This is a genomic window from Thermalbibacter longus, assembly GCF_023806485.1.
Lineage (GTDB): Bacteria > Chloroflexota > Chloroflexia > Thermomicrobiales > Thermomicrobiaceae > Thermalbibacter > Thermalbibacter longus.
In genome coordinates, this window is record NZ_JAMSLR010000008.1 from 114,747 (window position 1) to 164,527 (window position 49,781).

Here is a 49,781-nt window from a genome sequence, read left to right on the forward strand (position 1 = left end):
CGCGACGGAGGCGATCCGCTCGCGTACCCACGCACTCGCGAGGGGGGCCAGTTCGCGACTGATCATCGCGAGTTCCTGCAAGATCTCGGCGATTGGCCGGCCGGCTCTAGCAGGGATACAACCCAAACGCGCGATCAATTCCGACCGGTACCATGACGTGAGTTCCCGCCGAAGACTTCGCAGGGAGGCTCGGTCCTGTGCCAACCCAGCGTTCTCGACGAGCTCCAGAAGCTCGCGGTTGCGAAGCGGAGGAGACAGAAACGGCTCGAGCGCCTCACGGTCTCGACGTATCGCCTCCGTATCGGCAGCCCAGCGCTCCACCAGGCTGAACGCTGATTCGGCCGCTGCGGCGCGGGACACCACTTCATCGCGTAGCGCGTCGAGGTCGAGCGGGGGCGGCCCGTCGAGCGAGAGCAAGGGCCGGCGTTCCTCCTGCCAGAACCAGGCGCAAGCACACGCCAGGCGGACGTAGTACACCGCCGCGACGAGCTCGTGTGCTGGCCTCACCGGCAGCCGGTCGATCCCGGCCAGCACCCCCACCAGGCGCGCCACTGGCAGCCCGGCGAACATCCGTCGAGGATCGACGGCGAGTGTCACGATCTGCTCCGGGCGCAGCCCAACACTGGGGTCGTTAACCAGGCGATGACGGTAGTGCTCCGTCAGGATCCCGGCCGGGCTTACGACGAAACCGTCCACCACGCGGGCCTGCCGGATATCGATATCCGGAAGCCGTTGTGACAGCGCGTGCTCCAGTGCCGGATTTCCCGAGTCGAGCAACGCGCGCAAGGCGCTCGCCCGGATCTGCTCAGGCTTGACGACCTGCACCGCGAACTTTGCGTCGGCCGGCTGAAGCGCGAGCGCCCCATCGATCGTGTCGTAGATCAACAGGAAATCGGGATTTGCCAGGCCGTTTCGTCCCGCATGTCGCTCGATGGCCGGCTCAGCATCCAACCAGATCACCCCGCTCAGCCGCGCCGAACCGGCCCCATCGAGGGGCAATTGTCGACCCACCCAGCCTGCCAGTTCTTCGGCGACCAGTCGCGACCAGCGCTCGCCGATCTGCTGGCTGGCTCCGCCTCGATCGCTCCATGCCTGGAGCCGCCGATCGAGCAGGGCCGCCAGCAATGAACCACCTGGCACCTTCGCGCTCCGCAGGTGAGCCGGAACTGCCATCTGTCCCCTTCACGTTCGCATCGCGTCTCACAACGTCGCGCGCTGGCTGGACGGGTATGCTCCGAACGCCTGCATGTACTCAAGAGCTCCGGCGTGCTTCGGCATCAGCGCGGCGGCTCAGTTCCAGACGGCGTTCCTCGATGAGGCGGAGGACACGTCGCCGGCGCAGTCGCTGCACCGCGAGCTCCCGGCGCAGCGTGACCTCGCGATGGCGCAGATAACGTTCGACCTCATCGCGCCCCTTGGCGAGCAGATGACCTAGGTCCGACCGCCGGAGTCGTTGTAGTTGTTGACGCAACTCGGCGCATTCGACGCCGCGTTGGGCCACGCGCGACCGAAGTGCCTCGATATCGTACGGCCGATCACCATCATCTTCGCGCGCCCAGATGGCAAGCAGCCGGCGGAGCTGGTCCACATCGCCGGCCTCCCGAGCCTGGTTCACGATTCGCATGATCGCCTCGCGCTGGGCCCGATCATGGCCGTCCTGCGCCAGGTCGGGGTGGATTAGGCGAGCGAGCGTCCGGTACAGCCGGCGGAGAAGCACGTCGTCGTGGCCGTTTGCCGAGCCCAGCAGCCGCCCCTGCGTGGTTTCGCGAGCCGACTGCTGAGCGCGGAACTCGGCGCGCCAGGCCGCCTCTTCAGCGTGCTCCTGTGCGGCCTGCGCATCCAGCTCCGAATCGCTCAAAGGCCGCGACGCGCGAAGTAGGCGGCGGAGCCGCGCCTCCAGGGCATTGACCTCCGCCTTGAGCTGCTCGATCTCCCGATGCAGCGGTCCGAGTCGCTCCTCGATGACCCGGCGAAGCGATTGCTGCTCGAGTTCCTCTTGAGTGATCGCCTGGCGCAAATGACTGATCGTCGCGTTACGCCGCAGCAACTCGAGTTCGAGTTCGATTCGTTCTAGCTCGGTAATCGTCGCCGGAAGTCGTCGTTCCATACGAGACATGCCACTCCAAGCCTGCAACCGATTGATTGTAGCCACCCGGATCGCCGGATGCCAGGATGCTCGCCTCGGGATGTGTACGTTCGCATTCCCCCATGGTATCGCTTGCATTCAGGATGACGTCGGGTATTCTGGTGCTGGATCGTCCATGAGTTCCTGGGGATGAGCGCGCGTGTGAAAGGCTCGAGTCGTGGCTATCCGGACGCCGTGGCAGCAGATCGTCGCTGGCCTCGAAGCAGAGGGCATCCCGTACGTATTCGGACTGCCTGGTAGCGCGAAGCAGCTCTATGACGCCCTGTACGATTCGTCCAACGTTCGAGCGGTACTGGTTCGCCACGAGACGTCCGGAGCCTTCATGGCGATGGCCTTTGCGCGGGTATCTGGCAAGGTCGGCTGCTGCTTCGGCTGCCCCGGGCCGGGCGTAGCCAACCTGGTGCCCGGCATCCTCGAAGCCTGGTCGGGCTGCACGCCGGTGCTGGCACTGGGAGTACGCGCGCCGTCGCGCACCTACGGCATGGGCGCATTCCAGGAAGCCGATCACCTCTCCATCATGCGTCCGATCACCAAGTGGGCTGTCACCGTAGAGCGACCGGAGCGGGCCGGGTGGGCGCTCCGTCGCGCCGTCTCGCTGGCCACGACCGGACAGCCGGGCCCAGTCTACCTGGAACTGCCGTCGGATATCGCACTCGAAGCTGTCGAGATGCCCGACTACCGGCCGGCCGACCACGCTGTGCGCCCGGCGCCGGACCCCGACCGCATCGAGCGGGCGGTGAAGCTCCTGATGCAAGCTGAACGTCCCGTACTGGTCTGCGGGGGCGGAGCAATTCTGTCCCAGGCCTACGCCGCCGTCGACCGTTTTGCCGAGTCGCTCGGCATGCCAGTACTGGTGACGCCCGCTGGGCGCGGGATCATGCGCGAGGATCACCCACTTTTCGCCGGGCTGGTCGGGCTCTATCGCACCGAGTACCCGAAATCGGTCTACGAGGAGGCGGACCTTCTGATCACCGTCGGCTCGCGCATGGAGGAGTTTCAGTCGGGTGCGTGGCACTATTTCCCAGCACAGGCGACATTCGTGCAGATCGACATCGAAGCCTCCGAGATCGGCCGGAACTGGATCCCGGACCTGGCAATCCAGGGCGACGCGCGTCTCACTCTGGAGCGCCTAACCGTAGCTGCGCGCGAAGCTGGTCTACGTCCCAACCAGGCGAGGCTAGCCGACCTCGCCGAGCGCAGGGCCGCGGCCCTGGCGCAGATGGAGCGCGACGCCGCGGACGACCGCGTGCCGCTCCGAGGGAAGCGCGTCGTGCGGGCGATCAACCGGACGTTCGGGCGAAATACCATCCTGGTCAAGGAAAACGGTGCGCAGGACTTGTGGGCTTACTACTGGCCCTACTACCAGGTACTCGATCCCGGATGCGTGGTGCCGCCGGCCGAGCAGACCGCCATGGGTTTTGGAGTTTGCGGCGCCATCGGGGCCAAGCTCGGGCGGCCCGACCGTTATGTGGTATGCACGACCGGCGATGGCGCCTTCCAAATGGGCTTGCACGAGCTGCCCACCGCGGTGCAGGAGCAAGCACCGGTGACCTGGGTCGTCTTCAATGACCGGGCTCTCGGTTGGCCGCGCTGGACCCAGCGAACGGCCCTCGGTGGACGAGTGATCGCGACTGAGTTCTCCGCCACGTTCGATTTCACCGCGGTTGCGCGGGCAGCCGGATGCTGGGCCGAACGCGTCGAGCGTCCCGATGAGTTGGAACCGGCCCTGGAGCGCGCCAGGAGAGCCAACGATGCTGGTCAACCAGCGGTCGTCGACGTGCAGGTGGATAGCGAGGAGCATCATCCTGGCTTCAACGAGTTCCACCGGCTCCGTTAATCCCGCGACGGTGTCTCATCCCCTGTGCAAGCGCGCGGCACGGGCGATGCAGTAGACTTGCAGTACGAACGGCGTGATCCATACCACCGGTCGTCCCGGCAGTAGAGGGGTAGCGGGAGATGCTCGACCATACCGGGCGTTATCGTGTGCGTTACGAGGATATGTTTCGAGCGCTGGGCCACTATCTGGATAGTCAGCGGTTCACGAGGATCGCGATCGTCGAAACGCCAGAAGGCTTCCTCGTGAAGGGCTACGTGGCCGGAGACAGCCGCGAGGGAGGCTTGCACTTGGCCCCGCAGACCTACCTGTTTACGAACGAGGATCTCGACATTTTGCTGGAGCAGGCTTACGGGCGACGACGCCAGTCACGCCCCCAGCACTGAGCGCCGGGTAGCAGGCTCAGGCGTTCGTCCCCCGTTTTCGCGTCTCCCTGGCTCTCTGGGCATTGCCAGTGTCGTCTGGAGCAAGAAGGACATGAGCGAGCACGGATGTGCCATCGCGTCTCAGGACGAGAGCGACACGTGCCCGTCATGCTGCGGCTGTTCTGCCAGCGAAGTGCGGCGCAGGCCTTGACACGGCCAGTCGCTGCGGCGAAGATAGTTCCATCAGGCCGTTCAGGCCGTTGTGCACGTTACCATCGCCGGTCAGAGAGACGGCGGCGGGTGCCGGCTTCGTCCCCGAGCCAGAGCAGGCAACGGGGAGTAGCCGGTCCACATGGGGGAACACCGGTGCAAGTCCGGGGCTGTGCCGCAACTGTGATGCCGCGCCGAGCGCGCGGCGAAGCCAGGTCTACCATCGCCGCCGTGTCCGACCTGCCTCGAGCTAAGGGGGGAGGACGCCAGTGACACGCTGTGCCTCATCACAGTGATCCACCGGCAGCCCGCCCCGAGCGGGCTGTTTCATTTTGTTCACTCGCTGGAGATCGATCGCCCGGGCCGCCGTGCAGGGTCGTCACCGTGCACCTGGACCACGCCTGTCCCCCTAGGACTCGTTACGGTCGCTCGACTTGCGTCAGGCGATCGCCCTGCTGGCCTCGAGCAGCTCGTGGCGCTGCGGATGTGAAGTGGAGGGATCATGGTACGCTGCCTTATCGGAATTGTCCTCGCATGGGCGCTGCTCCTCGTTCCGGCCGTGCCTGCATCGGCCAACCTGGCCCCGGCGGCAGCCCTGGCCGACGCAGTTGAGTGGCTGCGCTCCCAGCAGCGACCCGATGGTGGCTTCGCTGGGCTCAGCGGTGAAAGCGACCCCTCGACCACAGCCGACGCAATCTACGCGCTGGTGGCTACTGGTATCCCAGTTGAGAGCGTGAGGGCAGGTGGCAAGAGCCCGCTCGAGTTCCTGCTCACGCAGGCCGAGAGCTACAGCTCGACCACGGGTGGCGCCGCCAAGCTGGCGTTGGCCGTCATCGCTGCCGGGGCAGATCCCCGCCAGTTCGGCGGCGTGGATCTGGTCGCGCGCATCGAAGGCGCGTACGACACGCAGACCGGACTGTACGATCCCCAACTCTTCGTTAATGCCTACGCGCTGATGGCTATCGCCGCGGCAACCGACAACATGGTCCCTCAGGTTCCACCGGCAGCGATCCAGGCAGTCTTGAGCCGCCAGGGGCCCGACGGAAGCTGGGCCTGGGATGGCAGCACCGACCCCGGCGCAGGAGACAGCAATACGACTGCGATCGTCATCCAGGCGCTGATCGCCGCCGGTCTACCTCGAGACCACCAGGCGATCGCCGCTGGCCTGGCGTACCTGCGTTCGGCACAAGCAGCAGATGGCTCGTTCGCCTACCAGCCCGGAGTCGACCATCTGGTTGGAGATGCCAACTCGACCGCGCTCGCTGTGCAGGCCATTCTGGCCGTCGGCGAAGACCCGAACAGCTCGGACTGGCGTCACGCGCTCGACGCCCTGGCTCGTTTCCAGAACCCAGGTGGCGCCCTGCGCTGGCGTGACGACGCCCCAGACGATAGCTTGCTCGCTACGCTCCAGGCCATCCCGGCGCTGGCCGGCAGAGCCCTGCCCGTTCTCGACTCGGATGTCTCGCTGGTCGATCGGGCACGAGCCGATGAGATCCCGAGCAGCTCCGAACACTGCGCATACGAGTTGGTCACACGCCATAACGTGTGCGACGTGTTCCGTACCTTCTGGGAGTCGAACGGTGGGCTGGCCAACTTCGGGTACCCGTTGACCAGGCCCTACTACGAGCCAGCCCTCGGGACAGCGGTGCAGTACTTCGAGCGGGCTCGCTTCGAGCTGCACCGTGGGAGCGACGGAAGCGCGCTTGTGCTGCTCGGTCGCCTCGGTTCCGAGCGCGCGGTCGGGCGAGAGACCGAGTCACCGTTCAGACTGTCGAGCCCGATCGACCGCCCCGACTGCCTCTACTTCCCGGAGACGGGCCACAACCTCTGCGCCGGCTTCCGCGCGTACTGGGAGTCCTTCGGCGGCTTGGCCGTGTTCGGCTATCCGATCAGTGAGGAGTTCAACGAGGACGGGACAGTGGTGCAGTACTTCGAACGCGCGCGCTTCGAGTGGCACCCCGGGGTCTGGTCCGAGCGGTACGACGTGCTGTTGAGCCGGTTGGGCGCTGAGGTCGTCGAGGCTCGCTGATGCGCCGGCTCGCTGGTCACCGGCCGTCACCCGTCGCTCGGGCCCTGCTGGCGCTTGCCCTGGCCTTCGCCCTGGCTCTGCCGGCGGCGGCACCCGGCGATGTCGTTGCCCAGCGGCCGAACGGCGCTGGCCTGGTCATTCGCCACGGCGACGGCCGTGTGTTCACCTACTACGTCGAATTCACCGAAACAGAGATCACCGGGCTGGAGCTACTGATGCGCTCCGGTGCAGCCCTGGCCTTGGCCAATTTCGGCGGGCTGGGGACAGCAGTCTGCGCCATCGACGGCGAAGGATGCCCGGCCGACAACTGCTTCTGCCAGAGCTATGCCTCGCCGGCCTACTACTGGCACTATTTTCGCTTGGAGCCGGGTGGAACGTGGGTTTTGCAGCAGGTCGGGCCATCGAATCGGCAGGTGCGTGACGGCGATGTCGATGGCTGGTCCTGGACGAGCGGCGAGAGCGGCTTGCCCGCGATCTCGATCGACGAGATCGCGGCCCAACACGGCGTGGACCGCTCGGCCAGCACTGAGCCGACCGCGACTCCACTCGCCCCGTCCTCGCCAGCGCCGCCCGCGCCGACCAGCACGCCGCCGCCTGTCACCCCGGTATTGTCCCCAGTAGCTGGGACCGCTACGCCCCAGCCCGAGGGTTCTCCGACAGCGCTGGCTACACACACACCGTCGCCGGCGGCTCCTATGCCGGGTACACCTGAGGTAACGGCAACTGCCCGTGCAACTCCGGTGCCGGCGCCGTCACCGGCTAACCCGTCGACTGCCCTGGGAGCGGACACGCCGGCTGCCCAGCCTACGCCAGCAGCGCCCTCCAGTTCGCCTCAAGCGTCATCTCAAGTCTCGAACTATTTCTTCTTCGCAGCCATGCTATCGGCTCTGCTCGGCCTGGCGGGGTGGCTTGCGTGGCGCCGCAGCGACGACTCGTCGGAAGGCAGCGGCACATGAACGCGCTGATTTGGCTCGCGTGGGCTGCGGCCACGATGCTCGGCGTCGCGGTCACGCGCAACCCGCTGTATCTGAGCCTCGCGCTGGCAGCGTCGGTCAGCACCTACCTCGCAGTCAACCTACGCCGGCCGCTCGGCCGGCCACCGGCCAGGTTGCCGTTGCAGATCGGCCTGGTCGTCGCGATCTCTAGCATCGTCTTCAACGCCCTGACCGCGCACGTCGGCGACTTGGTACTCGGGCGCCTGCCTTCGGGCTGGCCGATCGTCGGTGGGCCGATCACGCTCAACGCCGTGCTCTACGGGTTACTGACAGCAATCGTGCTCCTGACTCTCCTGATTACGGGCGCGGTGCTCGACGGCGCGCTCGACCGCGCTCAGGCCTTGCGCCTCGTTCCGCCCGCCTTCGGCTCCGCCACCACCAGCCTGGCCCTGGCACTCACGGCCTTACCGATGGCCGCCCGCGCCGTGCGCGAGGTTCAGGAGGCCCAGCAGGCACGCGGGCTCTCCGGCCCGGCAGCGCTTCGCCTCCGCGCAATCCTGGTGCCTGTGCTGCACCGCGGGCTGGAGCACGCCATCGCGGTCGCCGAAACTCTCGAGTGCCGCGGCTTCGGCGCCGACGCTCCCTCGCGGCAGGCGCGCTGGCTGATGCTCGCCACGCTCGGGAGTCTCTGCATCCTGGTGCTCGGCATGATTACGGGAGACGGCCGGCTGGCCGGAACGGGTCTTCTCGCCGCTAGCCTCGCGATCTGCTTTATGGGCCGAGGTACCTGGACAGGTGTCCGGCGCCTGCGCTGGTACCGTCGGGAGAAAGGTCTGCTCGCGGTGGTGTTGGGCAGCATCGTGATTTTGATCGGCACCCTGGCTCTGGCACCCGAGCAACTGTCGTACAGCACCTACCCGTGGTTGCGATGGCCTCCGTTCCAGCCGGTCATCGGACTGGCTTACCTGTCGCTGGCTGCGCCCGCTCTCTGGCTGTCCGGGGGACGCTCATGATTCAGGCAGAGTATCTCAGCTACCGCTACCCACGACAGGACACCGCTGCCCTCCAGGACGTGTGCTGGCGGGTAGAAGAAGGGGAATTCGTCCTGCTCGCCGGCGCCTCGGGGTCCGGCAAGACCACCCTGCTGCGTAGCTTGAACGGGTTAGTGCCACACTTCCACGGTGGCACCTTCGGGGGTCGGGTACTGGTCGCCGGCCTGGATACGCGAGAACAGAGCACCGCGCAGCTCAGCCGGCAGGTCGGCTTCGTCGCGCAGGACCCCGAGTCGCAAACCTTGCTCGATCGAGTAACCGACGAGATTGCTTTCGGCCTCGAGAATCTCGGTTACGACGAGCGGACGATCCGGCTTAGGTTGGAGGAAGCTCTAGACCTGCTCGGGATCGCTCACCTGCGAGACCGCCGGCTGCAGACCCTCTCGGGTGGCGAGCGCCAGCGAGTCGCGCTGGCCGCGACGCTCGCATTCCGGCCGCGCATCCTTGCCCTCGACGAACCTACCTCGCAGCTCGACCCCTGGGCGGCTGAGTCAGTTATCGACGCGCTCAGGCGGCTGGTCGATGACCTGGGGTTGACGATCGTGCTAGCCGAGCAGCGGCTCGAGCGCGTCCTGGGTCTGTGTAGCCGGATCACGCTCCTCGGTCCGAATGGCCGGTTGGAACGCGATGGTTCGCCGGAGGCAATCGCGCCCGAGCTCCCCTGGCCGCCGCCGCTCGTTCGGTTAAGCCTGGCGTTAGGCTGGCGACCAGTGCCGCTCACGGTCCGGCAAGCACGAGAGCAGGCGCGTCGTCATGGGCCGGTTCTCTGGGCAGGCGATCCTGCCCCCAGCGCTCGCCGCCCGGACGGCCCACCGGTCGTCGAGCTCGAGCGGATCTGGGTACGAGCGAGCCAAGGATGGGCACTCGAAGACGTATCGCTCGCGATCTATCCTGGTACGGTTACGGTCCTGATGGGCCGCAACGGGGCCGGCAAGACCACGCTCTTGAGGCAGATCAACGGACTCCAAAAGCCTGATCGGGGTCGCGTCGTTGTCCTCGGTCGCGATGCAGCTCGCCTGTCCAGGATAGAGCTCGCCCGAATGGTCGGCTACGTTCCCCAGCATCCCGCGAGCATCCTCTTCAGCGAGTCCGTGCGCGAGGAGCTGCTGGTGACGCTCCGCGCTCGCGGGCACCGGGACAACGGGGTAGAGTGGACGCTCGAGCGGCTGGGGCTAGCGGGGCACGCTGCCCGCCATCCCTATGATCTCAGTGGAGGGGAACGGCAGCGCGCTGCTCTGGCTGCTGTGCTGGTCGGCGGTCCGCCGATCCTGCTGCTCGATGAGCCGACCCGCGGCCTCGACCCAGAGCGCAAGGCGAACCTCGGGCATCTTCTTCGGGAACTGTCATCGGAGGGTCGGGCCATCGTGGTCGCGACCCACGATGTCGAGTTCGCGGCCACCTGGGCTGACCGGATCGTCTTCCTGGCCGCAGGCCGCGTCGTGGCTGAAGGGACGCCAGCCGAGCTCCTCGCTGGTACCCTGGCCTACAGCTCGCAGATCAACCGCGTGTTCGGGGGATCTTTCCTGACCGTCGAAGACGTTCTCGTGGCGACGTGCCAGTCTTCCCGCCCGAGGGAGACCGCGAGAACCTCCCGACAGGATCGCCCCGGCGTAGAACGCTCGCCTAGGCTGGTGGCGAGCCACGGATCTGCGAGGGGAGGCGCAGTGCCACCGGAGGCTTCGGAAACGCGTGCAGATCAGGAAGTCGAGTTACGTCGGTAAAGCACCAGCGGAGCCACACTGTCTGTTCGAAGTCCCACCCCCAGAGCTCGGTCCAGCCCTCTCGTGTCTCGACGCGGACCTGCTCCGAGGCCAGCAGCCCGCCGAACGTCAGGTGAACGGCGTCCCAGTCCTGGGCCACGCGTGACCAGTGCGGCACTAGGCGGCCATCCTCGCCTCCTGCCGGGTAGCTGGTGCAGAGTCGGTGCCAGTCCTCTGGACCGGTGACCTCGAAGACGCGTGCGCTCGGTGATGCGACCAGCCGATAGAGGGTCAGAGGCAGGGGAACCTGGTAATCCCCTGCGCCCAGCGCCAGCGCCGCCAGAACGGCACTGGAGCCACCGATAAGGGTAGATGTGAACAAGCCGCTGGCGGGCTTCTGCGCATATCGCTCCCAGGCATCCGGCGCTGTGCAAGGAACGACGAGCTGTTCAGGCACGGGGGGCTGGCCCCGGCGCGAGATCCAGAGCTGCGACGTCCGGTCGAGCGGGCCGAACCACCATTTCGCTCGAGGTTGGGCGAGAATGGCACGGGCCATCGTGACGAGTTGAGGACCTTCCGCCAGGACGGCTCGGAGAGCTCGGTTATGGTCGGCGCGCCAAACTGTCAGCGCGCTGATCGCGATGGCCGAAGCGGCGTGACAGAGGGCTGGTTCAGGCGCCTGGCTCTGCGGCACGCCAGCTTCTCGAAGTACCAGCAGGAAGGCGCACCCGGCCGGCGCCGCGCAGAGTGCACGAGGTCGATCCTCCACAGTTACCTCCCTGTCCCGACCGTTTCGGCGGTCGTTGCCCGTGCACTTGCGCCATCTTATACTGGAGATTGCCGGGTGGATCAGCCGCAGACGCGGGCAGGCAAGGAGTGACGGGTGAAACTGATGGTGGTCATCGTCCAGGACGAGGACGCCGACCGGCTCGTCGGTGAGCTGGTCGAGGAAGGGTTTCGCGTCACCCGCATCGCCAGCACCGGCGCATTGCTGCGTCGCGACAACACCAGCCTGCTCCTCTGCGTCGAAGACCACGAGGTGAACCGAGCGACCGCCATTGTCCGCCGCGTGTGCCGCCGGCGCAAGCAGGTCGTGGTGCCCTACGCACCGGCGTTGGAGCCAGGGCTGCTCTACCTGCCAGAGAACTTCGAAGTCGAGGTCGGAGGAGCGATCATTTTCGTCTTGCCGGTGGAGCGTGTCGAGCGGTTCGGCGAGTGATCCTAAACCGGCTACGGGCGTTGACTTCCCGGTCTTCATCTCGTATGATTGGCCAGGACTCGAACATGGGTTCTACTTCATGAGCACGCAGCAGGAAAGGCGGTAAGCGAGCATGGACCGAGAGCGCGCGCTCGAACTCGCTATCTCACAGATCGAGCGACAGTTCGGGAAAGGCTCGATCATGCGCATGGGCGAGGACGCTTCTCGCCTCCAGGTCGAGGTCATCCCGACCGGCTCTATCGCGCTCGATCTGGCACTCGGTGTCGGCGGCATCCCCCGCGGCCGGATTACCGAGATCTACGGTCCCGAAGCCAGCGGTAAGACAACACTGGCTCTCCATGTGATCGCGCAGGCCCAGAAGATGGGTGGCGTGGCGGCCTACATCGATGCCGAACACGCCTTCGATCCTGTCTATGCCGAGCGCCTGGGAGTCGACCTCGACGATCTCCTGATCGCCCAGCCGGATACCGGTGAGCAGGCTCTGGAGATCGCCGAGACCCTGGTGCGGAGCGGTGCCGTCGATGTCGTCGTCATCGACTCGGTTGCGGCGCTGGTGCCACGGGCTGAGATCGAGGGCGAGATGGGGGATGCGCACGTAGGGCTCCAAGCCCGGCTGATGAGCCAGGCCCTGCGCAAGCTCACCGGCGCGATCAGCCGCTCCAAGACGGCGGTGATCTTCATCAATCAGCTCCGGATGAAGATCGGCGTGATGTACGGTAATCCGGAGACGACCACCGGAGGCAATGCCCTCAAGTTCTACGCCTCGGTGCGGCTCGACATCCGGAAGATCGATGCGATCAAGGAAGGCGCCGACACCGTCGGTATCCGGGCACGGGTCAAGGTCGTCAAGAACAAGGTCGCGCCGCCATTCCGCCAGGCCGAGTTCGACATCATGTACAACGAGGGAATCTCGATCGCCGGCAATATTCTCGATGTCGCGACCGATCTGGGTATCATTCGCAAGAGCGGTGCCTGGTACTATCTGGGTGACGAGCGTCTCGGTCAGGGACGGGAGAACGCGAAGGCATTCCTCAAGGCGAATCCCGAGCTGATGGCAGAGATCGAGCAGCGCATCCGCCAGGCCTCGCCGGAGCTGCGCCATCGGATTCACTACGACGGCGGCGGCGAGGAGTCGGCAGAGGCCGAGCCATTGCTCGGGAATCTGTTCGCCGAGGCGGAGTCGTAGGGGCTGTTGGGTCGGCGCGGTGGATGCGGCGGTCGAAGTTGAGAAGCTGACCAAGCGTTATGGCGACAAGCGAGCGGTCGATGCTGCCAACTTCGCCCTCTACCCTGGCCAGCTCGTGGGACTGCTCGGGCCCAACGGTGCCGGCAAGACAACGACGCTCGGCATGCTGTCCGGCCTGATCCAGCCCTCGTCCGGAACCATCCGCCTGTTCGGCCAGCCGCTCGAGAGACGCAACGGTGATCTGCTTCGTCGAGTCGGATTGATGCCGGAGGTCGCGGCCTTTTACCCCTACCTCAGTGGTCGCGACAACCTCCGGGTCATGGCCGCCACGTACGGCGTCGACGCCAGGCAGATCGATGGATTGATCGAGCAGGTCGGGCTCACCGAGAACGCGCATCGACCGTTCAAGACCTACTCGCAGGGCATGCGACAATTGCTGTCGCTCGCGAACGCCCTACTCGGCGACCCCGACCTGCTGCTGCTCGACGAGCCGACTAACGGTCTCGACCCACACGGCCAGCAGCGAGTCCACAACCTGCTGCGCGAGCTCGCCGCCCGCGGCAAAGCGATCCTCCTCTCGAGCCATCTGTTGCGTGATGTCGAGGAGATCTGCGAGCGGGTGATCATTATCAACCGGGGTCGGATCGTCGCCGACGGCCGGCTCGACGACCTCCTACGCGCGAGCGCGCGAATCTTGTTACGCACCACCGACGACGAGCGCGCGCTTACACTGCTCAGCGGAGCAGACCGTCCTGGCTGGATCGGCAACATCGCTGTCGAAGACGGCCGCCTCGTCCTGCAGGCTGCACCGGAGCAGGCAGGCGAGCTGAGCGCCTTCCTCGCCCGGCACGACATCTACCCGGTGGAGCTCATGCCCCAGCGCGAATCTCTCCGTTCGCTGTTCGCCGAAGTTACCGGAGAGACAACGGATGGGAGGCCAGGCGCGTGAGCGGTATCTTCCGGGCCGAGCTCATCAAGGTCTTGCGCCGGCCGATGACCTGGATCGCCCTGGGCATCGTCCTCGCGATCCTGGCCACGGTGCAGGCGCTCCTGATCGTTCTCGCGTTTCTCCCAGCTCCGGAGGGAGCCGGCGGTGACCAGGCCGGACCCGGTCAGCTCTTCGTCGATCTCACCGTGCTGCCAGGAGGACTGGCGAACGGGCTCAACTTCCTTCCGGGTCTGGGAATCTTCGCGCTGGCCGTCGTCGGTGCGAGCGTGGCCGGCAGCGAGTTCTCCTGGGGTACAGTGGTGCCGCTGTTCGCTCGCGGCGCAGACCGGCAAGCTGTCGTCGTGGCCAAGATCCTCGTCTTAGCTCTCGTGGCAGTGATCTGGCTGCTCGCGACGATCGTTCTGGCCTTCGTGCTCTCGGCGGCTGCTTCGTTGATCCACCTGGGACGCATTCCGCTCGATTGGCTCGATCTCGGTATGGCGCGGGAGCTCGTTTTTGGCGTGGGTCGCTCGCTGCTGGCGATGCTCCCCTACCTTGCAGCAGCCGTCGCGCTCGCGCTTCTGTTCCGCTCTCCCGCCATCGCCATGGCCGTCGTCCTCGGTTACCTGATCGTCGAAGAGGTGGGCCTGGCAGCCTTCACCGCACTTCGAACGGTGGCCGACGGTGGTCTGGGGCAACTAATCGACCTGGTGAACGCCACTGCCATCGGTGCCAATGCCGACCGGTTGACCGGCCTCAACACGCGCGCCCTCTCTCCACTGGCACAGGAGACCGTCATCGAGCACCCGTACCGGGCCGCGCTCATCCTCGTCGGCTACACGATCCTGTTCATCATCATCGGCATCCTGTCGCTACGGAGCAGGGATATCACCCTCCGCCCCGCGTAGCCAGGCTATGGCATGGCTGTGAACGTCCACAGAGCGCACTGCTCGTCCGGCCCACGCGTTGCTACATGGCCATCGCAGTCGGCAAAGCGCCCGGGAAGACCAGGACGATGGCGCCATACGCGATGAGGGCTGCCGCGGCGGCGACGCGGGCGTGTGGGCTGATCGGCAACGACTTCTCGGCGAAGATCAGCAGGGTGATCAGCGCCATCAGCCCGACATTCATCAGGCCGAGGGGCAGGAGAATCGCGAACAGAAGCCAGCAGCAGCCGAGGCAGTAGAGACCGTGGCGAAGCCCCATCTCGAGCGCGCCCTGGTAGCCATCGCGCCAGCGGGTAAGGACGAAGTGCAGAGGAGTGCGGCAATGCGCGAGGCAGGACCGCTTCAGCGGTGACAACTGGTAGAGCCCGGCAGCCACGATGAGCGCGCCGCCGGCCCTCGCCGCGTTCATGCTGAGCCAGGCCGATCCCTGCATGGCACGCTCGGCGGCGAGGGCCACACCATAGATCAGTATCCCGAACGCGATCCAGATGATCAGGTAGCCTGCCACGAAGACCCAGGTGGGTACGAACGTCTGGCCCTGCTTACGCTTTGCGGCTTGCACGCGAGTAAACATCAGGATCATGGGCGCCGCGGTCGGGAACATCATCGCGATCATCATGACGCCCCACACGGCGAGGAAGAGCAACGGTCCCAGGCCCATGGTCGGGCCCATCATCTCCTCGCCTCCCACCCCAGGCCGCCAGCGAAGAAGCACGAGCCAGCTTACGGCAGCGAGGACCAGCAGCAGCATGAGAATAATCGCGCGTTCACGGCGTAGCGGGGCCGGTAGCGAGGCGGTTCCAGCCGGCTTCTCCGTCGATGCCTCACCCATTGACCCGTCTCCTCGATTCGCCGGCTTCACCATCGCGCTGGAACGAGCACGGCGAAGGACGTAGCCCACTCAGCACCCTGGACGGCTCATCCCTGCCACGAGAAACGGCTGATCATGCCGGAATCGCCCTGCCAGGAGGGCATCTCCGGATCCGACCACCTGCTACCGGTCGTCTTCGCCGGTTGCCCGTCTGCCACCGCAAAGACGGCCATCGCCTCGGCCGCTTCCACGCGTGTCGCTCGTCCGCCTGCACCCTGGCGCGGAGCCCACTCTAGACGGCCAACCTGCCCAATCGTGGCTGTGATCGCGCCGTTGCGCTGGAGTTCGATGTCGGCAACCTCGGTCGGCAAGAGCTTCGACACGGCGGGTCCGAGCGCGGCCATCGGCCCGCCCTTCTGGCCCGAGAAGATTGCCTCCAATTCCCGCCGCTGCTCCTCCGTCGCCCCGGCGTCGATGTAGAAGCGGATCGTGAAGTTGCCGTTAGCGAACGGGCCGGGGATGTTCCCAGCCATAACGACCCGGCGGCCGGAGAGGTCGACACCGTCTGAGCGACCCTGCTCGACATCGAAGAGAATCGCCGTCCCGCACCAGCCCTGATCCGGCTGGACGGTCACATCGAGCCAGCAAGGGCATAGGAGCTTGCAGTTACACACCTCGAGCATCTGTCCCGAGACCTACCAAGCCATTGTTCAGCTCCTTCGGTGTGAAGAGAAACGTCATGAAGAACATGTAGAACATGTTCGATCCGCTGAACAGATCAACTCCTGCTCAATAGGTGTTCACTTTGCACCCAACGGGTTGCACACGACGCCAGCTCGGCGGCACCGCTCGGGGTCAGGCGCTGCCTGACAGAAGAGCGCTGGTGTAGCCACCAGCGGCCACGCCAGCGCGTCGAGGTCCTATCCGACAAAGGACGCGACTACGATCTCTCAGCTATCTCGGCGACGGCTCTGCCAGCACATCCCAGCACATCCCGGTCAGGAACCGATGCGGCGAGCGGTGTAGTAGCGAGGCCCCCAGTACCCGTCCCACATATTGCTGATAACGACTCCTGTCGACTCGTTCGCCGCGTGGATGAACTGGCCATTGCCGATGTAGATGCCCGCGTGCGACAGTCCCCACATGTAGGTGTTCTGGAAGAAAACGAGATCGCCCGGCTGGAGGTTGTCGGGATCGACATAGACACCGCTCACAGCCTGACCTTCCAGGCCACGCGGGAAGCCTCCACCCGTCACCTGGTTCACCACGTAGTAAACGAAGCCGGAGCAATCGAACCCAGCGGGGGTAGTTCCGCCCCAGACGTATGGATAGCCCAGATACTGCATCGCCGTGGCGACGATCTGCTCGCCGAGGCCGCTGGGAGGCGTGGCACCCTGCCCGGAATCGTCTGAGCTGGACGGCGCGGCGGCAGACTGCGCAGTAGGCTGCTCAGGCTCTCGTTCGGTGGGCGCCAGGTACCCGCCGTGTGCCCAACCCTGGATGCCGGCGTAGTCCACACCCCACCAGGTGATCCCCTGGTCGTCCGTTCGCGGGCCATCGATAATCCGCATCACTGTGCCCTCGGGCGCAACGGTGGCGATGGCAGCACCGTAGCCCGCGTCATATCGGATGTTCAGCCCCTGGCCATCAGTGTTTACGACCTCGACGTTGCCCCCGACGGCGATGCCGGCGGAGGAGCTGGGCTCCGACACGGTCTGCATTTCCTGGGACTGCGCCACTGCGCCGCCCACTTTCACCGCTAGGAACGAGCTGAACACGTACCCGGTGGTGCCAGCATAGGTGACTGGCGTCCAGGAGTTCCCCTCACCGTCACTCACTGTCTCCCCGGTGACCGAGACTTCGGCCCCTTCGGGGATGATCGTCACCGTCGCCGAGCCAAAGCTCGCTCCATCGCGTAGCCGCAAGCCGTGGCCATCCGTTCCGTGAACCACAGCCACGTCACCAGCGGCGGGCAGGGCCCGGGAAAGATAGTCACTGATGACCCAGCCACTTACCCCGTCACGGCTGACCTTGTACCACAGCGTGCCGTCAGGAGCCGCCTGCGGTCCTGCTTCGACGAGGACACGTGTCCCCTCGGCGAACGCAGTCACCGGGGCTCCCTGAAAGCCGGGCTCTGCGCGGACATTGACGCCGTCCCCGTTGGTTCGGGTCACGATGCCCACGTCGCCGGCGACGAGGTCGGTATCAGCAAGTGCTGGAGCGACTGTGAGGAACAGACCGATGATCGAGGCGAGAACCGCGTACACCCACGTGGGGCGCTGTCGCCGCTTCCCCAATCGACCTCCCCTTCCCCTAGGTCAACTAGCTCGCTGGCGCCTTGGCGGTACGGTACGCGTTGCTTGTCGCTAACCTCGCCTCCCGGCAGGGAACACGAGGAAACGAGTCATCTGCCAGCTTCGCTCGAGTCTCCCTCTCCTCTGCTTGCCGCACGGTAGCGCCGTCCCCGCACGCTACCACCTTGTCCGCAGGCTACCACGATAAGAACGTGCTTGTCAACTAGTGACCCGGTACTTATGTCCTTATGGCATCAAGACGGGGGAATCACGCCTGTACGCTGCGCAGATCGGTTACCAGTTCTGCCGAACCGGCAGTCCACGCTCTGCGAGGAATCGCTTGGCCTCGGCAAGCGTGTGCTGGCCGAAATGGAAGATCGAAGCCGCCAGGACGGCCTGAGCGCCACCGAGCGCCAGTGCCTCGTACAAGTGGTCGAGCGTGCCGGCTCCACCCGAGGCGATCACCGGCACCGGTACCGCATCGACGACGGCTCGCAAGAGTTCCACATCATAGCCAGCTCGCGTACCGTCGGCATCCATGCTGGTCAACAAAATCTCGCCCGCTCCCAGTTCCACGCCATGGCGTGCCCAGGCAATCGCGTCCAGCCCAGTCGGCCGGCGACCGCCATGCGTATAGACCTCCCAGCCACCTTGCGGCCGGCGGCGGGCGTCGATCGCCAGCACGACACACTGGCTGCCGAAGCGGCGAGCGCAGATCGAGATAAGATCGGGGTTCGCAACCGCGGCGCTGTTGACGCTTACTTTGTCGGCTCCAGCTCTCAACAGGCGGTACATATCGTCCGGTGACCGCACTCCGCCACCCACGGTCAGCGGGATGAACACCTGGCGCGCAGTGCGTCGCACCACATCCACCATCGTCTCCCGGCCATCGCTCGTGGCAGCGATGTCCAGGAAGACGAGCTCGTCCGCCCCTTCAGCATCGTAGCGGGCGGCCAGTTCGGCCGGATCGCCGGCATCGCGCAGGTTAACGAACTGGACTCCTTTGACGACCCGGCCTCCAGTGACGTCGAGGCAGGGGATAACGCGGTATTTCAGCATCAGGACGATTCCCCGGCGCGACCTTCTGCTCGCTCCATCTGCTGGCGTGCCTCGATGATGCGCTCGAGCTCCTGCTGAGCCTGCTCCAGGCGCAGCCGCGCCCGCTGCTCATGCAGGCGCCAAAGCTCACTCCGCAACTGGCGGTCGATTTCGCGCAGCTCTTCGAGCCGGACCTCGATCAAGTCTACTCGATAGGTGAGCTCCCGATCCGCCGCCGCGAGTTGATCGAGCTGCTCTCCGGTGCGACTATGGCGTTGTTCCGCGATCGCCGTGATATCGCGGAACTGCACGTCGATCTGCTGTCGAAGCTCCTCCAGCCGCTCGTTCGCGAGCTCGTCGCGCTCGAGCGCGTGCGAGCGCAACCGCTCGATCTCGGCTGCCAGTCGGTCGATTTCCAACGACAACTCGCTGAATCGGGGATCGATCGTCGCAAAGTCCTCGCGAAGTCCTTCGATTTGGGCCTGGAGCATCTGGTGCTTCGCCTGCCCCTCCTTGATCGGTGGCTTGAGCGCTTCGACTTCCTGGAATACCTCGGTTACGCGCCTCCGGACCTCCTGCTCCACGATCCGCAGACCATCGTGCACCTTGTTCAGGTCACGGCCCAGCCGCTCCACCTCAGCCGTGACCGCGTCCACTGAGGAACGCAGTGATTGCCCGACGACCGAGAGCCGCTCGACGTGCGACGCAAGGTGGTCGATCAGGATGCGGAGCTCATCGTATCGCCGGGTATCCTGCCCGGTATCCTCGCGCTGCCGGCGCACCGCCTCCAGCAGTTCAGCCACGTGCGCTTGCAGCGACCGGATCGGGCGCGTGGACTCGTCGATGCGCTGTGACAGTTCGGTGAGCTGCTGGCGGAATCGTGCCTCTTCGAGCTGGCGCGCCTGCGCTGCCTGCGCCACCTCGTGCCGGTGCTGCTCCAGCGCTTGCCGCTGCTCCGCCCAGTCGGCCTCGCTTGCCTTCAGCTCCTCCTCCAGGCGTAGCTGTCGACTGACGAGCTCGCGGATCAGGTGACGCAGCTCGTCGATCTGGGCCTGCAACGCCTGCTGGCGTGCCTCCTCGCGGCGCCGCCGTTCTTCGTCGCGTGCCAGGTTGATGAGATCAGCCCGCTCAGGCCGCGAATCCATCATCCCCGTCCTTTACCGGTACTCCCAGTGATGTGCCAGTCCGCAGGCGTCGCAAACTGGAGAGACCCATCGTACAGCGCTCGGCCGACGATCGCTGCCTCGACCTTAGGAATCTCAGCTAGACGCCGTAGATGCTCCCACGCGGCCACCCCACCTGACGCGATGACGTCGACCCCGAGCCGGGCAACCGCAGCGATCGCGTCGAAGTTCGGCGCGTTCAGCGTGCCGTCGCGTTCGATGTCGGTGTAGATCACTCGTTCTATCCCACGCGCGCGCGCCTCGACGATCACGGCCTCGACAGGAAGATCGGTAAGCTCCAGCCAGCCACGCACGGCGACCCGGCCACGCCGCGCGTCGACTCCCAGCACGATCCGGTCAGCGCCGAATCGCTCCACAGCCTGCGCCACGAGCTCGGGCGACTCGACCCCGGCGGTCCCTAGCACCGCGCGAGCGATCCCGACCGCGAAGGCCGCGTCGAGGTGCTCGATGGTCCGCAAGCCGCCGCCCAGTTGCACCGGCATCCCCGGCACCGCAGCGACGATGCGCTCGACCAGCTCCAACTGCGCGGGGTAGCCTTCCTTCGCCCCGTCCAGATCCACGACGTGCAGCCAGGGCGCTCCTCGGTGCTGCCAGGATCGCGCCACCTGTACCGGGTCGTCGGAGTACGTGCGCTCCCGGCCGAAGTCGCCCTGAACGAGCCGTACGCAGCGGCCATCCCTGAGATCGAGAGCCGGGATCACGATCACGCTGGCGCCTCCGCGATGACCGAGCGCGACGCCGCGCGCACCAGCTCGACGAAGTTGGCCAGGAGCTGGAGTCCCCAACGACCGCTCTTCTCCGGGTGAAACTGGGTGCCCATGACGTTGCCTTGCGCAACGACGCAGGGGAAGCGGACGCCGTATTCGGTCTCCGCGGCATGCCAAGCCCGATCGCTCGGATCCACGTAGTAGGAGTGCACGAAGTAGAAGTCGGCACCATCGGGGATATCCCGGAACAGGGGGTGTCGCTGTACCTGCCAGACCGAGTTCCACCCCATGTGCGGGATGGGCTGTCCTGCTGGGAGCCGGCGTACGACCCCGGGAATCACGTCCAGGCAGGGATGCTCTCCGCCCTCGTAGCTTACGCTGAGCAGGACCTGCATACCCATGCAGATGCCGAGATACGGCGTACCCGCCCGGATCGATTCGAGCAAGACTGGCACCAGGCCATGGGACCGGAGATGGGCCATCGTATCTTGGGCCGCGCCGACGCCCGGCACGATAACTCCCTCGGCCTCGCCGATCACAGAGGGATCGCGCGTAACGCGGGCATCGACGCCGATGCGCTCCAGCGCATTCACGACGCTCGCGAGGTTTCCGGCGCCGTAGTCGACGACCACGATGCTCATTCCGGGCTCCCGTCTGGTCCAGGGTCGTCCAGCGCGCGCAGCGTGGCTTCCACGCTCGCTGCCAGCGCAGTCAGATTGTAGCCCCCTTCCAACACCAGAGCTAGCCGGCCTCCGCACAGCTCGTCGGCCCATCGACGCGCCCGCACGGCCATGCCCGCAAAGCCGAACTCGGTGACGTCCATGCTGGCCAGCGGGTCGAGGCGATGCGCGTCGAAGCCGGCCGAGACCAGCAGCAGCTCGGGACGGTATTGGGCCAGGCGGGGGCCGATGACCTGATCGAAGAGCTCGAGGTACCCCTCGTCGCCGGTGCCCGGCCTGAGCGGCAGATTGAGCGTGTAGCCGAACCCGCGTCCTCGCCCGATCTCGTCCCCGCGGCCGGTTCCCGGGTACAACGGCCACTGGTGCAACGAGATGAAGAGCACCGTGTCCGTCTCGTAGAACGCGGTCTGTGTCCCATTGCCGTGGTGCACGTCCCAGTCGAGGATAGCCACGCGCGACAGGCCCCGGCACACGAGGGCGTATTGAGCGGCCACCGCGATGTTGTTGAAGAGGCAGAAGCCCATCGCGCGCCGCGGCTCGGCGTGGTGCCCCGGAGGTCGCACCAGGGCGAATACCCGCCGCGATTGGCCATCGACTACCCGGTCGACTGCCTGGACGGCGGCACCCACGGCCAGAAGCGCCACCTCGTAGGACTCGCGGCAGACGTACGTATCAGGGTCGAGCCAGCCGCCTCCCGCGCGGGCAAAGGCTTCGATCTCGGCTATGTAAGCCCGGTCGTGGATCAGCGCAAGCGTCTCGACTGAAGCTGGCTCAGGTTCCAGCACCGCGCGCCCCTCGAGCAGCTTCGCCTGTCGTAGCCGCTCCTGGATCGCGCGCAGGCGCTCAGGCCGCTCAGGATGACCGTACGTCTCGTGGAGGAGAAATCGATCGGAGGTGATCAAATCAGTCGGCATTCAGCACGTCCAGGATCTGCTGGTGCAGCCTGCCGTTGGACGCCACGCAACTAGTCGAGTCGAGCGTTAGGGGACGACCCGCGTAGTCGGTCACGAGGCCCCCGGCCTCGCGCACGATCAGCGCGCCAGCCGCTGTGTCCCACGGCGCGAGTTCTGGCTCCCAGAAGCCGTCGAAGCGGCCCGCAGCCACGTAGCACAGGTCGAGCGCTGCCGAGCCATCGCGCCGTATCGCCCGCGTAAGCGTCGTGAAGCGACCGAAGTGCGCCAGCGCCCGCTTGCGGCGCTCCAGATCGTACGGGAAGCCGGTTGCTAGGAGCGCCATGATCATCGTCTCCTGGTCGGAGACCTGGATACGCCGGCCATTGAGGTACGCTCCGGCGCCTCGCTCTGCCAGGAACAGCTCGTCGAGCACCGGCTGGTAGACGACGCCGAGCACTGGCGTGCCGTCGACAATGAACGCGATCGACACGGCGAACAGCGGATAGCCATGCGCATAGTTGGTTGTGCCATCCAGGGGATCGACGACCCAGAGGTAGCGCGCGTCCTGTTCAGTAGAGCTTGCTCCGCTCTCTTCGCTCAAGATCGAATGCTCGGGAAACGCTGCCTGGATTCGCCCGACGATCAGCCGCTCGCTCTCCATGTCAACTTCGGTAACCAGGTTGACAGTGCCCTTGAATCGGATCTCCTGAACCTGTCCTAGCCGCTCGCGGAGCAACCGCCCGGCCGATAGTGCGGTCTCGACCGCGACGCTCCGCGGAGAGTAGGCCATCGCCAGTTCCCCTTCCCGCTCGCCTTCACGCCTGCGCGCGGATCAGCGTCCGTGTCACCAGTGGGAGTTGCGCCTGCACGTCGAGATCCAAGCCCGCGGTGACGCCCCGCTGGTAGAGGAAATAGGCAGCGCCGGCGATCATCGCGGCGTTGTCGGTGCACAGGATCGGCGGCGGGTAGCGCACGGGGACACTCACGGCCTCCGTCAACCGGCGCCGCAACAGGGCGTTCGCGGCGACCCCGCCAGCCAGAAGCACCATCGAAGCACGGAAGTCACGGGCCGCTCGCGCCGTCTTCTCGACAAGCACCTCGACGATCGCTTCCTGGTACTCAGCGGCCAGGTCGGCGACCGGCATATTGGCAGAGTAGACCGGGGGCTCGTACTCCGGGAATGGCTGCCGAGACGAAGAGCGGCGACTGCTCTGCACTGGCCGGCGGTACTGCTCCACGGTGCGGAGCAGCGCGGTCTTCAGACCACTGAAGCTGAAGTCGTAGCTGTCGCCCAACCAGGCACGCGGCAGCGGGTAGCGCCCGGCGCGCCCTTGCTCGGATGCGCGCTGGATCGCTGGCCCTCCGGGGAATCCCAAACCGAGTACGCGCGCTCCCTTGTCGAAGGCCTCACCGGCAGCGTCGTCGAGCGTGCGACCCAGCAGCGCGTAGTCGCCATGCCCGCGCATCAAGATCAGCTCGGTATGCCCGCCGGAGACGATCAGGCAGACGAGCGGAAATACCGGCGGCTCGACCTCCGGCTGACCCGGGAGCGTTAGCCAGTTCGCGTAGATGTGTCCCTCGAGGTGGTTGACCGGGATCAGCGGTTTCTCCCAGACATACGCCAGCGTCTTGGCAACATTGATCCCGACCAGCAGCGATCCCGCCAGTCCTGGCCCCTCGGTCACCGCGACCGCGTCGATGTCCGAGGGGCCGACCCCTGCCTCCTCGAACGCCAGGTCGATCGTTGGGATGATCGTCGTCACGTGCCGGCGCGAGGCAAGCTCAGGGACGATCCCTCCATACCGCTTGTGCAGGTCCACCTGCGACCGGATGACATTGGAGAGGACCCAGCGACCGTCGCGAACGACGGCTGCCGAGGTCTCATCGCACGACGTTTCGATGCCGAGAATAATCACGCCGACCGCTCCACGATATCGATCCGCTCGCGTGCCAAACGCTCCACCAGTCGCCGTTTGAGCTCCAGCAAATGCTGCCGGTAGGCCGGATCTCGCAGCGAGGGCGAAGTCATGATATAGGCATCCTCCGCGTTGTCGCTGTAGTAGCGTGGGCGAACGCCCTGCCTGGTGAGTCCGTACTTCTCGTACAACGACTGCGCCGCGCGGTTCGATACTCTGACCTCGAGTGTGAGGAACTCGGCGTTACGCCGGATCGCCTCGCTGACGAGCGTCAGGAAGAGCACCTCGCCGAGACCGAGTCCCCGGTGCTCCGGCGCGACCCCGATCGTGGTCACGTGAGCCTCACCATACAGTGTCCACATTCCGGCGAACCCGACCAGCGGGCGCGTAGCCAGCCGCACCGGCCGGCGCAGGCGTGGCAGGAGCGCTAGCGGCCCTCGAGCGTCCTCTCGCTCGGCCTCGGGCTCACCCGCTGTCGCCAGCTCCTGGCGCAACACGATGTAGTAATTGCGCTCCGGCTCTCGAAGCTCCCGGTAGTATGCTGACTCCGGCCAGGGATTGCTGAAGCATCGCCGTTCGAGCTGCGACACCTCCGGCACATCGTCGCTCTCCATCGGCGCCAGCACGTAAATCCGCTCAGTTCCATCCGCCGGGGCTGACATCACGATGGCACGATCCAGTCCTGTTGCTGCGGCAACTGCCGCCTCAGCGGCTCTCTGGCAATTCTACCGAAGCGGCGACCTCAGCAGTCCCGGCATGGACGTACACCGGCTCCAGGGTCTCCAGCCGGTCGACGGCACCGCTCTGCCAGCGCTGGAAAGCCAGATCGGCCAGCCAACCAGGGCGCAGAGCGCGCCACGACGGCGGGGGCAAGATCACCCGCGGGTGGCTCGCCAGCCGCTCGGCCAGCTCAGCATGGAGCGCACCCGCCAGCACGGTGGTCTCGGTGAGGCCCTCGCTGAGTTGATCGGCCCTGACCGTCTTCAGCACGCTCTCCCGCACCCATTGGCCACCCCGGTGGTAATAGTCAGCGTATACCACCCGGCCACGGCCGGCCGGAACGAACGCCCTAATAGGATGGCGGCGAACGGTATGCGGGTAGGCAAGCACGTCGAGCGTCATGATCCCGACCAGCGGTATGCCGAGCCCATAGCTGAGCCCTTTGGCAACGCTCATCCCGACACGCAGCCCGTTGAAGCTCCCAGGGCCCAGGGTGACAGCCACCGCTTTGAGCTGCCGAACGTCGAGACGGTTGATGCGCAGCAGATGATCGAGCTGGCTCAGCACGCTGGCCGTCTGGTTCCGGCCAGCATTCCAGTTCAGCTCGCTCAGCCAGGCCCCGTCGAAGAGGGCAAGGCCCGCCTGCTCGGTCGAAGTGTCAATCGCGAGGAGCAGCCGGTCGACGTCGACCACCGGCAACCTCCACTCTCAACTGGTCGACCAGTCGCTGGTACCGCTCGCCATACGGATAGAAGGCAAGGCGCCGCTTGCTGTCGGCCACAAATTCGAGATCGATCAGCAGGAACTGCTCGAACACGTCGAGAGCAACGCGCTCGGGCCACTCGATGACGACGATCCCCTCCGGATCGTCCAGATAGTCCAGGAGCCCGAAGGTCGCAAGCTCACCTGGATCTTCCAACCGGTACAGATCGATGTGGTACAGGCGGACTGGCGTCTCGTCGGGTAAATGCCCGGCATGCTCCATCGCCAGCACGAAGGTCGGGCTCTGGACATAGTCCTCTACTTCCAGCCCGCGAGCGATTCCCTGCACCAGCGTCGTCTTACCGGAGCCGAGCGGGCCACGCAGCAGGTACACGTCGCCGGGCCGAGCCAACCGGCTGAGCTGGGCGCCCAGCCGTCGCGTCTGGTCAGGGCTATGACTGATAATGTCCAGCGCCGGGATTCGTGATGGCATACCGATCCTTGCCTCTACTCCTGGACACTGTACCGCCAGCGCACCGCTCCGTCGAGCCCTCAATCGACCGGCGGCCGGAGCTGCGCCCATGGGCGATACCGCTCGAACGCCGCCGCGGCGCGCAGCACGGTCACATCCTCCCGCCACCGGCCGACGATCTGGAGGCCGACCGGTAAGCCCTCGCTCGTAAAGCCACAGGGGACTGTCGCCGCTGGCTGGCCGCTGAAGTTGAACGGGTAGGTGAACGGCGTCCAGGAGAGATAGGTGGTCGGATGGCCTTGGATCTCGCCAGGGTGGTCGGCCCCCGCGGCGAATGCCGTTACTGGAACTGTCGGCGTTAGCAGGATGTCGTAGCGCTCCATCAGGTGGCGCAAGCGGTCGGCATAGGCCGAGCGTTCGGCGTAGGCCCATGCGAGGTCGACTCCGCGCACGTTCAACCCGGCCTCGATGACAGCCAGCCGGCCCGGATCGACCAGCTCGCGCACCTGCTCGAGGTCGTCCCGGTGCACGGCGGCCATTGCCGTCGACCAGATCAGGTCCAGGGCCGTGTAGGGGACGTCGAGCGGCTCGGGGAGCGCCTCTACCTCACATCCCAGCTCGCTGAAGGCTCGAGCGGCATCCTCGGCCAGCCTGTCCACCTCCGCATCGACCGGCAGGTCTCCAGCTCTCGAGATCCAGCAGGCGCGTAGTCCTCCGATCTCGTCTTCGAGGCTCACCAGATAATCGATTCCCGTTGGGTTGAGAGAGTTTCGATCTCGCGGATCGGGACCTGCCATGACGTTGAGCATGAGGGCGGCGTCCGCCACCGTGCGGGTCATCGGCCCCATGTGCGCCAGGCTCTCTACCGCGCTCGGTGGATAATACGGGATCAAACCGAACGAGGGCTTGAAGCCGAAGATGCCGCAGAACGCGGCCGGGATGCGGATCGACCCTGCCCCATCGGTTCCTTGGGCCAAGGGGCCTAGGCCAGCAGCGACGGCCGCGGCCGCTCCGCCGCTCGAACCCCCGGCAGTGCGACCGATCTTCCACGGGTTGTGAGTCGGCCCGACGACACGATTCCCGGAATCGCCTTTCCAGCCTAGCTCAGGCGTGTTCGTCTTGCCCAGCAGCACCCCGCCTGCCGCGTACAGCCGCTCGACCACCGGGGCGTCCGCCTCGGGAATCCAGTCCTTCCAAAGCAGCGAGCCGCGAGTGGTTCTGACCCCGCGAGTCGGTGTCACGTCCTTGATGGAGAGCGGCACTCCCAGCAGCGGCGGTTGATCGTGGCCGGCTGCATAGGCCTGCTCCGCCTCCAGTGCCTGCTTGCGGGCGAGGTCAGCGGTCACGGTGATGAAGGCAGTGAGCGTCGGGTTGAGCCGCTCGATCCGCCCGAGGATCGCATCCGTTACCTCGACCGGGGACAGCGCCCGCTTGCGAAAGAGCTCGCGCAGCTCGATGGCCGAGAGGTAGCACAATTCAGCCTGCGACATCGGCACCCCTCCATTTCCTTAGCTTTTGAAATGCGCGTAACCACCCGGCTCGATCTCCTCGAGCTTCCCCAGCACGTTGCGAAGCTTGACCCGCGGGCCCTCGGCTCCCGCCTCCACGATATGACCGATGCGGTACGGCGGCCGCAGCCCGGCCCGGCGGAAGGCTCGGCAGACCCGTTCGAAGACGTGCTGCGGGGCGGTGAAGAGCAGCTCATAGTCTTCTCCACCGCGAAGGGCCAGGTCGCGCCAATCCGGGAAACCCCACTTGATCGCGTTGGGGATGGGAACCCGATGCAGGTCGACAATCGCCGAGACGCCGCTCCGTTCACAGATCTTCGGCAGGTCGCCCAGTAAGCCGTCGCTGAGATCCATCGCCGCGCGCACGCCGCATCTCCGGAGCAGCATACCTTCTCGCACCCGAGGCTGGGGTCGATGATAGGCCTCCTGCATCCGCGGGCTCCCGTCGAGGGTCTTCAGTCCTCGCTCGAGAACGCGTAGCCCGGCCGCCGCCAGACCCAGCGGCCCGGTCACCCCGATGACGTCCCCCGGTCGTGCTGCCGCGCGGGTCAGGAGCGGTCGAGAATCGCGAGGTACGTCGCCAACGACGGTAACGGCGATCAGAACCCCGTTCGGCGCCCTCGTCGTGTCGCCGCCAGCGATCACGAGCCCGAACCGCTGGCCCAGCTTGCGCGCGCTGCGGTAGAAATCGAGTACCTCCTGGTCGCGCTCGGAGCCGCGCAACCCCAGGTCGACGAGCGCCAGTCGCGGGCGCGCGCCCATCGCCGCGATATCGCTCAAGTTGACCGCCAGCGCTTTGTGCCCCAGCGAACCCCAGTCCGTCCAGTCGAGGCGGAAGTGCACACGCTCGACGAGCACATCGGTGGTGATGACGACGTCGTGGCCAGGACGAGGTCGCCAGACCGCCGCGTCGTCGCCGATCCCGATCCGCAGCCGGCTCCAGGTGTCGCGACCGACGAGCCTGCTGATCTGGTCGATCAGCGCAAACTCGCCGACCTCCCGTACCAGCCGACCACTTGAAGCCACCCGCATGTTCGCTCATCCCCTCCGCTCGACGACCACTGGAGATGCCGTAGCACGTTTCAGCGCGCGGCGATATACCTCGAGTGTCTCGGAGGCCGTTCGTTCCCAGGAAAACCCCCGCGACCGCTCTAGCCCCGCAGCGGCGAGCTGCGCTCGCAATCGAGGAGAGCCGGCGAGCTCGCGCAGCGCCCGCGCCAGCGAATCAGTATCGCGTGGATCGACCAGGATCGCGGCGTCTCCTGCCACTTCAGGGAGCGACGAGATCGACGATGTGATTACCGGAACCCCACACGCCATCGCTTCGAGCACCGGCAGTCCGAAGCCCTCGTAGAGTGACGGGTAAACGAAAACTGTCGCCGCGCTGTACCACAGTGCCAGCTCGTCCGGGTTCACGTAACCGGCGAAGCGTACCTGATCGGTGAGATCCAGTTCCTGCACAAGTCGAAAGATCGAGGATTCGCGCCATCCCCGTGCCCCCGCTATTACTAGCGGCATCGAGATCTCGGCTCTAACCCGGGCGTACGCATGGAGGAGTCCTTCGACGTTCTTGCGCGGCTGCAGTGTGCCCAGAAACAGAAAAAACTCGTTGGGCAGGCCATGTGCCCGGCGAAACGCTTCGAGCAGGCGATCATCGTGGACTGGCCGGAGCGAGCCATCGAGCCCGTTGGGCACGACGACCACCTTTTCTGGAGGCACTGCAAGAAGCTCGACAACGTCGTCGCGGGTCTGGGTAGACACCGCGATAACAGCGTCGGCCCGCCGAGCTGAGAGCTTGGTCAGAGCGGCGAGATAGCGCTGCTTGAGCGGCGGGTAGTGCTCGGGATAATGGAGGAAGGCCAAATCGTGCACTGTCAGCACCAGTGGCCGCGGCCCGGCGAGCGGAACCACGTTGACCGGCGCATGGAGGAGGTCCACTCGCCGGCGTCGCGCGGCAACCGGGCCGATAGTTTGCTCCCAGACGATCCGCACGGGTGGGCGCTGGGTCGGCAGGCGGCTCACGGCCCAGGTCACCCGCGCCGCGATCCCCTCGCGCGCGCCGCAGTACGCCAGCTCGTTGGTGAAAACGACGAGGTCCAGGCGTGGATCGGCCTCGGGCAGGTACCGAACCAGCGCCTCGATGTACCGGCTGACCCCAGCTCGCCGATACCCGGGCGCAAACGAGAGTAGATGACCCAAGAGACCAGCGCGCATGCCGTCGCTCCTCGCGCCGATTCTACCCGGCTCTCAGTCTCTGCTCCCACTGCTATACTGGTGCAGATGCAGTACCTCCCAGGTGGCAGGGAGGCGCACAGGCGACGACGAGGGTGATGACCGAGACACTCAGCGTTCAGGAGATCATCGAGCAGTTCGCGGTCTTCTACCCGTTCACGTTCGACCGCTTCCAGATCGAGGCGATCGAGACCTTCCTGGCGGGCGAGTCGGTCATGATCGCGGCGCCGACCGGCACCGGGAAGACTGTGGTAGCCGAGTTCGGCGTCTACGAGTCGTTCCGGCGCGGCAGCCGGGTGATGTACACGACGCCGATCAAGGCGCTCAGCAACCAGAAGTTCCGCGATCTGCGCGCAATCTACGGCGACAACGTCGGGCTACTCACCGGTGACGTCACCGAGAACCCGGATGCGCTCATCCTGGTGATGACCACCGAGGTGCTGCGCAACATGCTGCTCCAGACTCCATGGGAGCTGGACAGTGTAGACTGCATCATCTTCGACGAGATCCACTACCTCGCTGATCCCGAGCGCGGCACCACCTGGGAAGAGTCGATCATCCTCTGCCCGGAACACGTGCAGCTCATCTGCCTCTCGGCGACCGTGTCGAACGCGCAGGAGATCGCCGATTGGATCAGCCGCACTCACCGGCCGATCCGGCTGATCACGCACGACGAGCGGGCGGTACCCCTAGCACTCTACTACTTCTACGACCACAAGCTCCGCCTGGTGATCGACCACCACGGCGTCCAGGTCAACGACTTTTCCAGAGTAGGTGGAGAGATCCGGCGCCAGATCGCCCGCGGCGGGTTGACAGCCGAGCAGCGGCGCCAGGCCGAGGAGGCGGAGCCACCCCCCTGGGAGATCGTCCAGGCACTGGCCGCCGAGAACATGCTGCCGGCCATCTACTTCCTGTTCAGCCGTCGCGACTGTGAGGACTACGCCCAGCGCCTGGCCATGATGCGCGTCAACCTCGTGCGCGAGCGCTCCATCCGCGCGCGCATCGAGCAGGTGGTCGAGACGTTTCTCTCCGGCATGCGTCCGGAAGACCGCGAGCTCGCCCAGGTGCAGACGATCGTGAGCCTCGCCCGGCAGGGCATCGGCTTCCACCATGCCGGCCTGCTACCGGTGCTCAAGCAGCTCGTCGAGGTGCTCTTCAGCCGGGGACTCATGAAGGTCGTCTTCGCCACCGACACGCTGGCACTCGGGGTGAACATGCCCGCGCGCACCGTCGTGATCGGGCGGATGACCAAGTGGGACGGCCGCCGGCGCCGGCTGCTCACGCCGAACGAGTTCCAGCAGATGGCCGGGCGAGCCGGCCGTCGGGGCATGGACGAGCGCGGTAACGTGGTCGTGCCGTACAGCCCTTGGATCCCGTTCCGCGAGGTGCTGGAAGTCGCGACCGGCGAGCTGGAGCCAGTGCGCAGCGCCTTCACCGTCCGGTACAACACCGTGCTGAACCTGTGGGATCCGCCACGCGGCGAGCGAGTACGGCATCTGCTGCTGGAAAGCCTGGCGCAGTACCAGGCCGCTCAGCGAGTACGCCAGTTGGAGGACGACATCGTCGCGATCGGCGAGCAAATCGAGCAGATCCCGCGTGGCTGCCTGATCGGGCTGGACGGCGACGAGCTGCTCTACGAGTATCGCAAGCTCGTCGCCTCGCTCAACGCCGCCCGCGGCCAGGAGCGCCGGGCAATTCAGGAGCTGAAGGCCCTCAAGGCCGACCTCGACGAGCGCCCTTGGGCAGTGCCCACCAGACCCGTCCTGCGCCGCGCCTTCAAGACGCTGCCGCTGGGCTACCCGCTACACACCCGAGAACGAGGTTGGGTTGTCTACATCGGCCGTGGCCTGCAAGGAGGCATCGGCCTCGTTCTTACGCGGGCGCACGCCGTCGAGCTCCTGACGGAATACCGGCAGATCGACTACCTGCCGGTGGGGATTGCTCCGCTCGAGCTACCAGAAGCCCTCCTCGCCGCTGAGCATCCGGTCGAGGACGCGCGCCGGCTCGTGTCCGAGGCTGAACTGGAGCGAATCTGGCAGGAATTCGAGCGACTCGAACTGCCCGATCTCGAGAGCATGATCAAAGCTCACCGCGCGAGCCTGGAGGAGCGGTTCGCGCACCAGCGCGCGCGGATCGAGGACAAGGTGCAGCGGCTGCGCGAGGAAGTCCATGAGCTGGCCCAGGCACGGCACCGCCATCCTTGCCATTCGTGCCCCCGCCGAAAGGAGCATCAGGGCTACCTGGCCACCATCGCGAGTTTGGAGCAGCGCCGAGCAGCGTTGGAGCAGCAACTCAGCCGCGAGGTGGCAAACGAGGAGCGGCGGGTGCGCGAGCTGATCCGTGGCATCCGCCAGGTGCTGGAGTACTTCGGCTACCTGCACCACGGCTACCCCACGGCCAAGGCCGACACCCTGGCTGAGGTCTTCGACACCAACGGACTCGTCATCTGCGAAATGATCGACCGCGACTTCTTCAAGAACCTCGACCCTGCCGACACCGCCGAGATCTTCTCGTGGTTCGCCTTCGATCGCGACGCGCGCTTCGCTAACAGCTTCGTGCTCCCTACCCGGCTGGTGCTCTTGCGACGACGGATCGACAGCCTGGAACAGGAAATCTTCGAAGTCGAGCGGCGCAACGGCCTCTTTCTCACCACGGGCTATAGTTCGGGCTTCTACGGAGCGATGCGTGCCTGGTGCCACGGCGAGACGATGGCGCGGATTCTGGAGCAGATCGAGCTCAGCGAGGGCGACATCGTCATGACCTTCAACAAGACGCTCGACCTGATGCGCCAGGTACGGGAAATGCTCGAACACGTCATGCCCGAGCATCCGTTGCGCGCCAACCTGGAGGCGGCGGAGACCCTCGTGCGCCGTGACATCATCGAGCAGTCTCTGTTGATCGGCGTCCTGCCGGTGCCTGGCCCGGAGTAACCCCGGCGTGGCCCGGCACCGTGAGCTCACGGACGAGACCTGTTAATTCCGCGGCAGTCAGCCCCTCGACGACCTTCCGTCCGAAGGCGCGAGAGAAGCTTCGCAGCACTTCCGCCTCTACCTCCGCGAGCGACACCGGGGCGCCGAGCAGTTTCGCCAGAGAGGTCACGCCGCGGTCGGGAATGCCACAGGGGATCATGTACTCGAAGTACCGGAGATCGGGGTCGACGTTCAACGCGAATCCGTGATAGGTGACGCCCCGGTTCACCGCGATGCCGATGGCTGCGATCTTATCGCGCCCCACCCACACGCCTGGTCGCGCCGGATCGATCATGGCCTCGACGCCGAAGTGAGCGAGCGCATCGATCACCGCGCGCTCCAGTCGCTCGACGAATCGGCGGACGCTCCGCTGTTCACGGCCGAGATCCAGGATCACGTAGGCGACGAGCTGGCCCGGCCCGTGGAACGTGATATCCCCTCCACGGTCTACCGCATAGAAGCGCGCTCCGAGCACCTGGAGCATCGCGTCGTCGATCAGAAGGTTCGAGCGCTTCCCGCCGCGCCCGACGGTATAGGTCGGCGGGTGCTCCAGAAGCAGGAGGAGATCAGGAACCTGCTGCAGCCGTCGCGCCGACGCGAGCGCTCTCTGGAGCTGCCAGCACTCCAGATAGTCGATTCGCCCCAGTCGCACCGCGTGGATCGTTGCTGCAGGCATACGTGGCCGGCCACCTCGCATTGCCGAGCGAGAATGAACTCGTTTCGCTAGGACTCACCAGTCTGGCCGAGCCGCCGCTGCCGGAACGCTGCGACCTGCTCGCCAGCTCGGTAGGACGAGCGCACCAGCGGCCCCGCCTCTACGTGACCGAAGCCGAGTTCGTAGCCGATCGCGCGCAGCTCGTCGAACTCTTCCGGCAGGTAGTAGCGATCGAGCGGGTAGTGGCGCGGCGTCGGCGGTAGATACTGCCCGATCGTCAGAATGCCGACGTCGCGTTCCCGGAGGTCGCGCATGACCTGGACGAGTTCCTCCTTCGTCTCGCCCATGCCGACGATCACCCCGGACTTGGTGATGATCTCCGGATCAATCGCCTTGACCTGGCTGAAGAGCTCCAGGCTCCACTCGTAGCGATCCCAAGGCTGGATCTTTCGGAACAGCCGGGGAACAGTCTCCACATTGTGGGCAATGACGTCCGGTCTCGCCTCGACGACCAGTCGCAGTGCCTGCCAGTTACCTTGGAAGTCAGGGATCAGCACCTCGATGCCGCACTCCGGCAACCGGCGGCGAATCTCGCGAATCGTCGCGGCGAAGATACTGGCCCCGCCGTCGGGCAGATCGTCGCGGTTGACCGACGTGATCACCGCGAAATCGAGGCCCATCGCCGCGATCGCCTCGGCCACGCGGACAGGCTCCTCGTAGTCGACAATGCTCGAGCGCCCCCACCGCACGTTGCAGAAGCGACAAGCGCGGGTACAGAGATCACCCAGAATCATCACCGTGGCGGTGCGCTGGTTCCAGCACTCGTAGATGTTCGGGCAGCGCGCCTCCTCGCAGACGGTGTGGAGCGAGAGCCCCCGCATGATCCGCTTGAGGTCGCGGAAGTTCTCCCCGTGCTCCCGGCGCACTTTGAACCAATCGGGCTTCTTCTGCAGGAGAATCGGCTGAATCGTCCGCGCCACGTCCCCGCTCCTCACCTGCGTTCACCATCACGCCTCGCGGGCGGGCACACCAGGAAGCTCCAGGAGAACTCTAGCACGAGATCCGAGCGTGCATCCGCGTCAATCCTCATCGCGCAGTGTGGAAAGGACTCGCGCGTCCACGTCCTCACCCAGCGCCAGCCCGTTGATCATCACGCTGATACCAGTGAAGTAGTGCAGCACCGCCAGCGCCTCGATGAGCTGGGCACTGGTGATACCGAGCCTCTTCAGTCGGGCGGTATGCACCTTGATCCCGAACTGGTTGTTCGCCAGCGTGACAGCCGCCCAGGCTAGCCACTCCTTCAGCTCCGGAGACAGCTCCCCCTCATCCATGATGCGGGCACGCTGCTCGACGAGCGCTTCGAGGACGACGGGATTGTGAGCGAATGCCTTGTACGCGTTCGGCACCTGCCCCGCACCGAAACTGGCCTTGATTCGGTCGTAGGGGCGCCGAACCGGCTCTGGTGCGTCCTGCTCGTCGATCAAACGGACGGTCGCCATCGCGCTGACGTCTCCTTCCCCGTGCTCTATCCGTGGAACCAGCCGCCCGACGGGCGGGAACCGCCGAGCGCAGTTACCTGCGTTCGGGCCGGGATTTGAGATCCAGGATCATCACCTGGTGCTCGATATGGCCCATGTAGAAGCGTCGCCCTACTGGTTCGAAACCGAGCCTACGATAGAAGTCCAGCGCGTGCGTCTGCGCGTTGAGCGTGACGTAGCGCGCTCCCTGCGCCTGGCTCCAGTGGATCAAGTGCTCCATGATGGCTCGCCCCGCGCCATGTCGCCGGTATGGTGCGAGCACCGCCACCCAGGCGACCTGCGCCTCGTCACCGAAGAGCGTTACCCGCCCGGTTCCCACCGGCCGCTCATCGATGAAGGCAAGCACGTTCAGGCTGAAGGCGTCGTCAGGGTCGTCGCGCACGTAGGGAGTAAGCTGTTGCTCGTGGTGAAAGACTTCATCTCGGATGGCGTAAACCGACTCTAAATCCTCCGCTGTGCGCACGGCCCGGATCTGTATCGCCGGCCGGGGCTCGCTCGTGGTCGCGTCCTTCAGCACGGTCACAGGGCCGCTCCAGCCAGGAGCCGGGATTCGGCTGCTGCCAGCCTCTGCCGTTCAGCCTCGATCCAGGCGACTTCCTCGGCTAGTCGCGCAACCGCCTGTTCGAGTGCCCGGCTGACCTGCCCTGGCCCGGTACCCCCGGGAATCTCGCGGGCGCGGATAGCGTCCCAGACGGTCAGCGGGGGCCGGCTCTCGGCCAGCAGCGGGTGGAACTGGCTCCACTCGGCCGGCGTGAGGTCGGGGAAGTCCTTCTTGTGCGCCTCGCAGTAGGCCACGACCCGGCCGACGAGTTCGTGCGCCTCGCGGAACGGCATCCCCTGGCGCACCAGGTGATCAGCGAGATCTGTCGCCAGGCTGAAGCTTCCAGCCGCTGCCTCGGCCATCCGATCAGTGCGGAAACGGAGAGTGCGCAACATCGGCGGCAGTACCTGGAGGATAAGAGCCACGGTGTCGAAGGCGTCGAAAACCCCCTCCTTGTCCTCCTGAAGATCCTTGTTGTAAGCGAGTGGCAACCCCTTCAGCACAGTCGCGAGACCAGTCAAATGACCGAGTACCCGACCGGTCTTGGCACGGATCAGCTCGGCGACATCCGGGTTCTTCTTTTGCGGCATGATGCTGCTGCCGGTCGCATAGGCGTCGTCGATCTCAACGAAGCCGAATTCGCCGGTCGACCAGAGGATCAGCTCTTCCGCCAACCGCGAAAGGTGCGTCATCAATAGGCTGAGGGCCGCGAGAAACTCGAGCACGAAGTCGCGATCGGACACCGCGTCGAGACTGTTCTCGCAGATGCCGTCCATCGCCAGCAGATCAGCAACGTACTGGCGGTCGACGGGATAGGTCACACCGGCGAGAGCTCCGCTGCCGAGCGGGCTGCGGTTGACACGACCATACAGATCGCGCAGCCGCTCGAGATCGCGAAACAGCATCGCCACATAGGCGTGCAGGTGGTGCGCGAGCAGGACCGGCTGCGCTCGCTGGAGGTGCGTGTAGCCCGGCATCACCGTCTCGCGATGCCTTCCAGCCAGGTCGAGGAGCGCTTGGACAACCTCACTGATCCCCTTGCTCACCACCAGAATCGCATCGCGGGTCCAGAGGCGTAGGTCGAGCGCGACTTGATCGTTCCGGCTGCGAGCGGTATGGAGCCGGCCGGCGGCCGGACCGATCAGCTCTCGCAGGCGGCGCTCCACGCTGAGGTGGATATCCTCGTCTTCGAGGCGGAACTCGAACTCTCCCTGCTGGATCTCGCGCAGGATGATCCCCAGCCCCTCGACGATCGCGACCGCGTCGATCTCGGGGATGATGCCCTGCCGCGCCAGCATCTGCACGTGGGCCAGTGAGCCCAGAATGTCGTGGTAGGCCAGACGACGGTCGAACGAGATCGACGCATTGAGCTCGTCGACCAGCCGGTCGGTCGGCTTGCTGAATCGTCCACCCCACAGCTTGAAGGATGACAACGGTTGTTCTGGTGACTCTCTCAAGTCCGGCGCTCCTCGCTCCTTCTGTGCTCTCTTCGCTTCCCGCCCAGCCCCACCGGCGGAGTCAGGACGCTGTGACCAGTGGCTGACCGGATTGATCGACCGGTACGACCGGTGAACCGGGCTCAGGCCCGGCAGCGTCCCTACCCTCGGCAGCCAGTACCCTTCGCAGCGCCACGATGGCGACCTCGAGCATGCCATCGTCCGGCTCGCGCGTGGTCAACCGCTGGAGCGCGATGCTAGGCCAGGTGACGAATCGCACGACCCGGTAACGATAATGGGCAGCCGTCCACCTGATGAACTCGTAGGCGAGCGCGGCGATAACCGGCACCAGGACGATCCGTGAGAGCACTCGCCAAACCAGTGGCGGCCGGCCGAGCAGGGCAAAGACGAGTATGGAGATGAGCACAACGATAAGAATGAACCCGGTACCGCAGCGCGGGTGAAGCAGGCTATGATGGCGCACAGTCTCGACCGTGAGTGGTTGCCGCGCCTCGTAAGCGTTGATCGCTTTGTGCTCCGCTCCGTGATAGCCGAACACGCGACGGATATCCGACATCTGGCCGATCAGCCCCAGGTACCCGATGAGCACCGCTAGCCGAATCATCCCCTCGGCGAGGTTGCTCAGCAAGTCGCTAGCGATCCAACGATCTGCCAGGCTTACGACCGCGAGCGGTGCCACGAAGAAGAGCCCAATAGAGAACAGGAGCGACACTGCGACGGTCAGCCACAGAAGGCTAGTGGCCTGGCCCGGCGCGCTGCGCCCCTCCGCACTCGGCTGTTCCGCGACCAGGCTCACATTGGCCGAAAACACCAGAGCCCGCATCCCGAGCACGAGCGTGTCCCAGAGCACGAAGACGCCACGCACCAGCGGGATACTCCGCATTCGCTGGGCGAGCGTGGCCGGGCTCAGTGGTTCGTGCCAAACGGCTATCTCCCCGCTGGGCAAGCGGACGGCAACCGCCATATCGCGGCGGCCACGCATCATCACTCCTTCCAGCACCGCCTGGCCGCCATACACGCGTTGCTCAGCCATGAAGCCTCACCTCACGGTTGTACGAGGAGCGGTCTGGATAATCGCTCTGGCCGGTGATTCTACCAGACCGGTTCGGAGCCAGCGGCTGCCGATTGCCCGGCTTTCGCGCTGGTGATACGCTTTTTGCGAACATCGTGGAGAGCCGCTGGGTGGAGGGGCCGTCGATGCGTGTCGAACCGTTGATCTTCGAGTTGAGCAAACCAGGGCGTCATGGTGTCTCGGTGCCTGATCTCGATGTCCCCGAGGCACCGGTCCCCGATGAGCTGATCCGGGAGGAACTGCCGCTTCCGGAAGTCAGCGAGATCGACGTTATCCGGCATTTTACGCGCCTTTCCCAGCTCAACCATGCCGTCGACATCGACATGTACCCTCTCGGCTCCTGCACGATGAAGTACAACCCGAAGATCAACGAGGTCGTCGCGCGCCTGCCTGGCTTCGCCCAGATCCACCCGCTACAGGACCCGCGCACTGTGCAGGGCGCGCTGGAACTGATGTATCGCCTCCAGTGCTACCTGGCCGAGATCGCCGGCTTCGATGCCGTCACGCTCCAGCCCGCCGCTGGCGCCCACGGTGAGCTGACCGGAATCCTCATCGCCCGTGCCTACTTCGACAGCATCGGCGACCACCGGCGCACGACCGTTCTCATCCCCGACTCCGCACATGGCACCAACCCGGCGACGGCCGCCATGGCCGGCTTCAAGGTCGTCGAGGTGAAGTCGGACAAGCGCGGCAATGTCGATATCGACGAGCTACGTCGACTGGCCGGCCCGGATACCGCGGCGCTGATGATCACGAATCCCAACACGCTCGGCCTATGGGATGAGCACATCGACGAGATCGTCGAGATCATCCACGGCGTCGGGGGGTTGGTCTACAACGACGGGGCGAACTTCAACGCGATCCTGGGCATAGCCCGGCCTGGCGACCTCGGCGTCGACATCATGCACTTCAACCTGCACAAGACCTTCTCGACCCCTCATGGTGGGGGCGGCCCGGGTTCCGGCCCAGTTGGCGTGAAGGCACATCTGGCCAGATTTCTTCCGGGACCGGTCGTGGCGCGGAACGAGGGGGGCGATCCAGAGTACACCTGGGCTTGGCCGGAGGCCTCCATCGGAAAGATCCACTCGTTCCACGGAAACTTCGGCATGCATGTTCGCGCCTATACCTACATCCGCATGCATGGATCCGAGGGGCTTCGGCAGGTTAGCGAGGACGCCGTCCTTGCCGCCAACTACCTGCTGGCACGCCTGCGTCAGGCCTACGACCTTCCGTACGACCGCACGTGCATGCACGAGTTCGTCCTATCGGCCACACGGCAGAAGCAGCGCGGTGTTCGTGCCATGGACATCGCCAAGCGCCTGCTCGACTTCGGCTTCCACCCCCCAACGGTCTATTTCCCGCTGATCGTGCCCGAGGCGTTGATGATCGAGCCGACCGAGACCGAGAGCATCGAGACACTCGATGCATTCGCGACCGCCATGCTCCAGATCGCCGATGAAGTGGAGCGCGAACCTGAGCACGTCCAGCATGCGCCACATCGCACGTTCTACAAGCGGCTGGATGAGGTGCGGGCAAACCGGGAACTGAACCTTCGCTGGGACCCGCAGCAGAGCGCGCCGCTCCCCGCAGCAGCGGACTGAGCTCGCCTCGTCCTGTCTAAGCCACCACCTCGCCGTCAGGATCGCCGGCGACCGATATACAGTCGCCCTGGCGCCGTCGAATAGCCTTATGGCAAAATGCCAGCCAGGCGAGACGCGTCTCGCCCTGATGAGAGAGCATACGGAGGGAGCGCGTTCGGATGGATAAGAAGACGCTGATCGACGGGCTCAACCACGACCTCGCTGGGGAGCTGCAGGCCATCGTCATGTACATCCACTATGCCGCGGCGGCCACCGGTGTCGAGCGCCTCGAGCTGGCCGAGTTCTTCGAGCGCGAGATCCAGGACGAGCTACGGCACGCGCTGTTCCTGGCCAACAAGATTACCGCCCTCGGCGGCACGCCGACCGACGAGCCACTGCCGGTACCGAAAGCCAAGAACAACCAGGAGATGATCAAGAACGTGCTCGACGCCGAAGTACGGACGATCGCGGCCTACAGCGAGCGAGTGAAGCAGGCTGAGGAGATCGGAGATCTCGGCCTGTCGAACGACCTCCAGGACATCATCTCGGACGAGACCCGCCACAAGGAAGAGGCGGAGAAGCTCCTTCGATCCTGAAAGGTGACCACCAGCACTCTGGCCATCCTCGGGCTCGCGCGTTACCCGGGCATCGGAGCGCCGGACAGGGCAGGGACCACCCACCTTGGCCGGCGCGATCTCTTGCCCCCGACTCCGCGGCGTCAGTGGCTTTCGGGCAATGCCCTCCCCGCCCGTGCCAGCGCCTCGCTCAGCTTCTGATGCTCGACCGCCAGGGTAAGGTCGCCGCGGGTACGCTCCAGGACCCCCCGGACCATATCCGTTGTCCGGCGCAACGCATTCGTGACCGCATCGGGATAGTCCACCTGGACGAGGACGCCGTAGATCTCGTCCATAACCTCCAGCATCTTCTCGGCACGCTCGAGCTGGCCGTGCCGTATCGCATCCAGCACGTGGCGACGAAGTTCTCCGGCGGCTTCTCCGAGGGCATTGAGGTAGCCGGCATCGTCGACCTGCAATGCCTCTGGCCCCGGTAGCGGGTCTCCCCCGATGATCGCCCTCGTCAAGCAGGCTTCGGCGAACTCCTTGTGCGCATCCTGCACATAGCCGGACCAGTAGATGGCTGGGTAATCCGCCAGGTGACTCGTCAACAGTTCCTTGATCCGCCGGGCCTCTGACAGAAGATCATCGGCCAGGGCGAAATCACCCCGATGCACAGCCCGTATTGCGTTCGCGCTGAGCCGGGTGAGCTGGCGGGTCTCGGCCAGCGCGCGCTCCCGGGCGCTGTTGACTCGATCGAGCCTGGCGAGAATGCTCTCGCTGACGCGCGAAATGTCCGCTGGTTGCAGCATCGTCCTCGGTCTCCTTGCCAAGGCATCCTCAGAGTTCGGGCATCTGCTGCCGCGACACGTCCGAAGCGACACGGCACGCTACACCTCTTCGCGCTGGCCGACTGGCGTCGCGGCCGGCAGGACGGCACCTGCCTGTTCGAAGATACGGCGCAGGATCACCAGCGTCGAGGCGTACGTGGAGTCCATCCCGTAGTAGGACAGGCCTCTCGCGCCCAGCGTATGCGCTCGGCTGTATGGCGTGTCCGATGCGTAGTGGATAATCCCGAGGTCGACAGGGATCTCCGTCAAGTTGACGTGCTCTCCCTGCCCGTAGCGGGTGAGGAACGTGTCCTCGTAGAGCGCGTTGAGGTACGGCCCCGTCTCCATCTCGACAACCGTGTAGTTCTCGCGGTAGAAAAAGTCCAGATAGCCCCGGTTCTGCAGGTAGGTGCCGAGTACGGACACGGCCCGCTGCCGGTCGAGCGCCGAGCCGTAGATCAAGTAAGGCCGGAGATCCTCGGCGCTGAAGCAGTTGCGAAACCAGTACGTGTTACCGCTGTGCTCGTCGTAGACGACGTCGGAGAGCATCACGTCGCCGATCCGGGCGTTCAGCGTGGCCGCCTTGCCGAGGATGTACACCCCCTTGAGGCGATAGGTGCTCGCTGCGATCTGCGAGAGCAGGTGATAGGCTCCGAGTCCGAGCGGGTAGTTGATGTTGAGGATCACCGCATCAGTCGAGCGAAGATCGAACTCGCCCAAGCTCTGGAGCCGCGGGTCGAAGTCCTCCGGGCAGAGCCGGTTCAGCTCGATGACTTGCACCCCGACGTCGACAGGCCCATCTGGCTCGATCGTCGTAATCCCCCGCTCCCGCTCTTCCTGGTCGCGTCCCGCCCGCTCGTCTGGCCATGTCACGTAGTACAGTCGGGCCGTGTAGTAGAGCAGGTTCTCCCAACTGCTCCGCACCTGCCCCGCCTGGAGCTTGCGTAGCTCCGGCAAGAGCTCCGGATGCTGTGTCTCTTCGATGAAACGCACCAGCGCATCGCGCCGGCGACGGGCGGTACCCGAGAGAATGTTTGCGATGCTGTGCATGTTCGACGAGACGAAGTAGAGCGGGCGATCGAGCAATCCGCGTTCGCTGATGAAACGCTCGACCGGCGACCACCAGGCCCGTGCGGAGCGAGCGTATCCGACGTAGCTGCCGGCCAGGAACTGGATCGTAAGCCGCTTCTTGGCCCGGGCGACTTTGCTCAGATACTCCCAGAAGCGGTCTCCCCAGGCCTGGCGCAAGCGACGCCAATCAGCCTCACTGATCGAGAGCCCGGTTCGAACGCGCTCCTCAGCGCCAGATGCTAGCGGCTCGCGCAGCGCGACTGATACCGCTTGACGGAGGTCCTCGTCTCGTTCCGCCAGGCTGTACATCTTGTTCCACTCGATCTGCCACGCGACGATCGTTGGGATAACATCATCGAGATCCGAGGCTGAGGCCACGTAGGCAGCTAGCGTGCCCTGACCGTCGCTGTACCATCGGCGCCGGCGTCCCGGTGCCGTGACCGGCTGCCAGCGCTCGAGGTCGGCAAAACCGTGCCGGGCAAAGGTCGCCGCTGACTGGCCCAGCACGATGCGCTCAGCGTCGACGATCGCCGTTGGCAAGCGAAGCGTGCTGTACATGACTGCGTTCATGTCTGGCGCCGGCTCGCGGGCTCCCTGGTGCAGGAGCGACGCGACGTTGAGGTGAGCCGGCACCAGCGTCTCGACCGGCACCGGGCCCGAGCTACGCAGCAGCGTGTTGTACGTCTTGACGTACAGGTCGACCTCACGTTTGCCGGCTGGGTAGCCGCCGGCAGCCGTACCGCGCGGCCTGGCTTCCACGTCGACTCCCTCCCAGCGAGCGGCTCTCCGCGGAGTATACCGCTCTACCTACGCGCGCGGCGGGCTGTGAAAGGGAAGCTCCGCACTGGGTCCGCCGGCGAACTAGGCAGTGCTCCGCCTCGGACCTAGTCGAGCGACCGCGGGTGGCGTCCTCCGCGTAGTCCTCCCACGATCCTTCACCGCTCCTTCGGGCCTAGCTGCCTCGGCGATCGGGAACAGAGGCTCGAGCGGGATTTAACTCTCGCGGTCGCGGCCCACTGTCGTCTGCTGGGAGAGGAGCTCACGCGCGTAGAGGAGGGGATCTGCTCCCCTCCTCTACACGTTGCCGGTGTTCCGGCAGGGATTTAGACGACGCCGAGCAAGCGGAGGAGCAGGAGGATAACCAGGATCGCGATAATTGTCCCGAGCGGCCCGTAGCCCCAGCGAGCGCTGTAGGGCCAGACCGGTAGTGCGCCGATCAAAGCCAGAACGAGGAGAATGACCAGGATCAGCCATAACAGGCTCATTCGTTGAGTTTCCTCTCACGCTACGCCTCTCGGGGACTTGAGGTGCCGGGGAAGCCAGGTCCCGTCACCCGTGATCCGTCGAGGCCCTCCATCGCGGAACCGGCGGCACATCGGTCGGCGCGCACCTGCCAGGCGGGTCGACACCTGCCACAGTGACCCGCCAATCAGGCCTCGGCCGCTCCCCACCATACCGCCATCCGTACGCGCCCTCGCGCGTCCTCTGTAGCATACCTGCCGCAGCGATTTATGTCAATAACCGACAAAGCGATTCGCGAGGGCACGGAATTGGCTGCCGGATTCCATCAAGGGTACTGTGCAAATGGACAGTACGCAGCTGTTCTCTGTTCCTTCAATACAGCCGATAAAGCCCGGAGAGCGCTGGAAGCAAACACCTGCCCAGCATTACTGATAACGGTGACAGATTCTGGCATCCCGCCAGCGACGATAAAGCATCCAGCCTTGAAAGCAGAGATGTCGGGCGAACTCGCCTGGGATCCGGGAGTGGCACTCGGGTGGCCGCAGCAGCCTCATGTCATGGTCAGGAATCCCGAGAATAGAGCAGGCGATGAGGTAGCCAAAGTAGTGTGAGGGCATCACCCCTGATCCGTTGTAACCAGCCGCAATGTAGAGGTGCTCATCAATGCGGCCTGCGACAGGCCACCAGTCGCGGGTGCGCGCCGTCACGCCATGCCACTCGTACTCGACCGCCACGCCGTCCAACCAGGGATAGCGCCGGATCAACTCCCGCTGACCAACCTCTCGAGCGTGCCGGTCGAGCGGCCATGTCGTTCGCTCGAAAACGCGGTGACCCAGAACATGCCGGTAGAAGAATCGACGATCCGGGGTGCCACGTACGGTGTGCGTGTAGTAGCCACCCTCTTCGAAGCGAATCGGCCAGCGCTCTAGCCCGCTGCGTGCCCACTCGTCATCGGTGAGTGACCGTGTGACAATGACCCGGTGATGCAGTACGGCAATGATGTCGCGCGCAAGTCCTAGCTGGGGTGTGTAGGCGTTCGTCGCAACGGCGACGTCCCGCGCAACGACCCGTCCACCTGGCGTATGAAGCGTGATCGGCTCCGAGCCCCTCCCGCGCTCGATCCGCAGGACCGGCGACCATTCATACAGTTCAACGCCATGGCGCCGGTTCGCCTCCACCAGCCCCGCGATCAACTTACCCGGGTGCAAGGTGTTTGTGTATCGGAGCGAGGCGGCCGAATAGAACGGAGAGCCGATATGTTCGCACAGCTCATCGCCGAAAAGCACTGCATCCGGCGGCACTCGCCGGCCTGTGTACAGGGTGAGGGCCGGGACCGACTCCACCAAGTCAAAGCCAAGGTCCTCGATCTCAGCGAACGCTTTGAGAAGCTGGTAGCCTCGATCGGCGCTCGACGGCAACGTCTGGCCGCGGAAACGCGGTCCGACCGCGCCAGAGTTGCGCGAGCTCGCGCCGGAGCCCATCCGCTGCATCTCGAGGACCGCCACGCGCAGCGACGGCTGGTTGCGCTTAAGATAGTAGGCGATCGCGAGGCCGGTGAAGCCGCCGCCGATCACGGCTACATCCACGTGCATGTCCCGCTCGACCCGTGGACAGCGTGGAAGGTCTGGGATTGTGTGCATCCAGTAGCTCGGCGAGCGCTCAGGTTCTTCGCCCGGTCGCGGACGCGGACCCGGCAGCCGGTCTGCGGCCAGCAACGGGATGGCGATGCCGGCCAGGCCAGCCAGACCTGCCCACCAACGGCGGTTCATCATGCTCTTCCCTTCTGCCCCGCGCAGTTCCTCAACCACCCGTTGCGATCAGCCGGTTCCGCACCTCCAGCAGGCGCTGCCCGGATCGGGAAGATGCCGGGCCGGGCCATCGGGCTTCACGTCGGGCGCCGCCGACGCGGGCCAGGAGGCAATCCGAGCACGATGGCCCAGCGCTCATCCGGCACTCGGGTCGTACCCGTAGGCGCGGCGGGCTTGGTCCAGGCTGATTTTGCCGTCCTCCAGGTCGCGCCGGACCAGCTCGCGGTCGCGCTCCCGCGGGTCGCCGTAGCCGCCGGCCCCTCCGGTCACCACGCTGACCACCTGTCCTGGTTGGAGCAGGGCGCGCCCGCTTGCCCCGAGCGGCTGCCCATCGACCGTGATGATGGCCTTGCCGCCGGGCCAGCCACCGAAGAGCCCCCAGGGCGGGCTCAGCCGACGACTAGTCGAGCCCCGGAAGGCCGCCACGTGGTCCAGCACCCGGATATCACGCCGGATGGCCAGTCCACCGCGCCAGGTACCCGGCCCCCCTGAATCGGGTACCAGCTCGTAGCGTTCAACTAGTAGTGGGTACTCGACCTCCAAGCTCTCGACCGGCAGGTTCGAGGTGTTGGTCACGTGGGTCTGGACGCCGTCGAGCCCGTCCTTGGTGGCGCGGGCACCGAAGCCACCGCCGATCGTCTCCAGGTAGGAGTAGTAGCGCCCGGTACGGGGATCGACCCCGGAGAAGGTGATGCTGGTGTTGGAGCCGGTGCAGGCGGCGATGACCCGCTCTGGCACGGCCTGGGCCAGCGCCCCGAGGATGAGGTCCACTACCCGCTGGCAGGTCTGTGTCCGCCCGTTGATGGCGGCCGGCGGGGAGCAATTCACGATGGTGCCCGGCGTGGCCTCCACGTGGATCGGCCGGTACATGCCGGCGTTTGGCAGAATTGTCGGGTCCACAACGATCTTCACCGCGTAGTAACAGGTGGCCAGCAGGGCCGTCCAGACCATGTTGAGACCGGCTCGGACCTGCGCCGGATTGTCGCGAAAATCGAGGAAGAGCTCGTCGCCGCGCACCTCGACCGTGACGCGCAGCGTTAGCTCCTCGTCACCCAGCTCCTCGTTGTCGAAGCGGTCCTCAAAGGCGTAGCGTCCATCTGGGATCTGCTTGATCCCACGCCTCGTCTGGCGCTCGGCGTAGTCGAGCAGGGCGTCGCTGGCGGCGCGGACCGTCTCCACGCCGTACTTGGCGCAGAGGGCCTGGAAGCGCCGGACGCCCAGCCGGTTGGCCGCGAACTGGGCCCGCAGGTCCCCGAGCCGCTCGTGGGGAACCTGGCAGTTGAGCAGGATGAACTCGAGGATATCCTCGCAGAGCACGCCACGATCAAAAATCTTGACCGGTGGGATGCGTAGCCCCTCCTGGAAGATGTGCTCGTGTCCCCGGTCGACGAAGTCGGCGTGGTGCGACAGGTTGGCTGCGAAGGCAACGACGCGCCCCTGCGCAAAGATGGGCGAGAGAACGACGATGTCGGGCAGGTGAGTGCCGCCGCCGGTATAGGCATCGTTGCCGATAAACATGTCCCCCGGGTCCAGCGTCTCGATCGGGTGGCGCCGGAGCACCTCCTCGACGATCCCCATCAGGGAGCCGAGGTGGATCGGGATGTGCTCCGCCTGGGCCAGGGTGCGCCCCTGGGCATCGAAGAGAATAGTCGAGCAATCTCGCCGTTCCTTGATGTTGGTCGAATACGAGGCGCGAATCAGTGCCATGCCCATCTCCTCGACGATCGAGGAGAAAGCGGAGCCGATGATCTCGACCGTAATAGGGTCGAGGTTTCTGGCTTGGGACACAGCGTTCATGGCCGAACCTTCCACTATTCCTCGCTCAGAATCAGATTCCCGTACTCGTCCACGTTCGCCCACTGGCCAGGAAGGATGAGTATCGTCGAGTCCATCTGCTCGATGATCGCTGGGCCGGGGATCAGCATCCCCGCACCGAGGCGAGCACGGTCGTAGAGTGGGACCTCGCCCCAACCGCCGTTCTCCGGGATATAGGCTCGACGAGCGCCAAGACGGGCGTCATCGAGGGAGCCACCTTCAGGGATGCGGCGTGGCTTCGGCTTGGAAACGACTCCGCTCGCCTCGAGTCGAAGGGTCACGAACTGAACCGGCTCGCCTGGAGCAGCGTAGCCGTAGGCCTGGTCATGCGCGTCGTGGAAGGCTTTCAGCACTGCTGGCAGGTCGTCGGCCGTAAGCGGGTGATTCGGGAGCTCTATTGGGAGTTCGTAGTTCTGTCCGATGTATCGCATGTCCGCAATCCGGCGCAGCCGGCGATCAACCTCAGCCAGTCCCTCCTCGCGGAACCAGTCCTCGGCGACGCGCTCCAGTTCGGCGAACGTGTCGCTAATTGCAGGCAATGACTCCGGGATCGCTGGCGCGACCTGCGTACGCGAGAAGTCGGTACGCAAGTCAGCGACAAGCAGGCCATATGCGCAGAGGATGCCCGGGATAGTCGGGACCAGTACTCTCGGGATTTCTAGTTCCCGAGCCAGGTGCGCTGCATGCAGCGGACCGGCACCACCGAACGCAACCAATGTATAGTCACGCGGATCGTAACCGCGCTCGACCGAGATCACCCGGATGGCGCGGGCCATGTTCGCCGTGGCGAGCGCGATGATGCCCTGCGCCACCTCCTCGCGGCGCAGGCCCAGCCGGGTGGCCACGGCGTCGATGGCACGATCGGCCGCGGTCGCGTCAATGGGCATGCGCCCCCCGAGAAGGGCCTCCCGGCTGAGGAGGCCAAGCGCCACGTTGGCGTCAGTCACCGTCACCGCCTCACCGCCGCGACCGTAGCACGCGGGGCCGGGATCGGCTCCGGCGCTCTGCGGGCCGACTTTTAAGTGCCCGCCGCTATCGATCCAAGCGATCGAGCCGCCGCCAGCGCCCACCGTGTGGATGTCGAGCATCGGCGTCCGGATCGGATAGCCGGCCACTTCCTGCTCCATCTTTACGCCGGCCTGGCCACCATTCACGAGCGCGACGTCAGTGCTCGTGCCCCCCATGTCGAATGTAATGATGTTGGGAAAGCCTGCTGTCGTGGCCACAGCGACGGCTCCAACCACCCCTGCTGCCGGGCCGGAAAGCACAGTGCGTACCGGCAACCGTGCAGCCACTTCGAGCGAGATGATGCCGCCGTTTGACTGGGTGATGTACGGTGAGATCGGCATGCCGTAAGTAGCGAAGCGGTCTCGAAGACGGCGGATGTACCTGCTCATGATCGGGCCAACGTAGCTGTTGACGACCGTGGTGGAGAGCCGCTCGTACTCGCGGAACTCCGCGAGCACGTCGTGAGAGAGGCTGAGATAGACGTCAGGTAGCTCCTCCGCTGCGATCGTAGCTACCTGATCTTCGTGCTCGGGCATCAGATAGCTGTAGAGAAAACAGACAGCAAGTGATTCGACCCTAGCCGCTTTCAGTTGACGAATAGCTTGACAAACCGCTTCGTGATCCAGCGGCCGGAGAACTTGCCCGGTAGCTAGGACGCGCTCGGGCACCTCATAGCGCAATGCTCTGCGGACGAGGGGAGGCGGCTTATCGACCTGGAGGTCGTAGAGGTCCGGTCGGCGCTGTCGACCGAGTTCGAGCAGGTCGCGGAATCCGTCCGTTGTAATGAGACCGACCTGGGCACCATTGCCCTCGAGGAGGGCATTTGTCGCTACCGTGGTTCCGTGTCCTAGGTAGGACACCTCGGTAGCAGGCACACCGACCTGCTCGAGAATCCGAACCACGCCGTCGGCGATAGCCTCACTTGGATCACGCGGAGACGACGATAGCTTGTAGACAGCTAACCCTCCTTGCTCGTCCAGGAGGCACACATCAGTGAAGGTACCTCCCGCGTCCACGCCGACCCGGACCGCCATGCACCCCCCTTTCACCTGGTCACGAGTTGACAACGAAACTCGCAGCAAGTATACTCGCTTCGTGAACAAAAGTATATACTCTGATATACTCCTTATCGTCATCTAGGTACGCAGGAGTAGGTAGGCAGGAGACTCTATGCGAAACGGCGTTCGCAGCGCTTCAAGAGCGGTGCCCCGGAAGGCCGACATTGCGTACGAGCGGCTGAAGGAGCTTCTTCTCACCTTACAAATTCAGCCCGGAGCTCCAATCGATGAGCGTGAGTTAATGAGATGGCTATCAGTGGGGCGTACCCCACTGCGCGAGGCGATCCAGCGGTTGAACCACGAGGGGTTGATTATCCAGGTACCGCGCCGCGGAAGCTGGGCGGCACCTCTCTCGATCACGGACGTCCAGTACCTGATCGAAGCGCGTCGTCTAGTTGAACCTCCGGCGGCACGACTGGCGGCGGCTCGGATCACTCCAGAGGAGATCGAGCAGCTTCGTACCGTGCTGGAGCGTGCCGACGCGCTAGTCGCAGCGGGTGACAACGCCGAGTGTGTCCGGCAGGACCAACTGTTTCACGCGCTTGTCGCCGCTGGTACGCATAATCCAACGCTCGCTCGGATGGTGCAGCAAGTTAATCAGGAACTCCTTCGATATTGGTACGTATCATTTGTTTGGGTCGGCGGACTTAGCTCGTCTTTCACGCATCATCACCTCATACTTGATGCAATCGCGCGCCGGGATGGGGTCGAAGCTGAACGCCTCATGCACGAACATATTGACCTGTTCCGGGAGCGCATTCGAGGGATGATTGGGGCAGAAGTACCCGCCGGGGCTTCGGTCGTACCGTAGGCTTGCCAAAAAGTCGAGGGGGAAATGGAGGGCGAAGTGAGCGATATCCTGCGGGTTGGGGTCG

The 49,781-nt window shown here is 65.3% G+C and carries 45 protein-coding genes (1 of these 45 only partly in view); 14 read left to right on the top strand and 31 right to left on the bottom strand.

Annotated elements, in window-relative coordinates:
* Together NET02_RS11795 and NET02_RS11800 are read right to left on the bottom strand one after the other, a co-directional pair.
* On the bottom strand, window positions 1–1,173 hold the 5' portion of the coding sequence (locus NET02_RS11795) for a hypothetical protein (RefSeq protein ID WP_284057616.1). Its footprint begins 18 nt before the window's first position; 1,173 of the gene's 1,191 nt are visible here — the first part of the coding sequence; the start codon lies at window positions 1,171–1,173; its stop codon lies beyond the left edge, outside the window.
* A gap of 79 nt (window positions 1,174–1,252) precedes the next feature.
* Window positions 1,253–2,107 carry a J domain-containing protein gene (locus NET02_RS11800; RefSeq protein ID WP_284057617.1) on the bottom strand — a complete coding sequence of 285 codons (855 nt, stop codon included), beginning with the start codon at window positions 2,105–2,107 and terminating at the stop codon, window positions 1,253–1,255.
* Between the two features lie 196 nt (window positions 2,108–2,303).
* Here NET02_RS11800 and NET02_RS11805 point away from each other — a divergent pair, with 196 nt between their 5' ends.
* The 6 genes from NET02_RS11805 to NET02_RS11830 all read left to right on the top strand — a co-directional run bounded on the left by NET02_RS11805 (window position 2,304) and on the right by NET02_RS11830 (window position 10,292).
* On the top strand, window positions 2,304–3,983 hold the full coding sequence (locus tag NET02_RS11805; protein ID WP_284057618.1) for a thiamine pyrophosphate-binding protein: 1,680 nt from the start codon (window positions 2,304–2,306) through the stop codon (window positions 3,981–3,983).
* A gap of 119 nt (window positions 3,984–4,102) precedes the next feature.
* The gene (locus NET02_RS11810; protein ID WP_284057619.1) at window positions 4,103–4,366 is read left to right on the top strand and encodes a hypothetical protein; all 264 of its coding nucleotides are present in this window, start codon (window positions 4,103–4,105) and stop codon (window positions 4,364–4,366) included.
* 691 nt (window positions 4,367–5,057) lie between these two features.
* Window positions 5,058–6,584 (top strand): prenyltransferase/squalene oxidase repeat-containing protein, encoded by a 1,527-nt coding sequence (locus tag NET02_RS11815; RefSeq protein WP_284057620.1) that lies wholly within the window; start codon window positions 5,058–5,060, stop codon window positions 6,582–6,584.
* Complete coding sequence (locus tag NET02_RS11820) at window positions 6,584–7,540, top strand: hypothetical protein (protein WP_284057621.1); 957 nt, start codon at window positions 6,584–6,586, stop codon at window positions 7,538–7,540. Before NET02_RS11815 ends, NET02_RS11820 begins: the two co-directional genes overlap by 1 nt.
* On the top strand, window positions 7,537–8,532 hold the full coding sequence (locus tag NET02_RS11825; protein WP_284057622.1) for an energy-coupling factor transporter transmembrane component T: 996 nt from the start codon (window positions 7,537–7,539) through the stop codon (window positions 8,530–8,532). The genes NET02_RS11820 and NET02_RS11825 overlap by 4 nt, the downstream gene beginning before the upstream one ends.
* Window positions 8,529–10,292, top strand: a complete 1,764-nt coding sequence (locus tag NET02_RS11830) for an ABC transporter ATP-binding protein (protein ID WP_284057623.1) — start codon at window positions 8,529–8,531, stop codon at window positions 10,290–10,292. Before NET02_RS11825 ends, NET02_RS11830 begins: the two co-directional genes overlap by 4 nt.
* Here NET02_RS11830 and NET02_RS11835 read toward each other — a convergent pair.
* Window positions 10,195–11,040, bottom strand: coding sequence for a hypothetical protein (locus NET02_RS11835; protein WP_284057624.1), 846 nt, complete (start codon window positions 11,038–11,040; stop codon window positions 10,195–10,197). The two genes, NET02_RS11830 and NET02_RS11835, sit on opposite strands and share 98 nt — an antisense overlap.
* Window positions 11,041–11,163: 123 nt before the next feature.
* Between NET02_RS11835 and NET02_RS11840 the strand changes: the two genes are divergently transcribed.
* The 4 genes from NET02_RS11840 (at window position 11,164) to NET02_RS11855 (ending at window position 14,512) form a co-directional block, all read left to right on the top strand.
* Window positions 11,164–11,490, top strand: coding sequence for a cyclic-di-AMP receptor (locus NET02_RS11840; protein ID WP_284057662.1), 327 nt, complete (start codon window positions 11,164–11,166; stop codon window positions 11,488–11,490).
* A gap of 112 nt (window positions 11,491–11,602) precedes the next feature.
* Window positions 11,603–12,676, top strand: a complete 1,074-nt coding sequence (gene recA / locus NET02_RS11845; RefSeq protein WP_284057625.1) for a recombinase RecA — start codon at window positions 11,603–11,605, stop codon at window positions 12,674–12,676.
* 19 nt (window positions 12,677–12,695) lie between these two features.
* The gene (locus NET02_RS11850) at window positions 12,696–13,625 is read left to right on the top strand and encodes an ABC transporter ATP-binding protein (RefSeq protein ID WP_284057626.1); all 930 of its coding nucleotides are present in this window, start codon (window positions 12,696–12,698) and stop codon (window positions 13,623–13,625) included.
* Window positions 13,622–14,512 carry a DUF2705 family protein gene (locus tag NET02_RS11855; RefSeq protein WP_284057627.1) on the top strand — a complete coding sequence of 297 codons (891 nt, stop codon included), beginning with the start codon at window positions 13,622–13,624 and terminating at the stop codon, window positions 14,510–14,512. The genes NET02_RS11850 and NET02_RS11855 overlap by 4 nt, the downstream gene beginning before the upstream one ends.
* Before the next feature lie 61 nt (window positions 14,513–14,573).
* On the opposite strand, the gene NET02_RS11860 is transcribed toward NET02_RS11855, so the two are convergent.
* The 16 genes from NET02_RS11860 to NET02_RS11935 form a co-directional block, all read right to left on the bottom strand.
* Window positions 14,574–15,383 (bottom strand): DUF2182 domain-containing protein, encoded by an 810-nt coding sequence (locus NET02_RS11860; RefSeq protein WP_284057628.1) that lies wholly within the window; start codon window positions 15,381–15,383, stop codon window positions 14,574–14,576.
* A gap of 86 nt (window positions 15,384–15,469) precedes the next feature.
* Complete coding sequence (locus tag NET02_RS11865) at window positions 15,470–16,045, bottom strand: DUF1326 domain-containing protein (RefSeq protein WP_284057629.1); 576 nt, start codon at window positions 16,043–16,045, stop codon at window positions 15,470–15,472.
* A 315-nt stretch (window positions 16,046–16,360) separates the two neighbouring features.
* Window positions 16,361–17,659 (bottom strand): C40 family peptidase, encoded by a 1,299-nt coding sequence (locus NET02_RS11870; RefSeq protein ID WP_284057630.1) that lies wholly within the window; start codon window positions 17,657–17,659, stop codon window positions 16,361–16,363.
* A gap of 291 nt (window positions 17,660–17,950) precedes the next feature.
* Window positions 17,951–18,715, bottom strand: coding sequence for an imidazole glycerol phosphate synthase subunit HisF (hisF, locus tag NET02_RS11875; RefSeq protein ID WP_284057631.1), 765 nt, complete (start codon window positions 18,713–18,715; stop codon window positions 17,951–17,953).
* Window positions 18,715–19,839, bottom strand: a complete 1,125-nt coding sequence (locus NET02_RS11880; RefSeq protein WP_284057632.1) for a coiled-coil domain-containing protein — start codon at window positions 19,837–19,839, stop codon at window positions 18,715–18,717. Before NET02_RS11880 ends, hisF begins: the two co-directional genes overlap by 1 nt.
* Window positions 19,839–20,585 (bottom strand): 1-(5-phosphoribosyl)-5-[(5-phosphoribosylamino)methylideneamino]imidazole-4-carboxamide isomerase, encoded by a 747-nt coding sequence (gene hisA, locus NET02_RS11885; RefSeq protein WP_284057633.1) that lies wholly within the window; start codon window positions 20,583–20,585, stop codon window positions 19,839–19,841. The genes NET02_RS11880 and hisA overlap by 1 nt, the downstream gene beginning before the upstream one ends.
* A complete protein-coding gene (gene hisH, locus NET02_RS11890; protein ID WP_284057634.1) occupies window positions 20,582–21,226 on the bottom strand; it encodes an imidazole glycerol phosphate synthase subunit HisH in 645 nt (214 codons plus the stop codon). The genes hisA and hisH overlap by 4 nt, the downstream gene beginning before the upstream one ends.
* Window positions 21,223–22,179 carry a histone deacetylase family protein gene (locus tag NET02_RS11895; RefSeq protein ID WP_284057635.1) on the bottom strand — a complete coding sequence of 319 codons (957 nt, stop codon included), beginning with the start codon at window positions 22,177–22,179 and terminating at the stop codon, window positions 21,223–21,225. Before NET02_RS11895 ends, hisH begins: the two co-directional genes overlap by 4 nt.
* Complete coding sequence (locus NET02_RS11900; RefSeq protein WP_284057636.1) at window positions 22,169–22,948, bottom strand: inositol monophosphatase family protein; 780 nt, start codon at window positions 22,946–22,948, stop codon at window positions 22,169–22,171. Before NET02_RS11900 ends, NET02_RS11895 begins: the two co-directional genes overlap by 11 nt.
* Window positions 22,949–22,973: 25 nt before the next feature.
* Window positions 22,974–24,074: a tRNA (adenosine(37)-N6)-threonylcarbamoyltransferase complex transferase subunit TsaD gene (tsaD, locus tag NET02_RS11905; RefSeq protein ID WP_284057637.1), complete on the bottom strand. Its 1,101-nt coding sequence runs from the start codon at window positions 24,072–24,074 to the stop codon at window positions 22,974–22,976.
* Window positions 24,071–24,736 carry a ribosomal protein S18-alanine N-acetyltransferase gene (gene rimI, locus NET02_RS11910; protein WP_284057638.1) on the bottom strand — a complete coding sequence of 222 codons (666 nt, stop codon included), beginning with the start codon at window positions 24,734–24,736 and terminating at the stop codon, window positions 24,071–24,073. The genes tsaD and rimI overlap by 4 nt, the downstream gene beginning before the upstream one ends.
* A 43-nt stretch (window positions 24,737–24,779) precedes the next feature.
* The gene (gene tsaB, locus NET02_RS11915) at window positions 24,780–25,487 is read right to left on the bottom strand and encodes a tRNA (adenosine(37)-N6)-threonylcarbamoyltransferase complex dimerization subunit type 1 TsaB (RefSeq protein WP_284057639.1); all 708 of its coding nucleotides are present in this window, start codon (window positions 25,485–25,487) and stop codon (window positions 24,780–24,782) included.
* Entirely contained in the window at window positions 25,453–25,989 is a 537-nt protein-coding gene (gene tsaE, locus NET02_RS11920; RefSeq protein WP_284057640.1) for a tRNA (adenosine(37)-N6)-threonylcarbamoyltransferase complex ATPase subunit type 1 TsaE, read from the bottom strand. The genes tsaB and tsaE overlap by 35 nt, the downstream gene beginning before the upstream one ends.
* A gap of 59 nt (window positions 25,990–26,048) precedes the next feature.
* Complete coding sequence (locus tag NET02_RS11925; RefSeq protein WP_284057641.1) at window positions 26,049–27,458, bottom strand: amidase; 1,410 nt, start codon at window positions 27,456–27,458, stop codon at window positions 26,049–26,051.
* Between the two features lie 18 nt (window positions 27,459–27,476).
* The gene (thiL, locus tag NET02_RS11930; protein WP_284057642.1) at window positions 27,477–28,508 is read right to left on the bottom strand and encodes a thiamine-phosphate kinase; all 1,032 of its coding nucleotides are present in this window, start codon (window positions 28,506–28,508) and stop codon (window positions 27,477–27,479) included.
* A gap of 6 nt (window positions 28,509–28,514) precedes the next feature.
* Window positions 28,515–29,690 (bottom strand): glycosyltransferase family 4 protein, encoded by a 1,176-nt coding sequence (locus NET02_RS11935; RefSeq protein WP_284057643.1) that lies wholly within the window; start codon window positions 29,688–29,690, stop codon window positions 28,515–28,517.
* Window positions 29,691–29,806: 116 nt separating this feature from the next.
* Between NET02_RS11935 and NET02_RS11940 the strand changes: the two genes are divergently transcribed.
* Entirely contained in the window at window positions 29,807–32,638 is a 2,832-nt protein-coding gene (locus NET02_RS11940; RefSeq protein ID WP_284057644.1) for a DEAD/DEAH box helicase, read from the top strand.
* Here NET02_RS11940 and lipB read toward each other — a convergent pair.
* From lipB to NET02_RS11970, 6 genes are all read right to left on the bottom strand, one after another.
* The gene (gene lipB, locus NET02_RS11945; protein ID WP_284057645.1) at window positions 32,586–33,353 is read right to left on the bottom strand and encodes a lipoyl(octanoyl) transferase LipB; all 768 of its coding nucleotides are present in this window, start codon (window positions 33,351–33,353) and stop codon (window positions 32,586–32,588) included. The genes NET02_RS11940 and lipB overlap by 53 nt on opposite strands.
* 47 nt (window positions 33,354–33,400) lie before the next feature.
* Window positions 33,401–34,312: a lipoyl synthase gene (gene lipA, locus NET02_RS11950; RefSeq protein ID WP_284057646.1), complete on the bottom strand. Its 912-nt coding sequence runs from the start codon at window positions 34,310–34,312 to the stop codon at window positions 33,401–33,403.
* Window positions 34,313–34,411: 99 nt separating this feature from the next.
* A complete protein-coding gene (locus NET02_RS11955; RefSeq protein WP_284057647.1) occupies window positions 34,412–34,831 on the bottom strand; it encodes a carboxymuconolactone decarboxylase family protein in 420 nt (139 codons plus the stop codon).
* 73 nt (window positions 34,832–34,904) lie between these two features.
* Window positions 34,905–35,393, bottom strand: a complete 489-nt coding sequence (locus NET02_RS11960; protein WP_284057648.1) for a GNAT family N-acetyltransferase — start codon at window positions 35,391–35,393, stop codon at window positions 34,905–34,907.
* Window positions 35,390–36,868 (bottom strand): argininosuccinate lyase, encoded by a 1,479-nt coding sequence (argH, locus tag NET02_RS11965; RefSeq protein ID WP_284057649.1) that lies wholly within the window; start codon window positions 36,866–36,868, stop codon window positions 35,390–35,392. Before argH ends, NET02_RS11960 begins: the two co-directional genes overlap by 4 nt.
* A 61-nt stretch (window positions 36,869–36,929) precedes the next feature.
* Complete coding sequence (locus tag NET02_RS11970) at window positions 36,930–37,901, bottom strand: DUF1385 domain-containing protein (protein ID WP_284057650.1); 972 nt, start codon at window positions 37,899–37,901, stop codon at window positions 36,930–36,932.
* 164 nt (window positions 37,902–38,065) lie between these two features.
* On the opposite strand from NET02_RS11970, the gene gcvPB reads away from it, so the two are divergent.
* Window positions 38,066–39,541: an aminomethyl-transferring glycine dehydrogenase subunit GcvPB gene (gene gcvPB / locus NET02_RS11975; RefSeq protein WP_284057651.1), complete on the top strand. Its 1,476-nt coding sequence runs from the start codon at window positions 38,066–38,068 to the stop codon at window positions 39,539–39,541.
* A 158-nt stretch (window positions 39,542–39,699) separates the two neighbouring features.
* Complete coding sequence (locus tag NET02_RS11980; RefSeq protein WP_284057652.1) at window positions 39,700–40,116, top strand: ferritin-like domain-containing protein; 417 nt, start codon at window positions 39,700–39,702, stop codon at window positions 40,114–40,116.
* Between the two features lie 122 nt (window positions 40,117–40,238).
* On the opposite strand, the gene NET02_RS11985 is transcribed toward NET02_RS11980, so the two are convergent.
* The 6 genes from NET02_RS11985 to NET02_RS12010 all read right to left on the bottom strand — a co-directional run bounded on the left by NET02_RS11985 (window position 40,239) and on the right by NET02_RS12010 (window position 48,882).
* Window positions 40,239–40,886, bottom strand: coding sequence for a haloacid dehalogenase (locus NET02_RS11985; protein ID WP_284057653.1), 648 nt, complete (start codon window positions 40,884–40,886; stop codon window positions 40,239–40,241).
* A 78-nt stretch (window positions 40,887–40,964) separates the two neighbouring features.
* Window positions 40,965–42,734 carry a DUF6909 family protein gene (locus NET02_RS11990; RefSeq protein ID WP_284057654.1) on the bottom strand — a complete coding sequence of 590 codons (1,770 nt, stop codon included), beginning with the start codon at window positions 42,732–42,734 and terminating at the stop codon, window positions 40,965–40,967.
* 344 nt (window positions 42,735–43,078) lie between these two features.
* Window positions 43,079–43,240, bottom strand: coding sequence for a DUF3309 family protein (locus tag NET02_RS11995; protein ID WP_284057655.1), 162 nt, complete (start codon window positions 43,238–43,240; stop codon window positions 43,079–43,081).
* A gap of 402 nt (window positions 43,241–43,642) precedes the next feature.
* Window positions 43,643–44,791 carry an NAD(P)/FAD-dependent oxidoreductase gene (locus NET02_RS12000; protein WP_284057656.1) on the bottom strand — a complete coding sequence of 383 codons (1,149 nt, stop codon included), beginning with the start codon at window positions 44,789–44,791 and terminating at the stop codon, window positions 43,643–43,645.
* A 369-nt stretch (window positions 44,792–45,160) separates the two neighbouring features.
* Window positions 45,161–46,822 carry a hydantoinase B/oxoprolinase family protein gene (locus NET02_RS12005; protein ID WP_284057657.1) on the bottom strand — a complete coding sequence of 554 codons (1,662 nt, stop codon included), beginning with the start codon at window positions 46,820–46,822 and terminating at the stop codon, window positions 45,161–45,163.
* A gap of 14 nt (window positions 46,823–46,836) precedes the next feature.
* Window positions 46,837–48,882: a hydantoinase/oxoprolinase family protein gene (locus NET02_RS12010; RefSeq protein WP_284057658.1), complete on the bottom strand. Its 2,046-nt coding sequence runs from the start codon at window positions 48,880–48,882 to the stop codon at window positions 46,837–46,839.
* 136 nt (window positions 48,883–49,018) lie between these two features.
* On the opposite strand from NET02_RS12010, the gene NET02_RS12015 reads away from it, so the two are divergent.
* Window positions 49,019–49,717, top strand: a complete 699-nt coding sequence (locus NET02_RS12015) for a GntR family transcriptional regulator (RefSeq protein WP_284057659.1) — start codon at window positions 49,019–49,021, stop codon at window positions 49,715–49,717.
* Window positions 49,718–49,781 lie beyond the last annotated feature (64 nt).

What these genes read in the sequence shown, in the direction of transcription:
- NET02_RS11825 (WP_284057622.1), top strand. Translation starts at nt 7,537, where the DNA reads ATGAACGCGCTGATTTGGCTCGCGTGGGCTGCGGCCACGATGCTCGGC.
- NET02_RS11925 (WP_284057641.1), bottom strand. Translation starts at nt 27,458, where the DNA reads ATGTCGCAGGCTGAATTGTGCTACCTCTCGGCCATCGAGCTGCGCGAG.
- rimI (WP_284057638.1), bottom strand. Translation starts at nt 24,736, where the DNA reads ATGTCAGCCCCGGCGGATGGAACTGAGCGGATTTACGTGCTGGCGCCG.
- NET02_RS11985 (WP_284057653.1), bottom strand. Translation starts at nt 40,886, where the DNA reads ATGCTGCAACCAGCGGACATTTCGCGCGTCAGCGAGAGCATTCTCGCC.
- NET02_RS11815 (WP_284057620.1), top strand. Translation starts at nt 5,058, where the DNA reads ATGGTACGCTGCCTTATCGGAATTGTCCTCGCATGGGCGCTGCTCCTC.
- NET02_RS11940 (WP_284057644.1), top strand. Translation starts at nt 29,807, where the DNA reads ATGACCGAGACACTCAGCGTTCAGGAGATCATCGAGCAGTTCGCGGTC.
- NET02_RS11995 (WP_284057655.1), bottom strand. Translation starts at nt 43,240, where the DNA reads ATGAGCCTGTTATGGCTGATCCTGGTCATTCTCCTCGTTCTGGCTTTG.
- NET02_RS11820 (WP_284057621.1), top strand. Translation starts at nt 6,584, where the DNA reads ATGCGCCGGCTCGCTGGTCACCGGCCGTCACCCGTCGCTCGGGCCCTG.
- NET02_RS11810 (WP_284057619.1), top strand. Translation starts at nt 4,103, where the DNA reads ATGCTCGACCATACCGGGCGTTATCGTGTGCGTTACGAGGATATGTTT.
- gcvPB (WP_284057651.1), top strand. Translation starts at nt 38,066, where the DNA reads ATGCGTGTCGAACCGTTGATCTTCGAGTTGAGCAAACCAGGGCGTCAT.
- recA (WP_284057625.1), top strand. Translation starts at nt 11,603, where the DNA reads ATGGACCGAGAGCGCGCGCTCGAACTCGCTATCTCACAGATCGAGCGA.
- NET02_RS11900 (WP_284057636.1), bottom strand. Translation starts at nt 22,948, where the DNA reads ATGGCCTACTCTCCGCGGAGCGTCGCGGTCGAGACCGCACTATCGGCC.
- tsaE (WP_284057640.1), bottom strand. Translation starts at nt 25,989, where the DNA reads ATGCCATCACGAATCCCGGCGCTGGACATTATCAGTCATAGCCCTGAC.
- NET02_RS11830 (WP_284057623.1), top strand. Translation starts at nt 8,529, where the DNA reads ATGATTCAGGCAGAGTATCTCAGCTACCGCTACCCACGACAGGACACC.
- hisH (WP_284057634.1), bottom strand. Translation starts at nt 21,226, where the DNA reads ATGAGCATCGTGGTCGTCGACTACGGCGCCGGAAACCTCGCGAGCGTC.
- NET02_RS11865 (WP_284057629.1), bottom strand. Translation starts at nt 16,045, where the DNA reads ATGCTCGAGGTGTGTAACTGCAAGCTCCTATGCCCTTGCTGGCTCGAT.
- NET02_RS12010 (WP_284057658.1), bottom strand. Translation starts at nt 48,882, where the DNA reads ATGGCGGTCCGGGTCGGCGTGGACGCGGGAGGTACCTTCACTGATGTG.
- lipB (WP_284057645.1), bottom strand. Translation starts at nt 33,353, where the DNA reads ATGCCTGCAGCAACGATCCACGCGGTGCGACTGGGGCGAATCGACTAT.
- NET02_RS11880 (WP_284057632.1), bottom strand. Translation starts at nt 19,839, where the DNA reads ATGGATTCGCGGCCTGAGCGGGCTGATCTCATCAACCTGGCACGCGAC.
- thiL (WP_284057642.1), bottom strand. Translation starts at nt 28,508, where the DNA reads ATGCGGGTGGCTTCAAGTGGTCGGCTGGTACGGGAGGTCGGCGAGTTT.
- NET02_RS11955 (WP_284057647.1), bottom strand. Translation starts at nt 34,831, where the DNA reads ATGGCGACCGTCCGTTTGATCGACGAGCAGGACGCACCAGAGCCGGTT.
- NET02_RS11935 (WP_284057643.1), bottom strand. Translation starts at nt 29,690, where the DNA reads ATGCGCGCTGGTCTCTTGGGTCATCTACTCTCGTTTGCGCCCGGGTAT.
- NET02_RS11800 (WP_284057617.1), bottom strand. Translation starts at nt 2,107, where the DNA reads ATGGAACGACGACTTCCGGCGACGATTACCGAGCTAGAACGAATCGAA.
- NET02_RS12015 (WP_284057659.1), top strand. Translation starts at nt 49,019, where the DNA reads ATGCGAAACGGCGTTCGCAGCGCTTCAAGAGCGGTGCCCCGGAAGGCC.
- NET02_RS11980 (WP_284057652.1), top strand. Translation starts at nt 39,700, where the DNA reads ATGGATAAGAAGACGCTGATCGACGGGCTCAACCACGACCTCGCTGGG.
- NET02_RS11840 (WP_284057662.1), top strand. Translation starts at nt 11,164, where the DNA reads ATGGTGGTCATCGTCCAGGACGAGGACGCCGACCGGCTCGTCGGTGAG.
- NET02_RS11860 (WP_284057628.1), bottom strand. Translation starts at nt 15,383, where the DNA reads ATGGGTGAGGCATCGACGGAGAAGCCGGCTGGAACCGCCTCGCTACCG.
- NET02_RS11895 (WP_284057635.1), bottom strand. Translation starts at nt 22,179, where the DNA reads ATGCCGACTGATTTGATCACCTCCGATCGATTTCTCCTCCACGAGACG.
- NET02_RS11970 (WP_284057650.1), bottom strand. Translation starts at nt 37,901, where the DNA reads ATGGCTGAGCAACGCGTGTATGGCGGCCAGGCGGTGCTGGAAGGAGTG.
- hisF (WP_284057631.1), bottom strand. Translation starts at nt 18,715, where the DNA reads ATGCTGAAATACCGCGTTATCCCCTGCCTCGACGTCACTGGAGGCCGG.
- NET02_RS12005 (WP_284057657.1), bottom strand. Translation starts at nt 46,822, where the DNA reads ATGAACGCTGTGTCCCAAGCCAGAAACCTCGACCCTATTACGGTCGAG.